Origin of the sequence: Simplicispira metamorpha, assembly GCF_004341365.1 — a bacterium.
GTDB classification, from domain to species: Bacteria; Pseudomonadota; Gammaproteobacteria; order Burkholderiales; family Burkholderiaceae_C; genus Simplicispira; species Simplicispira metamorpha.
In genome coordinates, this window is sequence record NZ_SLXH01000022.1 from 1 (window position 1) to 57,671 (window position 57,671).

General features: G+C 56.9%; 33 protein-coding genes and 4 pseudogenes (1 of these 37 running past the window's edge). 17 read left to right on the forward strand and 20 right to left on the reverse strand.

The features are described from left to right. The first annotated feature begins 1,194 nt into the window (after positions 1-1,194). Positions 1,195-2,289 (forward strand): plasmid replication initiator TrfA, encoded by a 1,095-nt coding sequence (gene trfA / locus EV674_RS12030; protein ID WP_119014411.1) that lies wholly within the window; start codon positions 1,195-1,197, stop codon positions 2,287-2,289. Between the two features lie 71 nt (positions 2,290-2,360). Here the strand turns inward: trfA and EV674_RS12035 are convergent. Beyond that, positions 2,361-2,588 (reverse strand): annotated as a pseudogene (locus EV674_RS12035) (DDE-type integrase/transposase/recombinase); the annotation flags it as partial. A 459-nt stretch (positions 2,589-3,047) separates the two neighbouring features. Between EV674_RS12035 and EV674_RS12040 the strand changes: the two are divergent. From EV674_RS12040 to EV674_RS12050, 3 genes are all read left to right on the forward strand, one after another. Next, positions 3,048-3,425 (forward strand): hypothetical protein, encoded by a 378-nt coding sequence (locus EV674_RS12040; RefSeq protein WP_132750440.1) that lies wholly within the window; start codon positions 3,048-3,050, stop codon positions 3,423-3,425. 160 nt (positions 3,426-3,585) lie between these two features. Continuing rightward, a complete protein-coding gene (locus tag EV674_RS12045; RefSeq protein WP_132750441.1) occupies positions 3,586-5,127 on the forward strand; it encodes a hypothetical protein in 1,542 nt (513 codons plus the stop codon). A gap of 352 nt (positions 5,128-5,479) precedes the next feature. Continuing rightward, positions 5,480-5,755, forward strand: a complete 276-nt coding sequence (locus EV674_RS12050) for a hypothetical protein (protein WP_132750442.1) — start codon at positions 5,480-5,482, stop codon at positions 5,753-5,755. Between the two features lie 517 nt (positions 5,756-6,272). On the opposite strand, the gene EV674_RS12055 is transcribed toward EV674_RS12050, so the two are convergent. The 12 genes from EV674_RS12055 to EV674_RS12105 form a co-directional block, all read right to left on the reverse strand. Next, the gene (locus tag EV674_RS12055) at positions 6,273-8,390 is read right to left on the reverse strand and encodes a UvrD-helicase domain-containing protein (protein WP_119014407.1); all 2,118 of its coding nucleotides are present in this window, start codon (positions 8,388-8,390) and stop codon (positions 6,273-6,275) included. A gap of 3 nt (positions 8,391-8,393) precedes the next feature. Beyond that, positions 8,394-14,792, reverse strand: a complete 6,399-nt coding sequence (locus EV674_RS12060) for a DEAD/DEAH box helicase (RefSeq protein WP_119014406.1) — start codon at positions 14,790-14,792, stop codon at positions 8,394-8,396. 26 nt (positions 14,793-14,818) lie between these two features. Continuing rightward, positions 14,819-15,520 carry a PIN domain-containing protein gene (locus tag EV674_RS12065; RefSeq protein WP_119014405.1) on the reverse strand — a complete coding sequence of 234 codons (702 nt, stop codon included), beginning with the start codon at positions 15,518-15,520 and terminating at the stop codon, positions 14,819-14,821. Further along, entirely contained in the window at positions 15,520-16,101 is a 582-nt protein-coding gene (locus EV674_RS12070) for a hypothetical protein (protein ID WP_132750443.1), read from the reverse strand. The genes EV674_RS12065 and EV674_RS12070 overlap by 1 nt, the downstream gene beginning before the upstream one ends. 133 nt (positions 16,102-16,234) lie before the next feature. After that, positions 16,235-16,672, reverse strand: coding sequence for a hypothetical protein (locus EV674_RS12075; RefSeq protein WP_132750444.1), 438 nt, complete (start codon positions 16,670-16,672; stop codon positions 16,235-16,237). Between the two features lie 28 nt (positions 16,673-16,700). Continuing rightward, on the reverse strand, positions 16,701-16,844 hold the full coding sequence (locus EV674_RS17420; RefSeq protein WP_157983710.1) for a hypothetical protein: 144 nt from the start codon (positions 16,842-16,844) through the stop codon (positions 16,701-16,703). Positions 16,845-16,846: 2 nt separating this feature from the next. Further along, a complete protein-coding gene (locus EV674_RS12080; RefSeq protein ID WP_119014402.1) occupies positions 16,847-18,349 on the reverse strand; it encodes a hypothetical protein in 1,503 nt (500 codons plus the stop codon). Beyond that, positions 18,346-23,229 carry an AAA domain-containing protein gene (locus EV674_RS12085; RefSeq protein WP_119014401.1) on the reverse strand — a complete coding sequence of 1,628 codons (4,884 nt, stop codon included), beginning with the start codon at positions 23,227-23,229 and terminating at the stop codon, positions 18,346-18,348. Before EV674_RS12085 ends, EV674_RS12080 begins: the two co-directional genes overlap by 4 nt. Positions 23,230-23,293: 64 nt before the next feature. Next, complete coding sequence (locus EV674_RS12090; protein ID WP_119014400.1) at positions 23,294-28,510, reverse strand: DNA methyltransferase family protein; 5,217 nt, start codon at positions 28,508-28,510, stop codon at positions 23,294-23,296. A 3-nt stretch (positions 28,511-28,513) separates the two neighbouring features. Next, positions 28,514-31,471 carry a DEAD/DEAH box helicase gene (locus EV674_RS12095; RefSeq protein WP_119014399.1) on the reverse strand — a complete coding sequence of 986 codons (2,958 nt, stop codon included), beginning with the start codon at positions 31,469-31,471 and terminating at the stop codon, positions 28,514-28,516. A 392-nt stretch (positions 31,472-31,863) separates the two neighbouring features. Then, positions 31,864-32,319, reverse strand: a complete 456-nt coding sequence (locus EV674_RS12100; RefSeq protein ID WP_243647384.1) for a lysozyme inhibitor LprI family protein — start codon at positions 32,317-32,319, stop codon at positions 31,864-31,866. Between the two features lie 204 nt (positions 32,320-32,523). Continuing rightward, entirely contained in the window at positions 32,524-33,813 is a 1,290-nt protein-coding gene (locus EV674_RS12105) for a replication protein RepA (RefSeq protein ID WP_119014397.1), read from the reverse strand. Positions 33,814-34,531: 718 nt separating this feature from the next. Here EV674_RS12105 and EV674_RS12110 point away from each other — a divergent pair. Next, entirely contained in the window at positions 34,532-35,782 is a 1,251-nt protein-coding gene (locus EV674_RS12110) for a ParA family protein (RefSeq protein WP_119014412.1), read from the forward strand. Continuing rightward, on the forward strand, positions 35,767-36,786 hold the full coding sequence (locus EV674_RS12115; RefSeq protein WP_119014396.1) for a ParB/RepB/Spo0J family partition protein: 1,020 nt from the start codon (positions 35,767-35,769) through the stop codon (positions 36,784-36,786). The genes EV674_RS12110 and EV674_RS12115 overlap by 16 nt, the downstream gene beginning before the upstream one ends. A gap of 511 nt (positions 36,787-37,297) precedes the next feature. On the opposite strand, the gene EV674_RS12120 is transcribed toward EV674_RS12115, so the two are convergent. After that, positions 37,298-39,121 carry a phage integrase family protein gene (locus tag EV674_RS12120; RefSeq protein WP_119014341.1) on the reverse strand — a complete coding sequence of 608 codons (1,824 nt, stop codon included), beginning with the start codon at positions 39,119-39,121 and terminating at the stop codon, positions 37,298-37,300. A 641-nt stretch (positions 39,122-39,762) separates the two neighbouring features. On the opposite strand from EV674_RS12120, the gene EV674_RS12125 reads away from it, so the two are divergent. The 4 genes and pseudogenes from EV674_RS12125 to EV674_RS17585 all read left to right on the forward strand — a co-directional run bounded on the left by EV674_RS12125 (position 39,763) and on the right by EV674_RS17585 (position 41,791). Then, positions 39,763-40,905 (forward strand): protein NO VEIN domain-containing protein, encoded by a 1,143-nt coding sequence (locus tag EV674_RS12125; RefSeq protein WP_119014342.1) that lies wholly within the window; start codon positions 39,763-39,765, stop codon positions 40,903-40,905. Between the two features lie 5 nt (positions 40,906-40,910). Next, a pseudogene (locus EV674_RS18020) lies at positions 40,911-41,213 on the forward strand (HIT family protein); the annotation flags it as partial. Between the two features lie 73 nt (positions 41,214-41,286). Next, positions 41,287-41,394: a DUF1810 family protein gene (locus EV674_RS18025; protein WP_374761698.1), complete on the forward strand. Its 108-nt coding sequence runs from the start codon at positions 41,287-41,289 to the stop codon at positions 41,392-41,394. A gap of 145 nt (positions 41,395-41,539) precedes the next feature. Further along, entirely contained in the window at positions 41,540-41,791 is a 252-nt protein-coding gene (locus tag EV674_RS17585) for a hypothetical protein (protein WP_206613254.1), read from the forward strand. A 250-nt stretch (positions 41,792-42,041) separates the two neighbouring features. Here the strand turns inward: EV674_RS17585 and EV674_RS12140 are convergent, their stop codons facing one another. Further along, positions 42,042-43,313, reverse strand: a complete 1,272-nt coding sequence (locus EV674_RS12140) for an RNA-guided endonuclease InsQ/TnpB family protein (RefSeq protein WP_119014344.1) — start codon at positions 43,311-43,313, stop codon at positions 42,042-42,044. Between EV674_RS12140 and tnpA the strand changes: the two genes are divergently transcribed. Further along, positions 43,312-43,743, forward strand: a complete 432-nt coding sequence (gene tnpA / locus EV674_RS12145; RefSeq protein ID WP_374761697.1) for an IS200/IS605 family transposase — start codon at positions 43,312-43,314, stop codon at positions 43,741-43,743. The genes EV674_RS12140 and tnpA overlap by 2 nt on opposite strands. A gap of 370 nt (positions 43,744-44,113) precedes the next feature. Here the strand turns inward: tnpA and EV674_RS17800 are convergent. Both EV674_RS17800 and vapB read right to left on the reverse strand, forming a co-directional pair. Next, a pseudogene (locus EV674_RS17800) lies at positions 44,114-44,289 on the reverse strand (IS3 family transposase); the annotation flags it as partial. Between the two features lie 9 nt (positions 44,290-44,298). Then, positions 44,299-44,538: a type II toxin-antitoxin system VapB family antitoxin gene (vapB, locus tag EV674_RS12150; RefSeq protein ID WP_119014364.1), complete on the reverse strand. Its 240-nt coding sequence runs from the start codon at positions 44,536-44,538 to the stop codon at positions 44,299-44,301. A gap of 375 nt (positions 44,539-44,913) precedes the next feature. On the opposite strand from vapB, the gene EV674_RS12155 reads away from it, so the two are divergent. Both EV674_RS12155 and EV674_RS12160 read left to right on the forward strand, forming a co-directional pair. Next, entirely contained in the window at positions 44,914-45,594 is a 681-nt protein-coding gene (locus tag EV674_RS12155; RefSeq protein WP_119014345.1) for a TetR/AcrR family transcriptional regulator, read from the forward strand. Continuing rightward, a complete protein-coding gene (locus EV674_RS12160) occupies positions 45,591-47,309 on the forward strand; it encodes an acyl-CoA dehydrogenase family protein (RefSeq protein WP_119014346.1) in 1,719 nt (572 codons plus the stop codon). Before EV674_RS12155 ends, EV674_RS12160 begins: the two co-directional genes overlap by 4 nt. A 1,022-nt stretch (positions 47,310-48,331) precedes the next feature. On the opposite strand, the gene EV674_RS12165 is transcribed toward EV674_RS12160, so the two are convergent. Both EV674_RS12165 and EV674_RS12170 read right to left on the reverse strand, forming a co-directional pair. Beyond that, a complete protein-coding gene (locus tag EV674_RS12165) occupies positions 48,332-51,367 on the reverse strand; it encodes an STAND family AAA ATPase (protein ID WP_119014347.1) in 3,036 nt (1,011 codons plus the stop codon). Between the two features lie 578 nt (positions 51,368-51,945). Beyond that, a pseudogene (locus EV674_RS12170) lies at positions 51,946-52,267 on the reverse strand (transposase); the annotation flags it as partial. Positions 52,268-52,385: 118 nt separating this feature from the next. On the opposite strand from EV674_RS12170, the gene EV674_RS12175 reads away from it, so the two are divergent. Beyond that, entirely contained in the window at positions 52,386-52,829 is a 444-nt protein-coding gene (locus EV674_RS12175) for a hypothetical protein (protein ID WP_119014348.1), read from the forward strand. A gap of 258 nt (positions 52,830-53,087) precedes the next feature. On the opposite strand, the gene EV674_RS12180 is transcribed toward EV674_RS12175, so the two are convergent. After that, positions 53,088-53,897: a hypothetical protein gene (locus EV674_RS12180; protein ID WP_132750445.1), complete on the reverse strand. Its 810-nt coding sequence runs from the start codon at positions 53,895-53,897 to the stop codon at positions 53,088-53,090. Positions 53,898-54,135: 238 nt separating this feature from the next. Here EV674_RS12180 and EV674_RS12185 point away from each other — a divergent pair, with 238 nt between their 5' ends. The 3 genes in view from EV674_RS12185 to EV674_RS12195 are tightly spaced (at most 13 nt apart) and all read left to right on the forward strand, a layout consistent with a single transcriptional unit that may run on beyond the window. Continuing rightward, a complete protein-coding gene (locus EV674_RS12185; protein WP_119014350.1) occupies positions 54,136-55,251 on the forward strand; it encodes an SAVED domain-containing protein in 1,116 nt (371 codons plus the stop codon). A 13-nt stretch (positions 55,252-55,264) separates the two neighbouring features. Next, entirely contained in the window at positions 55,265-56,512 is a 1,248-nt protein-coding gene (locus tag EV674_RS12190; RefSeq protein WP_119014351.1) for a nucleotidyltransferase domain-containing protein, read from the forward strand. Then, a protein-coding gene (locus EV674_RS12195; RefSeq protein WP_119014352.1) for a ThiF family adenylyltransferase crosses the window boundary here: on the forward strand, positions 56,505-57,671 show its 5' portion. 567 nt of this gene lie beyond the right edge of the window; the window shows 1,167 of its 1,734 coding nt (coding positions 1-1,167); it begins with the start codon at positions 56,505-56,507; the stop codon falls past the right edge of the window. Before EV674_RS12190 ends, EV674_RS12195 begins: the two co-directional genes overlap by 8 nt.

The window sequence follows — 57,671 nt, forward strand, 5'->3', positions numbered from 1 at the left end:
GCCGCAGGACTGAGCTTTCTCATGTCGGTCAGTTTCATCAAGACAACATCCGGGTAATCAGAAATATTTCAAGTCGTTTTGTTTCTAATTAATAAGTGCAGGCTGCACAGTGTTGCGGCCTTGACCGCACGCCCCTCACCCACTTAGAGATGGCAGCAAAGAAACCTTTGCACACACCCACAAGAAGGCCACTGCCCTAGCTACAGGCCACCTTTTTTGCACGGTTGAACATCAAGCAGCAATCGTGGGGCGAATCTGAGATGTCGACAAAGTGACCTAAAAATCCTAACCGCTCGGATAAATGGGATGCCAATCGGGTTGCATTTGACAGGCCTGAACGTCATGAACCGCTTTCAAAAAGAAGCAGGCTCACCTTAACGCCCCCGACAAACTCCAGAACGACACTCTTTGACCCTACGGATGTGTGAGTGCAGCACACATCAGTTCAGCATCAGGGGCATTTCATCAAAGGTCTTGTCCGTTATCTGGACGGCAAATTGCTGAAACGCATGACTTTTCATCTTGCGAAGACAAGAGAACTTCACACTCTGCATAAAAAACCTTCGGATGGGTGAAATCTCGAGCCAACTGAACGCTATACACACTTCACACGTTTGAGATTTGGGTAGTTAGTTCAGTCGAATTGAAGAGCGGATGAATACCTCATTCCAATTCTTTGAGCCTCTGCGCTGATTCGTTCGAATTAGAAATCACACCAGTTCTACAAGATGTGCCTCATCGAGTTGAGTGCCATGTTGCAGTGTGTGTTGATAGTACGCCGAACCTTTCTCGTGACGCCCGTTGATTCCTGCAACAAGGTGGAGACGGTGGCAACCTAGCTTGCAGTTAGCAGTTGATTCCCTGAGGGTCAGCACGCTGATGCAGAAGCCAGGAAGCAGTGAGCAGAGAAGACACCCAAAAGAGAGCCAGACAGTGTTGTGAGCAACGTTGTTTTGGCAGAAAAGAGCAACCGACGAAAGAATATCTTTATTAAAGACTAATGACTAGGAGACAAATGCCAAAATTTACCTATGTAACCTCATCATTTCAGCATGAGATTCATTCCTCCAAGCCATGTCTAAAGCCTTCCTAAGCCATGGGCTAGAAACTTCCAGGCCATCAGTGGCCAGATAGCAGCGGCCAACTCATGGTCGCATCCTCCTTAATTCTTCACCCAGCCACCAACAACTCCAAGTGGCTATCAAAACCTTAAACATCATGACAGAATCGCAAATTACGAAAAACCGAATCTCGGAAATGGCTGTGCAAGCACAAGCAGCAAGAGCCCAAGCCGATAGAACAGATATAGGCACCAAAGAAAAATTTAATCTTTTAGGGGCCGCTCAAACAATCGAAGTAAGCATCTCAATTCTTAAGAATTCCCTCAAAAAAGATGCGTCCGAAACATTCATCCATGACTTGCAACACAATACAGCAGATGCAGAATTGAAACATAAGCGTCAGCGTCAGTCTGTTCGAAGTGAGGATGGTGTTTTTCTGCCATCATGGGAAAAAGGAAATTTTGCTCTCCCGAATTCAATCATCAGGTCGGCACTGTTTTCTTCTTGTTCAAATCCATTGACGGTTACAGGGCATCAGAAGATTAAAACACAAGGGCAAAACGCCATCATTCTTGATGGCCATCTTGTTGACTATGACCGACTTGTGTGGGCTGCTTTACTCACCATTGCGAAAGACACTCCTCTGGCAGAATCTCCAGATTCACCATGGACTACAGTGACATACTGGCAATTAGCGACAGCGATGAATATAAATTTCGGCACGAGTGCGAAAAAGGCAATTCGCAGTAGCTTGTTGCGCCTGATGTCAGCCAGACTCGAGGTTCGTGTCAAGCACCTCAACTTCAACCTGCCTCAGTTGGTCGAAATCTCTTTGGAAGAGGTTCCAGGCAGAGCATCCAGAAAAAACCCTGACGCCACCACAGAAAGGATTGTGTTCAGAATACCTAAAAACGTCGCTGAACTCTTTGGTCGCGCATCATGGACTAAAGTACCTGAATCTGCGATGAAATTTTCAGACCTCGTTCGCTGGTTGGCAATCTACTACAGCAGCCACGCCCAGCCCTATCCTCTTCCTTTGAAAGACCTGTACGATTTTTCAGGGTCGACATGCGGTATGGCGGAGTTCAAAAATCGTCTCGAGCAAGCGCTGAAAAAACTTGCAAAAGAAGAAACACCCGAGGAAATACGCGTTAAGTCCTACCATTTAGACCCAGAAAAAAAGACGATGACTGTGAAAATGTGCCGTTGGACACATCAAGAGGCATGAGTGGGCCGTGGTCTTATGGCTGTTCACGCAACATAAACAGGTATCGGAAGGTGCGTGAAGGCATTGGCCGCAGGCTGGCGTTCGTACAAAGCCTGCTCCAGCGCGTCCAGCACGAAGTCGGTTTGCATGCTGCGGCTGACCCGCCAGCCCACAATGCGCCGGGCGTACACATCCACGACAAAGGCCACGTACAGCCAGCCTTGCCAGGTGCTGACATAGGTGAAGTCCGATACCCACAGCTCGTTGGGTCGGCTGGCCTTGAATTGCCGTTTGACGTGGTCCAACGGGCACGGTGCCGATGCCACAGGTGCCTCTCTTCGTGTTGGAGCAACGTAATGCACACACCGTGACATTACTTACAAACAACTCTAACAGAGTAACGGCCACACAAATGTGGCTGGGCTGGTGCCCTCAACTCAACGCCTGCCGAACAAAGCCTTGAGCAAATCCCTTCGATTGCAGGGCAATTGGCGTAGACGCTTTCAAGTACCCCAGGCTACTCGCTCGAAAAGAACCCCTTGATGGGGGGATGCGCGCACTGTCACATTGCTCACTTTGCCCGGAAGCGGGATGAAGAAGCCGTATACCTCCAGGTTAGGGCGCCCAACGACAAGAGGTTGCGACTCATCTCAGCCATAAAAATAGGCCAAGCTCCACAAACTACTTGCCCTAGAAGTGGTGCTCGAGAGCGTCCGCCCCAGAAGTTGACTGCAAATATTGGTGGATAGGCGAAAACTGCCATTCCCTTAAAACTTGGCATGCCGTCGCAATCTTTCGGCGGTGCAACTTTTTCAAGAAATTGGATAAATATGCAAGTCCTCCAGAAAATCGGAACTCGCGTTCAGGCCGCAAAAACCGCAATCAATGGTGCGGGCGAGACTTATCACTGCAATGCCGCCGTAGCCGACCATGGCCTGGCCCAGGTCGTGGCACAACGGGCTACCAACTTGGCGCATGAACACCCAAGCCTCTCTCAGGCCGACGCCATGATGCTGGCGGCTCGAGAAGTCGGCCTTGTTCAGTCCTTCGCGACAGGCAGCAAGCCGTTTCACGAGGTGCGCATGCAGCTTGATGCTCGTGTGCGCAAGCAGAGCGCCACTTCGCCTCAGACCACCAGCCAACTCTCTATCGTCTAATGTAATCTTTGCACCCGATTGCCTACTGGGCCGACCCTTTGGCGGCCCAACTTTCCCAACAAGAATCCAGGAACTGAAGATGCGTGAAGCCGGTGTCCACGTGTACAAGAACCTGCAGGCAGTGCCTACGGGAGTGACCCCTTTTTGCTTGGAGCCCAGCGTGGAACGCAACAAACAGTTGTCGCGTCTCACCAACTTGGTTGCGGATATCCTTACTGTCACCAAAGGAAAGGCCAAGCAGTTGCTAGAGCAGCACCCTCAAGACGCTGAGGGGCTCTACAACGCCCTGATTTTTGCACGCGGAAACAGCCCTGAAGAGGGAGGCATGGCCGATGCAGTGTCTCAGAAGTGGCGCGGTACCACCATGGCCCTGCTTCCTGCGTCGGACTGGATTTCGCACCAGGGACCCAACCCGGATGCTTTTCTGGTTAGGCAGGACACGCTGGGCAACCACGCATCTCTGCGGCACGTCTCCCTACAGACGCTTGACTATCGCGAAAGTTTTGACCCAGCGCGGGACCGGGTGGCTTTGCTGAAAGAGCTTCGAAGCAAGTTACCCGCTTCTGTGCGAGCGCAGTTTCAATCGCTGCTGACGCTTATCAGTGAAGCAGAGACTCCCTTCCTCAAACGTCGACTTGCCGCGTACCCACACAACGACGACCTGCACCTACTTCTCCTAATCGAGAATTTGGAACATTTATTCAATGTCCGAAAGCACGACGCTGAAAGGGTCCTGCGCCGGCGGCATGACTACCCCGACACCGTCCCTACGCCCCCGAATCACTTCGTGGGGCTGGCCAATGCAGCCTACAAGGCGGCGTTGGCAGACTTCTCCCAGACTGATGGGCCGACGACTTTGGATTTTTCCGTCACAGTGCAGAACGAGCCAGGCCACCTCATCCTGATGGTGATGTTCAACATCTGTGCAAACCGGCAGCTGCTTGAGCGTGCCCGCCAACAAGCATTGACGGCAACGGCCGGGGAGGCGAACGGCAAGTTTTTAGACGCCCTCAACCGGGCGGGCATCCATGAGCTAGACACCTTCGAATTTTCTGGGCGCAATCCCAAGTGGGCCCCCGGCCACCCGAGATATGCCCTTTATCAAAATTGCGCTGGCGCGTCCCTCGACGACTATGAGGCAGCTCTTGATGGGATGAGTTTGGTGGACTGCACCCGAGCAGGGCTTGTAGCGCAGTTTGGACCCGGCAGTCAGTGGGCCAAAACGGCGGGTTGCAAGCCACTGCTGGACTACGACCTGAATTGGGTGATGCGCCTAGCTGAGGTCAACCACGAGCATTTCCGAGGAACGCGCTTGGGGGGCAGAGAGGCAACCTACGTAACTTGGCATACGGCTGTCATGGCGGTGATGGCTTGCTGGCACAGCAACCCTTCTGTCCAAAAGGTGCATGCGCCATCTGAGCGCCAAGTACGAGCCTTCCCCGCCCGCAACGCAGGGCGTGAGTGGTCGCCAACAGCCGAGCATCTGGCGCTCTACGCCGTCATGACGGGCCAGCTTCTATTTGGCAACTCCGGACTGACCTTGCGCTCTGACACCGTAGCGGAATATGTTCAGGCTCATGTGCATATCCACGCGGCGACCCAAGGCTTGATATCCAAGGTGTTCAAGCAAGGTTCACCCAGGATGCTCCTCGCATACTCAATCCGCCTTAGTCTTGCCGGGAGAAGGCCACAACCATGTTGATGACAGACTGCCGTGCGCTACGACCTCGCTATCGACAAATTTGACGCGGTGCGGGGCTACAAAGACCTATGCTGCTGCGACCTGCTCTGGCACCGCGGTAAGCCCGAGCTCGGGCAAGAACGAATTCACGGAAGTATCCATGAAGGCGACCGTGGGGCTATCTCCGCAATTGTCTCTAGCAGGAGGGGTCTGGCGACTTTCGGCGAGCGGCTGTCAAGCTAGCAAGTTCAGCAGCACGTGCAAACGGATTTCAGACAACTCCCGCCCGACGCTGCCCTCGATGGCACCCCGGCAAAGTCGGCCGCGCGACGGACGGACAGTTCTAGGTTTTCTCCCCCGCAGAAGGATGTTCATGAGCACCAAAGCCACCCTCAAATCACGGCTTCGAGTCGACGGTCAACCCGGCTTTCACCTATATGACGACGTGCTGACCGAAATGGCATACGAACTCGCCGAGGAAAGTGGCTCTACCTCTACCCCTGCCCCTCCGGTCTATTTGACTTTGGAGGGTGTCGAAGTCGAGCTGCGAACTTTGCCATCGGGCGGCGCGGCGGTGACACTGACCATCCCTCGCGACATGGCGCGCGAGTTGGGCCTGGTGCCCCCTGAAAACAGAGAGCTGGAGTAAATAGCTCCGTGCTGTGTCACGTTAGCGATGTCAACAGCCGAAGAATTCGCGGGTTCGCTTCGCCGAGCCCCACGCCCGCCCCATCACGCAAAGCGATGCCGAGGCGCTCGGCAGTCCACGACGCCACAGCAGCTGACCGGGACACCCCAGCGGAGCAATGGACAACCAGGTCGATTTCATCGGCACAGGCATGAAGTCGGTCAACGAACTCCTGGACAGCGTGTGCATGCGATAGAGCCGGAGCAAAGTTGCCGTGGATTTCACAGTACCTGAAGTGCTGCTCTTCGGTAGGCTCAACAGAGCCGTGCTACCGGAGAATGCAACAGACGTCCATCACCAAGTCAACATCCGTGAAGTCATATTTGCACTGAGATAGAACAGTTGCGCCCAACCAATCGCAATTTTTTGGGCACCTTTGAGGTCGCAACGTGGTGCAAACGGTGACAACCAAAAAGGGATAATCTGACCGCCAAAGCCCAAAAGCGGCCATCCATCGGAGCTCTCGACAAGATTACTCTCAATGACACACCAATAACGCCCCCCGCTTTGCTCTGGTCAGCGCAACATACAACAGCTGTCGCTGGGTACCGCCATCTGGGTTGCTATCAAGGTAGCTTTTGGGCGCCACAACCGCCACACAATCAAACTCCAGACCTTTGGCCCGGTGCATGGTGGACAGGTACACCACCCCTCGCTCGTCGGTATGGCTGCTCTGGGCCGTAATAGCCACGGTTCGTACCCCTGATTGCTGCAGCAACTGGGCCAGCGCATCACGGTTTTTCTCGCTGGACGCGACCACACAGAAAGTCAATGCGATGGATTCCTCCTCGGTTAACTTCCACGAGGACAGGAACGCCTGGATGTGAGGAAAAGCTTCCTCCAGACCGTTGACGTGCGCAACGACCGGTGCGGGCCCGTGCGAGAGTGAACGGTATCGCACTGACTCGTCTTGCCCATCATCGAGGTCGTCAATTTCTACACCTTCGAGCAAAGACACCGCCTGGCGTCGTATTTCGTCGGTGGTACGGTAGTTGATATAGAGCTTTCTGGAACGCCCCCGAATGTCAATACCGCACTTGCTCATGGCCGCTTTGTTGCGGCTGTAAATGCGCTGGTGACCATCACCCACAAAGAACAAGTCGTTAGTATCCGCAGGAATCATGGCCCGCAGCAGTTTCAGCGCCTGGGGGCCAAAGTCCTGGGTTTCATCAATGATGATGGCGCTATAGGGGCTGGGTTTGGACTCTTGTTCCGCCACGAGCACCTGCGCCACTTCGCGGTAGGCATCGTCCACCTCCTTGAGCTTGCGAGAGGCCAACTGGCCTCGGTACTCCTCAAACACCGGCCAGACAGCGTCGCGCTTGGCACGGCTGAGCACCACGCCACGGCCAACACGTTTGGCTGTGCGGTACTCTTCCTGGGTCGTAATGCCCTGGGCCAAAACCACTTGCTCCAGTTCCTGCTCATAAAAGCTGGGGGGCAAGTCCAAGCTGCTATCTCGCACAGCCAACGCCGACTGCCAGGCCTGCAAGGCACCTTCCTGCTTACGGTCATAGACGATGCGGTGTTCCCACCGGCGACTGCGCATGAAACCATGCACCCAGGCATCCAGATTGGTGACCTCCAGTTTGGCCAGCGTAGTGGCTCCGCACAGGGTCTTGAGGTTCTGGTCAATATCGGTGGCCAGGTTTTTGGTGAAGGTCGTGAACAACACCTTCTTGCCCGCTGGCGTGCGGTTTTCTGCCAGCCACCGTGCCCGGTGCATGGCCAACACTGTTTTACCAGTACCGGCACCCCCCAAGACGCGGACCGGGCCACTGCGGTCGCCAACGGCCAGCTTGGCCTGTGTCGGGTGCAAAAACACACGCCATTGCGACAGCGGGGCATTCAGAATGGCCGCCAATGACTCATCGTCACTGACCACGACAAAACGGGACTGTGACTCGGGTGTGGCCAAGGCTGCTGCAAAGTCTTGCGTGTCGATTTGACGGTCTACGCGGGTTTCGCGGATGTGCAGCACATGGTCAACGCTGTCGCCCGCTGCCACCAAAAACAGTCCCTCGTAAGCTTCAACCGGCAAGCACGATTGCACCTGGTCCAAAGCCGCCTCATCGGCGAGGTGTTTGACCATGTCCACCAGTTCAGCAGGAACGCCCAGGCTCATGAGCTGCTGGTCCGACAGAGCGGCAAAAACGGTTTTTTTCTTCTCAGGCGGCGCTTGCACGGGCAGCGTGTCAGAGGTCGATTCGGGTACTGAAGGGATGATAGAGGCGGCGCTTGGCTCAGGCACCTGTTCCACAGTCACCAGCTGCATGGCACCAGTGACCGGATTGATGGTCAGCTTGCGGTTTTCTGCCCAGCGGTAGGCTGCGTCGTGGTGGTCCACATAGAGCAGCACGTACACATCGCCTGATTTGGGCTTGAACACAATGCCGCGCCAGTCCACATCCAGGCGTACCGACTTCAGGTTTGGGTCACGCGCGCCCTGGATGTTTTCGTAATTGATGCCAGCGCTTGTGGGGTCAGCCTGAAACTGCACAGCCCACTTCATCACCTTGGCATGAACTTTCACTGGCAATTTGGCCAGCTGCATCAAAAAATCGTTGCTCAGCGCAACTTTCGGCTGGAGACTCATGCGTCATTCCTTCTCTGTGATGGGCAAACCCATGGCCCGGGCCAGTGCCTGGTACCACGCAACGCCACCTGTCTTTTCCATGGCCTCGTCCAGCAGGAAGACGGCCCATCCTTGCTGTTTCCAGGCTTCTTCCATGTCCGCCTGGTCGTCTCTGAGCACCACCACCCGGGCATCGGGCCAACACAGCTCACACTCAGCCAGCACTTTTCCTTTGTCATCAGCCAGTTCCAAACCGACCTCCGGGATGGCCGCACCGGACTCGGCCAAGCGCGTCAGGCCGTCTCGCAAAGGCGGCATCGTCTGTGCAATCGTTTGTTGCCAGGCGCCATTGATAGCAGAGTGCTGGACCGCTTTGGCATCATCTGCCTTGGACGCAAAATCCAGACGCACATAGTCATGGGCCTGCAAGCCAGTATCTGTCGCCAACCACATCCCAGGCAGCGTCTGGGTAGTGTTGTAGAGGTGCAGCCACAGGCGCCAGGACTGGTGCAGCGTCTCCTCGGCCGGTGCAGCGCTGTCTTCCAGCACCCAAACGCCGGGGGCACCCTGCTCTTTCAAGCCTTCCAACCCCACATTGGCGACAGCCATAGGCCAGATACCAAAGAATTTGCACACACCAGTAGCCCTGCCCACGCTGGGAGCAAATCCTTTGGGAACAGACTGCAAGTGCTGCGACAATCGCGCCGCCCACTGGCCCCACAAAGTCATGCATTGAGCTGTTTGCGCTTTGCTGGAGGGCACCATCAAGAAGCCAAGCCACAGGGCATTGCGCTGCATTTGCTGCACCCCGGGGTCCACGCCCTGCGCAGTAGGGGTTCCAAGCCACATCAGCAGGCGGGCTACTGCATGGTAGGTAAAGGCTTTCTCCTGCGCCCGAGGGACGGCAGCGTGCGCCGTGCTGCCGTTATGGTGCGACATGGACACCAGGGGGGACTCCAGGTCGGTCTCCAATTCACCGCCCAGGGCACTGGTCACATCACGGTGGGTCACCGACCAGACCCAGAACTGTCCACTGCTGACAATGGCGCTGCGCTTGAGCGCATCCTCGCGCAAGGAGCCCTTGTGAAACGCCCAGCCATCACAAAACACGGCGATGGGGCGGCGCTTGCTGCTGGCAGACCAAGGCCAGATGACGAAATCGGGCTTGCTGGGCACCTGCACACCCTCGTCTGGTCCCAAAGCGCATTGGGGCTCGACTTTGTAGCGCTGTTGCCCCACTTCCAGAACAAAGCCGGACTTGCCGTGCACTACGTCACTGACCAGTTTCACTTTGGGAATCGGCCCCACCCCGCCCAGGCGCTGGAGGCATTCGATGAACCGGGATTCCAGCACGGAGTCGAAGTGGGGGTTGATGTAGATGTCCGATATCGTTTCGACCTTCTCCAGCTGTGCCAACGCCCCCACCAGTTCTGACAGGACCGACTTGGCGGTGTCCCTGGAGACCAGCTCCATACTTCGCCCAAGCCGGTACTGGAAGACGCAGCGGTAGCAGCCGTCTTTTTCTGGGTCTTCGTTGCATACACAGCCTGTCACCGCATCCAGGGCCATGCGCAGGACCTCGGTCAAGGTCCCGGCATCCTGGGCCAGTAACTGGTGCAGGTAACCGGTTCCACCGGGCACCGAATCGTAGAGCATCACGTAGTAACGCCGTGGGCCGCCATCTTTCCCGGGTTCATCCTGTAGCACCATGCGCAGGTGGTCCACCTTGCCACCAAAACGTTTTTTCAGGCCCAGCTGGACTGCCGCCATGAACGACTGCACCACTTTCTCGTCCACCCCGTTCTTGGTGTAGGGCACCAGAATGCGCAGGGCCTCCGACTCAAACTCACGGTACAGATACAGGCACTCCAGCAAGTTGTCGGGGGACTTGCTGTCCCTTTTCGGGCAATCAAAACTGTGAACCTGCTCGCACGCCTCACCATTGCGCCGGACGGGCTTTTGCACCTTGCCGCAGTACTTGCACAGGCGAAACCCTGGGCGGGAAGACTCTTTGTCGGCCACCTTGAAGGCCTCGCCGGGCTTGGCAAGCTCGCCAAAGTTGACATCCCGGAAGCTGACGCGGGAGATGAACTCAAAGCCAAAGGGTAAATCCCCGTTGTTGACTCTCCAGGCTTCCCGGATGTTTTCTCGCTGGAAATCCGCCATCAGCTGGCGTACGTAGTACTTGGGTTCGCGGTCTTCGGCGCTGTCGTCGATGCGCACTTCGGTGTCGTTGCTGTTGGCAATGGCCTGCTTGAAACGCAGCAAGGTGCGCTTTTGCGCCGCATCAGACCACATGGCATCGCCACACCGAGGGCACTGGGTGTGCACGTCCGGCTCCTTGACCAGGTTCTGCATGTGGTGGCACGAAGGACAAAACCGCCACTCCTCGGCCTTGGCCAGGTTCATGTTGATTTGGTCCACCTCCACCCGGCGCTGGTTGGCATAAAAACGGTTTTCCGGGGCGAATTCCGACAGGGCTGATTGGGCAGGTCGCTCGTACTTGAGGGTGCTCAAGGTCACATAGGCACCCTGCCCTGGTTCGTCGCTGGCACGCTTGCGCCAGAGCACCGACTTCAGTTCCACGCCGACCTCGGGGAAAGCGTAGTTGGGTATCAAACCTGCATCGGTCAGGGTGTTGAGCAGGTCGCGCCCATCAATCTCTTTGATGAGCTCCAGCATCTTGTCGCGTTCACGCAGCAGCTGGTCCATCTCATCGCGCGTGGCATCGTCCTGCGGACGCTGCTCCAACCGTTTCTTGCTGGTGTCGAGCTCATTCTTGCGCTTTTTGTAGCTGCGCCGCTCCTCCACCAGTTCCTCAAGTGCTTTGACCAAACGGGTGCGCAAGCCGTCTGCCTCCCCCTGCCCCTGCATAAAGTCCAGCAGCCGCAGGCGAACGGTCTCGTCGATGTCACCGGCCAGCAAGGCCACAAAGCCATCGAACAGCCGCTGCTCGTGCTGGGTGACGTAATTGCAAAACAGGTAAGGGAAGCGGTCTTGCTTGGCATGCTCCAGGGCATCCAGGGCCTGGGAGGTTTTGTCGGGCAGGGCCTTGTCGTTGCTCAGGCTGCTGACCCAGTCGTCCATACAGTAGGCAAACAACTGGCGGCGCAGTACTTCCGCCGCCTGTAGGAACACGCCAGGGGGAGCGACTTCACCACTGAGCATCTCCTGCGTTTCAGCAAAGAAGTACAGGTCGTGCGGGCTGCTGCCATCGGCCAAGGTGGTAGTCATGGCATTGCCATCACGCCGGCCGGCACGACCGATGCGCTGCAAAAAGCTCGCCTGATTCGGCGGTACCGAACACAGCAGCACCGAGGACAAATCGCCAATGTCCACACCCATCTCCAGCGTGGGGGTGGCGGAGAGCAGGTTTTCAAACCACGGCTGTGGCTGCTTGCTTTTGAAACGTGTTTCCAGCTCCTCGCGGGCTGTGCGCTCCAGCAGACCGGTGTGCTCGGCGGCAATCACCCGCCGCATATCCCCCTGGCTGTAGCGCTGGGCCCACCAGCTGATGGCGTCGGGAATCAGCACTTCGTAGTGCGACTCGGGAGCATCCAGACAAGGCATACCCAGCAAATGCTCCGCCATGCTGCGCGGCACGGCCAGGCGGCGTTTGCTGCCCTGGGTGGCGACAAAGACCACATCGGTGTGCAGCTCCAGGAGTTCGGGATTGAGGGCCCAGGTACCTCCTTCGTGGTGGTCCGTGCGCAGCAGCAGAGCCGCCTTCTCCAGTGCCTGCAAGGCATCGGCAGCCATCTCTGGCGCCATGCCTTTGCGCATCAGGGCTTGCTGCCCCAGCACGGCATAGGCCCAGCGGTCGTACCAAGTGGCTTTTTGCTGGCCGCTCAACTTGTCGAAGTCACGCTGTCGCCCCTCGGTCAGAAAGATAGGTTTGGGGGAGCGTCCGAGCAGGCTGGGCAACCATTCACCCCGACCTGCCGTTTTGAGCAAGGCAAAGACGTTGCCATCGCCGGCGTAGTGCTGCAACTCAGGGTGCATCACTGCACCGCGCCGGCGCATATGGGTGAGCAGGCCCCACAGCCACTGCGTCACGGTGAGCTGGTCCAGGCCCTGGGCACCGTAGTGCTCCTGGTAGCGCGGCAACAGCTCCTGGGCCACCGCATCGACCTCGCCCCAGGGAACCGCCAGCACCGCCTTACCCACCCGCTCCAAGGTACGGCCTCGCTGGCTTTGGTAGGTCCACTCGCTGAAGGCTTGCCACAAAAGGCGTTTTTTGACGCGGCCAGGCAGCCGACTTTCCGTGGGCAGACGCTGGTGCTGCAGCAGCTCTACAGCCCAATCACGCTGCCAGGTCATGTTGGGCGCAATGAACTCGGCTACCAGCTCAGCATCTGGCAGATGCAGCACCGAGCCCTGCGTTGCAAAGCGTTGCTCCATGGCAGCCAGAAACTCGGACCAGGGCATGACCGGGCGCTGCATCTCGTCCAGCACATGGGCCAGGGCCGTGCGCACATTGTTCAGGTAGGTGCGGGCACCAAAGAAGCCAGCCCGGTGGGCGGCATCCTGCACCGAGTCCGAGAAAGCAATCAGCTTCTTGTCATCGTTGAACACACTGGCCCAGGTGCTCTCCACCACTTGGGAGCCCAACGTGGCATTGCGGGCACCGAGCAGGAATTGGGTGTCTTTTTCTCCGCAGGCCGGGCAGGTGTTGTCGTGCAGGGTGTACTGGGTGTTGCCGCTGATTTGGGTTTTCTGGGCCGTGACCCGGAAAACACCCAGCAACTCCCGGTGGCCACAGGCCAGGCACTCGTCCTGGGAGTTCTGCAAGGTGCCACACGATAGGCACACCCGCTCTTCCACGCCGTCCACATGGCTGCGGCCCACACTGCCTGCGGCGTACAGGCGTGTGGCCTCGGGCCTGCGGGCAAACCAGGTGTTGTAAATCTCATCGAGCGCCACGGAGAGCTTGCTGCTGCCCTCCACTTTGCGCGAAATCCAGCCCGTGGTGCGGCATTGGCTGCATTGGACCAAGGGCAGATACACCCCGTCGCGGCTACCAGGTAAGTCTCTTTCACTGCAAAAACGCATGTCTTCGGGGTTCACGGTGAGCTTGCCCACCATGCGCCGCAGCTCACGCACCCACAATTGCACGCGCAGTGTGACCAGGGGTTGCCCGTTCTCGCCCAAGGCCCAGGCGACCAGAACCAGCAAGGCGTCGAGCACCTGGCCCACCTGGGCGCGGCTCGCCGTGGGCATGTGCCGGGCAAAGGCTTCGGTCAGTTCCCGGTAGCTGACTACCCCGCCGCGCAGGAGCTTGAGCAAGTTGACGAACCACTGGTGCTGCTTGAGCCGCTTGCCCAGGGTCTTGCGCCAGCCGGGCTCGCGCACATCCTCTGGAACGACTTCTTCCGGAAAAAACAGAGTGAACCATGCCGCCACGGCCTGTTCTGGGCTGGCGTATTGGCGCGCATCCAACGCTGCTTCCAACTCGGGTCGGAAGGTGAACATGTAGTCCACCGTCGCCTCTTCCAAAAAGGCGCCCACCGACTGGCGGCTTTCTGTGACCACGGCGTCCTCGTCAAACGCCACGCCAAAAATCTGCCGCGCATAGTCGCGCAGCGGTGCCGTGTCCGACGAACCACCCAGTGTGGCGGAGGTACCCGCACAAATCAGGTGACCGGCAGGGATTTTGAGGCGGGCGCGCAAGCGGCGCAGCAGCAAAGCCAGGTCGGTACCCTGGGCGCCGTCAAAGGTGTGCAGTTCGTCCACCACCACATAGCGCAGAGTATCTGGGGCGTTGTGGGCCCACAGCGTCCTGTCCTTGGGGCGCAGCATCAGGTAGTCCAGCATCTTGTAGTTGGTCAGCAAGATGTCGGGTGGGTTCTTGCGCAGAGTGTCGCGGTCGGTGATGACGGTTGTGCTGGTCATCAGCACGCCCTGGCCGGGTGCGCTGGCCTGGCCCCCCACGTACAGCCCTACGCGCAAGCCAGCAAAGGCGGGCACGGTGGCTACCAGCTCGGCAATGCGGCGTGCCTGGTCGGATGCCAGGGCGTTCATGGGATAAATCACCAGGGCTTTGATGCCGGCTTGTCCGCTGGCGCGAGCGCGGGCACAGTGGTTCAGCACCGGAAACAGAAAACACTCCGTCTTGCCGCTGCCGGTGCCCGTGGCTACCAGGGTGCTCAGCGCCTTGTGGTTGCTGGACAAGCGCTCCCAAGCACGTTCCTGGTGACTGTAGCCGGGAAACTTTGTCTCAAAGCTCTGGAAGAAGCTGCGCCCCGCCCTGCCCTCGCTGAACGGCAGGCCCACCTGCACATAAGGTCCCTTGAGCCAGCTCTCCTCGTCATTGACGAAGCGGCCCATCAAGCCGTGGCTGAAAGCATCGGCAGGTTCGTAGGCAGAAACCAGGAATTGTTTGAGACCAGTCTGGATGTCGCGGGCAAGGAGGGAAGGGAGCATGTTGTCGTTCGTTCTAGGCGAGGGACCTATTTGGCACGCCCCTTGGTTGCAGGTTTGGCGGCACTTGGCTGTGCAAGCCCCCAGCGCACAGCCAGGTCGGCTGCCAGCTCCTGGTTGTCAAACTGCTGCGGGCTGCTGATAGAAGCGAGCATGTCCAACAGCGAGAAAGCTGGGTTCTTGAAATCCGCAGCCGTCTTTTGCAGGCTGCTGGATGCCCCCTCGGGGTTCATCTGGTACACCAGTTGCAACACATCGCCTGGGTGCAAGGGAAACACGCCGAACGGCTCCAGCACCTTGGCCGGTAAGTCTTTCAGGTTGTCGGTAGCCAGCACCACATCGTAGCCCGTGGTTTGCGCCCAATCGGCAGCGGCCAAAGCCATATGCACATCGTCAGGGTCTGGCAAGCGCAAAAGTGGTGCGAATGCCTTGTTGCCGCGCAACAGCTCCGGCCGCTCGCCGTTATCGTCCCAACCCGGCAGCTGAAAACCGGGCACTAGGTGCTTTTTGACGGGTGCCAAGCGCTTTTGAGCCCAAACCAGGTCTTCAAAGGTGCTCCCGCGCTGATTGGCTTGAGCGCGAAGTCGCGCACGGTGCTTTGCGTATTCCACCTCAATCTGCGGGGTCCAGCGCAGGTCGATAGCACCTGCCTTGGCAAGGTCGAAGAATGCGAATAACACCACGTCCTTGACCAGTACATTGGCGTCCGCAAGGACGATAAGCGGCGGCATCAGGTTGTGATGCCCAGCTTTTTGGCCAATGCCTGCGCCCGGGCGCGTGACCTCTTGCGCTCTGTCAGGGGTACCGCCTGAGCGTTCTCCTGCTGCAGCGTCAAATCAACCGCTTTGCGTGCTTGGGCCAAGGTCTTGGGGGCCTCCGCAGAAGCATTGGCCATCAGCGCTTCAAACTCACCGGCCAACACCTTGCGGTGTCCGCCTGCAGTGCGGTTTACTCGGCCTTTGTACGCCCCAGAATCGAGCAGGGCGGCCACAAAGGGCCGCGAAAATCCGCTGCGATTGGCGGCCTCCTGGGTGGTAATCCACTCCTCCTGGGCCAATGCCTGTGCCTTGCGCGGCCTCGAAACAGCAGATGTGTCCACCAGCTTCGCTATTTGGCGTGCCAATGCATCGGCCATTGCATCAATTTCTGCCATCGGCAGGTCAGCGCCATGTGCTTTCAACTCAACGGGCAATGCATTGCGCAAAACCGATGAATATTGCTGCAGCACTGACGCTCGCGCACTCTGGGCCTGGCGAGAGCTGGGCTGCTTGGCGGTTTGGCCAAGTTTGGATTGATAAGTAGCGATGCCCATGGTCATGACTCCTTGGTCTTGGGTGGCGCTTCAGAGAGAGTGCAAAAATCGAAAAAATCGAAGTAATTATGCGACAACCTCGCGACAGGAGCAAATACCGCGGCCTGAGGCTGGCCCCAGAGGCTGCGAGGAGTCACTTCACCGGCACGGCCTTTTTCAATTTCTCCACAAGTGGCTGAGACATCGCCTTCACACGGTCGTGGCACTCGCTCTCTTCTTTCGGTAATCGCGGCAGCCCCCGCTTCACGCGAGAGAAGTCGGCCAGTTTGAAAGCTGCGTCGTAGTAGTCTTTGAGCTCTTTTGCCAACGCCTCATCAAGGCAAAAAACCGCTGTGTGCTGGTGGCGATAGAACAGCCGCACCACATCCAAATCCGGGGCTTGGCCTTTGCACTGCATGTGCATGCTCAAATCCAGAAAGGCATCAAACACCGCACGGCGCTCGTGGTACATCGCCTGCGCATTCGCCCGCTTGGCCTCCTGGGCTGACCGATGCGCGCTCCATCCAGCCCACACAGCCACCACCAAAGAACCCAGCGCAACCGCTCCAGAAGCGCCCCAATCGGCAACCATCGCTGCCATCCAAGCACAGCTCACTGGCTCATCCTTCGTTTGGCGATGCCGGAACGTCATCGCCAAAGCGGCTCATCAAACCGTGGTTGAAGGCCTCGGCGGGCTCGAAGGCAGAAACAGGAAACTGCTTCAGGGTCGATTGAATGTCATTTGCGAGAAGAGATGGAAGCACGCTCAGGACTCCTCTGACTCTTCGTCGAAATGCATACCGTCGACCAGGCCGCAATAGTTAATGAATGGGAGTCCGTCTTCGAAGGTCGTCGGGGACACCCCCGCCTCCTTCTGCGAAAACTTCGCTTTGCGTCCGTATCGTCTGCCGCCCATCGCCTTTCGCAATAGCTTCTGTGCAAGGTCCAAGTGTTTCGGCATTGCAGAGAAAATGCCAATAGGCATCCAAAGCCCCGGGTTACCTGGACTGGGCATGTGGATGACTGCTGCCATAAAGCCTGTCGGATAAAGCATGAGTTCCAGCCGCCCTCCCATCAGCATGCCGTCTGGTGGCAATGGGCGCGAGAAATGGAGTTCAGTCAGCCCCTGTACCCTGAACCGACTCAGCACGGCCTGCTCCTGACCTTGCTCGGCGTAGGCGAGCAAGTGGAGGTTGTCAGAGCTCCTCCCCCCGCGAAGGTGAGACCCAAGCTCCGCCACAGTCCGTGCGAAAGCGTCCCCTCGACCCCAAAGCACGTCATCGGGAGTCAGCCACACAAGTGATGTGAGCAAAGGTCCGTTCCGACGGCTGCCCTGACGCCGGTCCTTAATTCGGGTCACGATGCGTTCAAGGTTCTCTTGAAGGTAGAGGTTGCCGAAAACTGCTTCTACGCCGACGGGGTAGCGCACGGCTTTCGTAAGATGGACTTCAGTGAGATACCGAAACAGGTCGAACTTCTTGCCCTGGAGGTACTGTCGAAGCAGTGGCAGTTCGAAGGTATCGATGAACTCCTCTAAGTCGGCCCCCCCAAGCGCGAGGGTCTTGGGAATCGCCGCAGTGACTTGCTGGTTCACGAACTGCACCAGTTCAGGCGGAGCAGCCCGCTCAAAAGTCTGGTCAATCTGCCTTTGAACTTGACCGTCACTGTCGAGCGCAAAGCTGACAGGAATCGGAATGTAAGCCCGGCGCTTGCTTTCAACTTCTTCGACCGAGTACACGCCGAACGAACGGTCGCGCAGGTCGCCTCGGAGCGCTGCCACCTCAGGAAAGCGTTGCCGGTACGCCATGCGGGCACGTTCTGCACTCTCGCCAATCGCTTCGTCAGAGGCATCCAACTTCAACAGGTTGTCCGACTGAGCTTCGCCTACTTGCGGCCTAAGAGGTGTGAAGGAAATGAGGTCAAAGGTCACCGTATCGCTTCGAAGCTCAACCTTGCTGAACCGCGGATGGTCCCCCCCCGATTCCTCAAAACGCTCGATTGCGAATCGGCTCAGTTGGACGTCTTCATCGACGACGTCGAGCAAACCTTGTCGCACCAACGAATCAATGACAGCCAACGCCTCGCTATTCGTGAAGCCGAAGTAGTTCCTGAACGCGGTGAGGTTGACTGCCCCACAGACACGTAAAAGCCGCAACACGAACTCGGTGACAACGGGTAGACGCTCCTCAAGTGCGATGTATGCATCGACCCTGAAGGTCTCCACCGGAAGCCCAAAGGTCACACGGTTGAACTCAGATGGAAAGCTCATTCCCCTTCTCCCAGTTGTTCAGCGGGTAGGAGCACAGCGCGTCCCTGCACCGCAAGCTGCTCGGTGTATTTGAAGACCCGACCCAGGGGTGTATCAGCGTGTCTTCCTTGCCAGAGCTTGCTGGCACCCACCACAAACAGCCGCTCCATAGCGCGAGACATTGCAACGTTGACCCGGTTAGGACTACGAAGAAATCCAATTCGCCCTTCCGGGTTGTTCCGTACCGTAGACAAGATGACGATGCGGTTCTCTTTGCCCTGATAGCTGTCTACCGTGTCGACCTTTACAAGGCGCCTCAAAGACCCGAGCCATGGTGCTTCGGCCTTCAGCTTGTCGATAAGTGACCGCTGCTTTCCATACATACAGATGATGCCGATAGGAGGTTCCTGCGGCTTGAGGTCCTCCGCCAAGAAAGTCATGAACTCATCGGACTCAACAATCTGTCGCAGCAACGCCATGACGACATGCGCCTCGGCGGTGTTCCAAGTCTCATCGCGGGCTTCGTTCTGTTGTTCGTGGCCCCGACGACCCAGGGTTGAAGTGTCTACCCAAGTCACTTGTTTTGACAGGTGTACGGGCAGCAAGTCGTAGTACTCGGGCGGAACACCTCTGCCCGTCTCAAGCTTGCCACCGTAGAAGCACTCGGACACCAGCTCGCCTATGTCTGGCGCCATCCGGTACTGGGATAGCAACGTTGTTCCAACCTGCTGCCCATAGGCGGAGTTGAACAGTCGCTCGAAGTCGCTCCGAAGCAGCGACGAATCGTCCTCAACGCCGTATCGCTCGCGGACTGCTTGGCGCACCTGGTCCGAGAAGGTAGGCGGCAGCTGAAGATGGTCTCCGACCAAGAGAATTCGGTGCCCCGCCTGCATTGCAACGGCCAGCTCGCTGGGCGCTGCACGTCCCGCCTCGTCGATGATGACCCAGTCGAAGATGTTCTGCACGACCCCCGCACCTCTATAACCAATACCAACGAGAGTGCCCGCAACGACGGTTCGAGACTTAGCCAAAAACTCCGCGAAATTGGCGTCTGACGAACCCAAGGCTGCCACCCACTCCTCGGACAGCTTGATGACCCTCAGGAGCCTTGAGATGGCGTCCTGCGAACGGACCTCGTACTTCTCGGCCAAACCCTCTCGAATTCCGTTCAGAATTTCGGCTGGGGCCCCTTGGGCGTCGACCTGGTAGACGTCTGCGGCGATGTCGTAAAACGATTCCGTCAGCGCGCGGACCCTAGCATCCATCGACGCTACCGACCGCTCGTCCTCCCCTCCCGTGCGAGCCTGAAGCTTCGCAATCCGGTCGCACAGCATCCCAAGCCTGAGGTGAAGGTCGACCACTTCAGCTGCGTATCCCTTCGGCAGGCCAAAAGCGGTGGCGAGCTCGACGATGCGCTCCTTCTGCTCGGCCTTGAACGACTCGCGATATGCGTTCTCGATTGAAGAGGCGTGCAGGTGCCGAATCTCGTCTGAGGCTACCGACTCCGCCCCAAGCCGGACGGCGTTGAAATCCACACCCATGTTGCGGCAGACCTCCATCCCCTTCTCCAGGGCATTGTTGACGGCTTCGTGAGCTTGGCTCACCAGCAGAATGCGCCGCGCGCCCTCCCTGGTCATCAAGTAGTGCAGCAACGAGGCAATGAACCAAGTCTTTCCAGTACCTGGAGGTCCTTGAAGCAGGCTTACAGGTCCGTTACCAAGGACACGTTTGAAGGCTTCACGCTGACTGGGATTGAGGCTTTTGCCATGGTCTGAGTACGCTTCCAAGTCCTGGTCAGAAGGGGCAGAGAACTTCATGGGCGCTAACTCGGCAGACGGAGCGGCCTCAAAGTAAGAGATGAGGCCAGGCACTACCGCCTTATCCTGAAGAATTCGCTCAACCGCGAACCGTCTTCGCGTGAACGATGCCTTCTCATTCGTGCTCATCAGGCGCAACCGACTGCCTATCTTGAAGTTCGCGCGGAGGTGAGGTTGGTCAATAGCCAGCTCTGCGTAAGCTCCAACTGTCGTGTCACGCAAATTGAGTTGACCACAGGGTTTCCAGACCCCGTCATTGGTTTGGCTTTCGACGACCACCGCGTCGGGTGGCTCATAGTTCAAAACACCGGAGTCAGCGTGGTATGGAACCAAGAGCTGCCCAGAGCGCTCTGGGTTGAATCTCTTGTCCGCCGCGACAGTCACGGTGAAAAACGCGTCCTCTTCCGCATCAAGAAGGGTTCTCCAGAGCTCACGAATAGGAACCGTGCCAACGTCATCCGAAGTCACAGGCCCGCCCTCAACCTCAGACTCGGACGCGACTTCCTTGGCTTCCGCCTGCTTGTCGCTATCGCTGGCCGGAAGGCGTCGCTTCACCTGTGCGTCGTCCAGCAAGAACAAGACCAAGTCCTGGGCATCCGGTGCTGGCCCGTCGACGAGCTGCACCTCCATGCGGACTGAGGCATCTCTCATGGTTTGAGAGCGCAACAGTTGACTCTGCGAAACGCTGTTCGCCTTCACAGACTCGACGACCTCCTTAACCGGATTCCAAATCAAGGTGAGTTGACGGCCGACGCCTGTCACGTAGAACCGGATGCTGCCCTCGGATTGGCGGTCAGGCTGCGCAGCAATATGAAAGACGCCGTTGTCGCTTCGCAGTGCACCTGCAGGTACTCCGGAGTATGCGAGGTTCGGGATGACCACTGTGAAGTTTTGCGACTCGTCTTTTTCGCTTTGCCCAGCTTTTTCGAGTGCCTTTGAGAGCGGGTCGAGGGTCGACAGCGTTTGCGCCCCGAGCAGGTTCGCCAACTCTTCATAAACACGAGGAATCGGAAGACTCCCGTTAGTCGGCGCTTCGCGGCTGGAATCCAAAACCTCGACGAGCACGGCCGCAAGGCTGTATCGGTCGCGCTCCGAGGGAGTCAACGATTGGTAGTTGTCGGGTAGATAACCAGTGGTATAGGCATCGCCCTGTGCTCTCCTGAAGTCCAGAACGTCGACCAGTACGGCATCACCCGAGCTGCGAACCACAATGTTGCCAGGGTGGATGTCGCCGTGTGAAAGCTCCACCGCATGAAGTTTGTTGAGCGTGTTCACGAGCGACCGGGCCACCTGCATGCGCGGCTCATAAACCGGTGACGTCGAGAGCCAGGCCGAAAGAGGCTGTCCTTCGACCCAGTCAGTTACCAGCAAGAGACTCCCTCTCGAAAGCCCGAAGTCGACGACAGAATGCAGCCCCGATATCTGCATGCCTTTTACAACGCGGGCACGCTCCAGGAAGGACAAGAGGCGCAGCGAAAGGTCCGGCTTCTTAGGGTCCGGCTCAACTCCGTACCAGACCTTTACGAGGTGGTCGCCGTCTTCCGTGGTGGACCGGAAGCACAGATACTCCTTCGTTTCCGCAAGCATGTCTGTCTCGTCATAGTCGCGCTCCTTGCTTTTTGCACGGTACGACTCGAAGGCTGAGACATCGACAATTTGAAGCGGTGCGTCTGTGGTCGATGAATTCAGCGCCTCCAGCATCTCCCGAGCGTTCAGGTACCGCTCGCTTGGCGCCGAAGACAACGCCCTCTTGATGACATCGGTGACACCAGCGTTGAACCCGGTCTCGGCTCTATCGGACCACGCGTACGTATCAGCGGACTTCGGTGGTCGCTCTCCGAACAACACGAGGTGCGCTAAAGCGCCGAGCATGAACACGTCTCGCCGATAGGGCGTCGCCGCGCCGTCGGCCTGGCCGTCCTCAGGTAGAACGGACTGCTCTACCTTGACTTTGTCGCGGAAGGCACCAACGGTCTTCATCTCTGGGTAGTAGGCCGCCGGAAAACCAGACATGACGACCTTCGAGGACCTGTCCACCCAGACGCTGTGGTCCCCAATGTCACGGTGCGCCACATTGAGGTCATGAAGCTCTCCAAACTTGTGAAGCACTGCTTTCACAAGGCTGAGCCGCTCGTCAGCGGAGAGTTTGGGAAGCACCGAATGGGTGAATTCGGCGAGACGGGTGACACGGCCGGGAAGGGAATACAGCTCAGTGAAATCGAGGGTCACATCCCGGTCAGCCTTGCGGCTGATAGGGCGCATAAGGCTCAGGGAGAGCTCTGCATTCTTCTCGGCAACGTACTCATAGACCCGTTGCTCTCGAAGACCTACAAAAGGGCGGTCTTGTTCGCCGATGAGGTCCAGACCAAGTGCCGTGAAGTCCCACTGTCGCAGAAGCGCATGCTTGAGCGGGTCGTCCTTGGCGCTCGCTCGAAACTCCGAATACAGCCTTTTGGGGTGAATGAAGATGGGGTCGCCCTCCGGTCGAAAGCCGTCGACTAGGTAATCTTTCGGTTTGAACGAGGGCCCCTCGAAGAACTCGTCGTACCTTTTGAGGTGGTTCAGTGGGTTGAAATATGGTCGCTTCCAGAAGTACTCTTTGAAGACCTGCTCGTAACGTAGCGACAGAAACTCAGTCATCGTCAGGACAGACTTCTCTTCGTCAGGTGTGAGTTTCATCTGTTTGACGTCACCGTGCATCACGACAAAAGAGGCAACGAACGGTGTGAAGTCCGTACCAAGCTTCTGCTTCATCAAACTCGCCAGTTTCTTGGCATTCAGATTGGCCTTAAGCACAGGGGACGTGTCCCTGAACTCCCCATCCAAATACCACTTCTGCCCATCGGACTCTAGGAGCTTGCCGTGCCAGTTCTTTAACTCCACGACTACAACAACACTGTGCGTGATGAGTACTAGGTCAAAGTCGTCGTCACCTGAACCTCGTCCCCCCCGGCTGATGGCGAAGGAAGCGTATCCACGCCATCCCTTGCTGAAAGCGGCGCTACTGAACTCTCGCTGAATCTGCTGGTGTGCCTCCACCTCGGCTTTGGGAACGCCGGTTTTCTTGATGAGCTTGATGTCCATGTTCTCCCTCTCAATCGAACTCAGTTTTTATGAATGGCTGCCTTGAGGCGCTCACCGCGCCTAGTCATTGCGGCTGCTGCCTATCGAAGAACGCCCACGCCACCCGGTAGTCATCCTCGCGGCTGGCGCGGGCGAAGGGGGCGGTGTAGGTGCGTTGCACTTCGCGCGGGCCGCCGGGCAGGGTGTCGTCCATGAGCCATTGGGTGATGGTGGTGCCGTCGGACACCTTGGGGGTGCCGCCGCGCTTTTGGGTTTCTTCGCTGTCGCCGGCGTCTGCGCTGGCGTAGGTCCACAGGTCGTCCCAGCCGAAGTTGCCTTCGCGCACTTTGCCATCGGGGGTGGCGATGCGGGTGCGGGGCGTGCTGCGGCTGCCTTTGCGCGGCAGGCCCACGCCAACCAGGCCTTTGCTGTTGGTGAAGACGATGCGGCCGGTGGCGTCGTACCAGGTGTCGCGCTCGTAGCCTTGCATGACGGGGAATTGCACGCGGTAGATGAGCAGCAGCTCGTCCAGCGACAGGCCCAGGGCTTGGGCCACCAGCACGTCGATTTCGACCAGGGCCATGCGGCGGGCGTAGTCGCTGCGCAGGGCGCAGTCGCGCGTCCAGGTGCTGGTGAGCGCGGGCCAGAAATCGTGCGGCAGGCGCGGGTTGCCCGGCTGGCTCCAGCGCTGGTCGGCAAAGTCCAGGTCATAGACCTGCTCCCACAGCGGAGCGTAGTGGGTGGTGAGGCAGTTGAGGGTGAGGGCGCGGGCAGAAATGTCCGCGGATGTGGAAAGCCTTGGCAACTGCGCCAATCCCTCACCATAAAGGTCGCCACGCCCAGTGCTTTTGATAAAGAAATCAACGAATAACGAGTTCAGCATCGCTGTACATGAAAGCAGTAGCTGCTGATTCTGGAAACTCGTGGCAATACAAGTATTGATGATGGCTGAACCAGGGGGAATTAGCGCAGCAACCAGAGTTCGTTCACCCGACTGGGACAGTCGGCGGCGATGCACTAGCCGGAAAAACTCCGTCACGGGCCTTCCGCGCGCTTCCCCCTCTTCAATCCAGCTCACGCGAGCCGTGCGGCGCAGGTATTCCGCGCGGTCGGGCATAGGTCGGTAATTGGTGCGCGGCAGGTAGTCGTCGGGCAAAGTTCCAAGGTCAACGTTGTCATATGCCAATGGCGTGTTACAGAGTTTGCGCGGAGTTTTACAAAACGGGTTAGCCACAAAGAAATGCGGGCCAGACAGCACCCAGTCGTGCGGCGTAGCGGCAAAGCCTGGGTCGGTGCTGGGGCGGCGACTGATGGTGCCGTCGTGTTGCTGGGCGGTTTCGTTCCACATTTCGGTAGCGAAGTAGCCCTCGTCCAAGTCGGCCAAGCGCTGGGGATAGGCGGCAAGTTTGGCCAATACATTACTCAAGGCGCCAGCGTGTAAAGCGGGCAGTCGGGCACGGCGAGCGGGGGTGCCAGGTTCGTCGTAAAGCTTGGCAAAGGTGGTCAGCGCGGCTTCGTCCACGCGCACAATACGGTCACGGTGACCGGCTGTGTTCCAGTCACCGTTTGCCGTCTTTATTCCATCGGCCAATCCATCACCTTCGTGCTGATACGACGCATCGACCGTGGCTGGGATAAAAACATTGGCAAGGGTGTCGAAAGCAGGCTGCTGCCTTCTTGGGCCATATATATTGATTGAATATGTGACCCAGTGCAGCACTTCAGCAAATAGCTTTTTGACATTGACAAACTGAAAATGTCTTCTCAACCGCGCATAAATTGCCTCGCGTAATTCCCCACCCTTGGGGTCCTCGTACGGCCCTTCGGGGTGCAACAGCCCGGCTACGCCCTGCGCGCTGCTCAAGTGCCAAACCAATGGCAAAAAACACTTGTATAAGTTGGCAGGCATGCCCTTGAGCTGTGGGTAGTTCTGCACGGCATTCAAAAAGGCTTGCGTGCCTTCGGCTTCTTCCAGCTCTTGCAACCAGTCGGCCTGCAGGCCGGGGAACTGGGCAAAGGCTTCGGCGCGCAACTGGGCCAAATCGCTGGCGCTGATTTTGCGCACGGCAAACACCGGGTTGCGCTCGCCCAGAATGCCGGCCTCGTTCCACTCCACCTTCAGCCAGGGCGGGTTGCCCAAAATCAGGTCAAAACCTGCGCCGGAGCGGCCCTCGGTGCCCGGGCCTGCGCCCAGCAGCACATCGGCAAAGCACAGCTCCCAGTGCATAAAGCGGCGCTGCGCGGCAATGCCCTCCACCACGGCGATGCGGCTAAACAACTGGCGCAGTTTGCTGATGCGCAGCTGGCCCAGCTTGTCGTGCAGGCGCGGGGCGGCGGCTTGCAGCTCGGGCTGCGGGTCGTCAAAACCGGCAAAGCTGGGTTGCACGTTTTGGAACACTAGCTCGCCCGTGCGGGTGGCGGGCTGGTCAAACAGCAAGCCCGCCTGGGGCGTGACGTCAATCACGTTGCCTTCCAAAATGGCGCCCACTTCCATCCACCACTGTTCGCGGCTGGGCAGCTCGTGGCTTTGGGTAATGGGCCAAAACCACAGGGCGCACCAGTAGTCCATGACCAGCTTCAGGCGGCGGAAGGGCGTGGCCAGGTCGCCATCTTCATTGAGCAGGCCTTGCTGGCGGATGGCTTCTTTTTGCGCGCGGCTAATGCGGTGGCTGCGGCTTTCATTGCTATTTTGATAGCTGCTTGCGCTTGCTGGGTGGTCGCTAGAGGCCGATTTGGCTTGAAATTCGGGGCGCATACCGTGCGGCCACACGGGGGTGGCATCTTCGGTGCGGGCGCGGTCGCGGGCCAGGGCGGCGCGGTGCTCGGCCCAGAGTTCATCCACGCGCTGGCTCAGTTGCTGCAGGCGGGCAATCTCATGCGCGGCCAGTGGGGCGCAGAAGGCTTTGCGCCAGGTTTTTAGCTGGGCAAATTCGGCGGGGTAGAGTTTTTTGGCGTCTTTGTCGCCGTAATCGGCCATGCCGGGGTCGGGCAGCAAAAAGTGCCAGATTTCGTCCGGGCGGCGCGGTGCGCTGGCGCTGGCGCGGCGCGGGGGTTCTTCATGCCAGGCGGGTTTGGCGCCTTTTTTCAGGGCGGCGGCGTTGAACACCTGGTGGCGCGCGCCAATCAGGCTGTTGCCCGCAAACAGTTGGTAGCCAAACCAGGGCACGCGCGCGGGCAGGGGCTGGCCGGTGGCTTCGTCTTGCTCGCCATAAATGGCGTTGAGCCACAGCGAGACTTCGGCAAGCTCCACGGCCACGGGGTTCAAGTCCACGCCAAACACGTTGCGGTCGGCCAGGTACATGCGCACTTTTTGCAGCTCTTGCGGGTACTGGTCGTGGGGGATGCGGGTTTTCAGCTCGGCCTGTTTGCGCTCTAAATACGCCTCGGCCAGCTGGTTCACGGCTTCGTTCAAGAAGGCGGCGCTGCCCATGGCGGGCTCGCAGACGGTGAGGGTGAGGATGTCATCGGCCTTTTGCACGCGGCCGTTTTTCTCGTCCAGCAGTTCTTTCAGGGCGTACTTCACCAAGCACTGGGTGAGCACCTGCGGGGTGTAGTAGCTGGCGCTTTTTTGCCGGTCGCGGCCCGCCAGGCGGTAGATAAAGCTGCCCTTGGGGTGCATACGCAGCTTGCGGCGGCCTTCTTCCACGTCGTACACCTTTTCATCGTCGCGGTAGTCGTCGATGTGGCTGCGGGGCACAAACCAGGCGTTTTCCAGCAGGTCGGCGTCCGAGTCGCTGGCGCGGGCGCGGCGGCTGGTGTCTTCGGCGTCGTCGCTCTCGCTGTCGTCCTCGCCTTCGTCGCTGGCCGCAGCGCTGGCTTTTTTGGGCGCGGGTTTGACTTCGTAGAGGTCTTCGTCGGCAAAAAAGCCCCGGTAGCTGAGCAGCGCCTCATACACGGCGCCCAGTTGGTTGATGGACAGCAGCTGGTAGCTGACGCGGCCCGCGCGCCGACCCTTGCCGCCTTTGCTGAGCGAGAGCAGGCGAATCACGCGCTGCCACAGGGCGTTGGGGAATTGCACCTTGGCCAGCAGCGGCAGGGTGCTGTCGTCAAACAAGCGGCTGTCGAGTGGCGCCAGGGCAAAGGTGTCTTTGGCGCCCTGGGGCACCGGGGCGTGGCTGTCGTGGTTGGCACGCAGGCTGGCTTGTTCGCCTGCCAAGCCGCAGCCGTGGGCCACCAGCGTGAACAGGCGGCGCAGGGTGAGGTCGAAGTATTTGCCCTCGCGCGCCTGGGGGGTGGGCAGGGGCTGCAGTTCCAGGTCGCGCAGGCTCTCCAAACTGTAGCCCTTGAGGTACACCTCGCTTTGGTTGATGGGCACATAGCCCAGCTCGGGCCGCGCCTCGATGTAGAACATGAACAGCAGCCGGTACACCATGCGCAGGCATTCCAAACTGAGTTCGCCCGCATCCAGCTTGTATTGGCCCGAATACACGCTTTTTTTGCTGCCACTGGCTTGTTCATCCAACTGGCGGGCGGCTTCGTTGCCCAGCAGCTCGATGGCTTCGCGCAGGGCGTATTTCAAGTCCTCGCTGACGCCAAAGGCGTGTTTGTGGGCGTTTTCGTCCAGGCTCTCCAGCAAGCTGCTGCCTTCGCCGGGGGCCAGGCTGTCTTTGTGCAACAGGGCGGCGCAGGCTTTGAGGGTGTCAGCGTCCTTGCGGTCGAGGATGTCGGCCCAGGTAAAGCGCAGGGCACGGTTGTTGGGCCATTTGTAGCGGTCCAGCAGCAGCCATTCGTCCAAGCCCAGCAGCAGCACATAGCGCGGGGGCTGGTCGGCGCCAAACACGGCATCCGAGAGCAAATCGGCCCAGGTTTCGCCCTTCACCTGGGGCGGCAAGGGCTCGGTGCCGTAGTGGAAGGCGGTGAGCTGGTGGTCCAGCAGGTCATCTTCTTCGCGGCTGGGCTGGTAGGCGGGGATGATGGCCAGGCGCTGGCCCAGCAACTCCCACATGGGCAGCGGCAGGCCGGGCACCAGCTCTTGCAGGGGGGCGGTGCGGGCGGGCGCGGTGTAGCCCAGGGCTTGCAGCAGGCCGGTTTGCAGCTGCACAAAGGTGGCCCAGCGCTCGTGCTCGTCTTTGCCGCGCTGCACCTGGCCGCGCAGGGCAAACCAACGCTGGGCCCAGGCTTGCAGGCGCTTTTGCGGGGCGCGGTGGGCATCTTGGCCGGGGTGCTGGGCTTCGGTGGCGTCCCAGGCGTCTAGGCGGGTTTTGATGTCGCCCTTGAACACTTCGGCCAGGTAGTGGTGGCTGTAGAACTCGTTTTCGTTGGTGATGCCAGCAAAAGTTTGTACGGCTTCAAGGATGGGCATGGCTCAGGCTCCGGCGGGCGAGGGGGCAGCTTGGGGGTGGCAGACGCCGGCGAGCACCTGAATCCAGGGCTGGGGCTCGGTAGTGAGGGTGTCGTGCACCCACTGGCGGTAGTCGTCAAACACGCGGCGGATATGCTGGCTGCGCTGCTCAAAGCGGCCACGCTGCACAGTCTCCAGCTGTTTTTCCAGGTCGAGTGTGAGCTGCTGTATTTGCGCCCCTTGCAGGCGTTGCAATTCGGCCAGGGTGCCTTCCAGTCGTTGGGTGAGCTGCTGCGCAAAGGCCTGTTGGCGTTCCAGCATGAAGCGGTGCATGGTCTGCACGGCCTGCGGCAGGGCTTGCTGCATCTGCGCTTGCAGGCCGGCCAGTGCCTCGGTGTGGCCCCGGTTGGGCAAGCCCGCGGCTTTGAGGCCGGCGCGGGCGGCAAAGGCATCGAAGCCTTCGAGGGCAAAGGCGCCCTGCCCTACCCGGTGGGCCACTTGCCATTCCACCAGCAGGGGCTGGCCCTTGCGGTTGGGGATGAGGCTCATCAGGATGAAGGCCTGCTCTTGCGGGGCCAGCCGGTGGCTTTGCAGCAGCGGGGCTTTGTGGCGGCCAAAGTGGGTCAGCACGCGGTCGCCCAGCCATTCCATGATGGGGTGCTGGGGCCAGAGGTAGTGCAGCCGGGGCCAGGTTTCTTCTTCAGAGCGGGCCTGGCGGGCGGTTTCGATGGCCTCGGCCATACGTACCGGGTCGGCACACAGGGGGTAGTGGTCGTTATCGGCCTGGGCCTCGCGGGGCAACTGGCGCAGGCGCTCTTGCAGGTCCAGCGGCGCGGTAATAGAAATAATTTGCTCGGCATCGACCGCAGACCACTGGCACAGCGTTTGCCCCTGGTTGAGCTGGGTGAGTGCGGTTTTGGCGTAGTGGTAGTCGCTGGGGAACAGCGAGGCAGGCTCGGCAATGTGTGCGGTGCTGGAGGCTGGTGGCTCAGAAGATGTAGCTTCGCCGCCTTCGGTGCTGGCACCGGCACCAAAGAGCTGCATCAGCCAGTCACCCTCGTTGTCGTCCTCACTGCTGGCCGCTTGGTCCAGGGTGGCTTCAACCGCTTCAGGCGCCAGGCCATCTGCCATGAAGTCGGAGATTTTGGCCGCTTCCTTTTCGGGGTCGAAAACGTTGAGGAAGGCCGAAGGGTCACCAAGGTTCAAGTAGGCCTGCTCGTCCTTGGCTTGCAGGATTTCAAGGATGCGCAAGTCACCCCGGATTTTGTCGTTCACGGTTTCGGTGAACAGATAGACGATGTGCGGCTGGTGCTTTTGGCCGTAACGGTCCACGCGGCCATTGCGCTGCTGGAACACCATCAGGGACCAGGGCAGGTCAAAGTGAACCAGGCGGTGGCAGAAGTAGTGCAGGTTCAGACCTTCGCTGGCCACATCCGAGCACAGCAGCACGCGGATGGGGTCGTCGAGGCGGCCAAAGCGGTCTACCAGAGTTTGCTGCTCGGTGTCCGACATCTGCCCGTGCAGCATGGCGACCTGGTTGGGCTTGAGCTTGAGGTCTTGGCTGAGCTGATTTTCCAGCCAGCGCAGGGTTTCAATGCGCTCGGAGAAGATGACCAAGCGGTCTTCGGCCTGGATGACTTGCCAGCCAAATTCGGGCGATTTCAGTTGCTGCAGCAGGCGCTGGTACTTGCTGAAGGACTGGGCTTTGCTGTCGTCGACCAGGGTGCGCAGGGCATCGGCAAACACCTCCAGGCCATCGATTTCCTGGCCTTCCTCAGCCGTGGGGCTGCTCTTGCCACGCAGCAATTCCATGCGCTTGAGGGTGGACTCCAGCGCCGCCGCCGGGCTGGAGAACAGGGCTTTTTGCATACCCACGCGCTGCAACTCGGTCTGGCGTCCACCTTTGCGCTGCCCACCCTGGGTGAAGGGGATGGCAAGCAAGGCGCGGTAAGCAGCCTCTTCCTGGGCGCTGGCCGCCTGGCTCAGGCACAGGGTCTGGCGCTCTTGGAAATCGGCGCTCACCTGGTCTTTGATGTCTTTCTTGAAACGGCGAATGACCAGGCCTTTGCTACGGAAGTCATCGGGCGTGTAGCGGTCTGGGTCGGAGATGGCCGTGGGGTCCAGCAAGCTCATCAAGGAGGCAAAGCTGCGCGCTGAGCCGTCATGTGGCGTAGCGGACAACAGCATCAGCGTGTCAGAGCGGTTGGACAGCAACCGCGCCAACCTTGCCCGGCGCGACAGGCCCGACTCCCCTGCCCTGGCTGCGACGTTGTGGCATTCGTCGATGACGATGATGTCCCACCAGGCGTTTTCCAGATAGTTGCGGTACTCCAGGTTGTTCTTGAGCGTGTCTATCGAGATGATGCTGCGGTCGAAATGGTTGAAGGGGTTGTGATTGGCTGGGATGCGGTTGCGCACCCGACCCAGGCCCACGGAGTCCAGGCGGGTCAGGGGAATGGAGAAACGACTCCACCACTCTTTCTGGAACTGGGTGAGCATGGCCTTTTGCGTGACTACCAAGATGCGCTTGCCCCGGCCCCTCTGTATCAGCTCAGTAGCGAGGATGCCCGCCTCCAGCGTCTTGCCCAGCCCTACGGCATCGGCAATCAGGATGCGCGAGCGCGGTTGGCGCAGCGCCTGCAAGGCAGGGTCCAGCTGGTAAGGCACCAGGTTCATCACGCCCCGGTGGCCCAGGTGAATCTGCTCGTCATTGGCCACGCTGCGCCTGCGCATGCTCTCCAGATAGAGGATGGTGGCGTTGTAGGTGGGACTGGCATCGGGCACCAGCTCAGTCTGAGCCGGGTCCAGCACCTCGATGTGGTCTTCCAGCGCCGTCAAAAACAGCGCCGACTGGCCACGCACCAAGTCAGAAATGCCATCGCAGGTGAGCAAGTAGCCGCCATCGGTAGCGGGGTCCACACGGCGAATGAGCCACTCTTCATCACGTATCACGGCGCGCGCGCCAGGAGCAAAAGCAAGCATGCAGGACGGTGGTTCAACAACCACGGGGTGAGAGTTTTCTGGAGCCTTGGAGTATCGGGGGTTTTAATAGAACGTCATGGGCACCATGTTTTGGGAAAGCAGCTTAGCAACAGGTGTCTGGCCAACTTTCGTCCCGAAAAAGCATTCAACGAAAGCCATCAAGCCAAGTGCCAAGCGCTCATACCCTACGGGTCATGCGTATCCAAGCTACTTTTATGGAAAGTTCAGTGCTTCCAAAAAAACTTGATGAGTCGAGCTTCCAATCGATGAAGCTGACCGTGATGACCAGTGTGTACCTGTCTCGCTGGAACAAGCCACTGACTTGAGCTTTACTTTGGTCGCACTGCTTTGCATGCACATGCTGCTGAAGAGTGATGCCTCACCTTGCCTCATCAAGGCAGGGCAAGGTTTTCCAGCTCTTTAGCGCGGTTAGCTGTTATCGTCATCGCACAGTCGTTGCCACTGACACGCGCCATGGTGCCCCCATCCGGGTCATAGTAGAAACCACAGTTGGCATCTCGGAACTTTATCCAGGCTCGTTGCGCCTCTTGCAGTTGTTTTTTGCGCTCAGGCGTCAAATCTGCCATCAAGGCCTTGTAGGCCTTGTTCAAGCGCACATCCTGGCGTTGGTGCTCAGCCACGATGCACTCCACCATGCCCTGGGTGGTGTCACCAGACTTGTCCATGCAGGCGGTGAACTGTTTGGACAGGTTACTGTCCTGAGCCTGGACCCACATGGGTATGGAAGCAACCAAGGCCAGGGTGATACGCAGCAAACGGGTATTCATATGTGGGTTACTTTCAATCGCATTTTTAAAATACCACCGGCGCAGTTTGGTGGAAACCAAGATGCACTGCATCTAGCGACTGGGCGAGCGGGTGATGCCACGCACCTTAGAGCACCAGGTCAACGAGTTGCACATCTGGTGCTATCTTGAACTGATTTACTGAACTGGACAGCCCTTAGACGGCAGCTGTTGCATAGCCACGGCTGAGGATTGGGGGAGCACGTCTCAAAATAGATTTGTGCAACAGTGCCACTGTAAATTCAACTAGGCATACGGAGTAGGTAGCTTATTTTCAGCAAGCCTAATTTTTGTCGGTGATACCGTGAGGGTGATGCCCCTGTGAATCATCACTCCTTCGGATGAAGTCTCGACCCTAGGGGCAAGAGACTTCCATGCTCCTTGGATATTTTCTAGACTGCGTACAAAAGCACGTTTAAATGTCTTCAGTTGCACGGCATGTGCTTTGGCTGATGTGCTCTTGATGTCAGGGCCGAAGTTAGAAAATAACTCGTCCCATGTGAACGACCGTCGGGCCCTTGTTCCAACATGGTTTAGCAGGTAAACCTGCTGACTCAGCCAGCAGTAGATATCCAGGGCTTGTGGTGATTTTCCAAGAAACTTTGCAATGCGCACATCAACGGGGACTGCACGTGCCTTGACCGCGTTATAGAAGTTTTCACTCAAAACAATCGACATGTTCCAAAAGGCACTGCCGCTGCTATCTATAAATGCCTTCAAGTGAACAGCGTCTGTGATGTTAAGCCTTACCATGCGGTAGTCGGTTTCACTTTTAAATGAAACAGTTATGTGCGCTCCCAGAAGCCGAATGAACTGCTCCTTGAAAAGAGTGAATAGCCCACGCTCGCCTGCCGACGTAATTGCTGAACGAGAACCATCAAATGCAAACTCTAGCAAGCTAGGAAGGAACTCGTCACCGCGAAGTCGAATTGTTCGCTCCTCTGGGCTACGGTAGCTGCTTTCTTTGTCTGCGTACTTGGCTTCCAGCAATGACACGCAAGTAGTTAAGTACAAAATCACCAGGCGCGGGTACTTGCCATTTGGGTAGCCCATGATGATGTTGCTGTTTGTTTTCTCATCAAAGTAAGTTCCTGGCTGCAACACAATGGATTCTTTCCCCGCATACCTTGACCAGCTTTGAACATCTTGAGGGATGTTCTGGTAAGGCAGCGCAGAAGGCAATAGCCATATAGGCATCAACGCCAGTGCGTCATCTTCCGTGGGCGATTTATCTATCAAAGACTGACAAACGTAACTGACCTTAGAAGCTTTACTGCGGGCTTCTTTTTCTTTTCGTATTGCATAGGCACTGTCGCTGATTTTGGCTAGTGACGCGTCCTTGATGGTGACTGTATCTTCATTGATACCCATTTCTCTAGGTATTGCATGAGGTTTGCTCACTCTCGTTGAAGTACGTGGTTTTTCGCTGAAATCAACCTGAACTTGTTGGCTGGATGGCTGCTGCACCCCTGGCATCTCCTCAGCAAGCCTCAGCAAGTGCTGTATAGCGGGATTGTGAAAAACATTCGAATTCATCGTAATTCTAGTGAGTCAGCGTTTTTTTGCCTACTCAGCGTTTTTTTGAATGATTGGTCTTTGGATTCTATCTGATAACTACCTTGGCTCTAAGTGGGAGCGATAGCGACCCAACTACTTCTTTACTGAAGAAGAGATACCTTCTGATACCAGATACAAGGCGCTAAAAATTCTCGCTAACTCATTGATTACATTGGTGAAAATTGAAATCAGTAGCGCAACATTCTGCGAAATAAGTGCAACACTCTGCGTACAAGGTGCAGCATTCTTTGAACTTGGGCGCAGCATTCTGCGAGAAATGCGCAACATTCTTTGTGAATAATCACCTTGCTTGTGAATAAGCTGTGGATATCTTCGGTTTGATGTGAATGCTTGATTGTTTTTTTCGCATAAAGAAAAAAAATTTCGCAACATGAAATATGCATGTCCCGTACTTCAGTGCTACATCACTAAGTTCTCGCGCAGTTCTCATTCAAAAAGATTCTTGCACTTCGCCAAAAAAACGATGAACTTTTCGTAGAACGCAAAAACTTTTTTGCACAGCTTGTGCGATGAGCATCGCTATGTTCCGCTCAGACTCATGCGAGCCTCGGTTCGACGCTTTGCACTAGACGAGTGCATTCCGTGTGTATGAAGCCCATCACTGACTTCATCGTTTTTTCTCTTGTCATGGAGTTTTTCGTTTACAGTCTATGTGTTCGTTTACGAAAGATGCACCATGCAACTAGAGACAGAGAAGTCAAAAATTCGCCTTGAAGCGCTAGCTAAAACACTCACAGACGCGATAGAGCTTCAAAAAAAAACACAACAGCTATCGCTTAGTGAAGTTGCCGAAAGAGCCCGCAGGATGACCGAGCTTGCTCAGCTTCTGCGCGACAAGATGATTGAGCCGATGCCTAAGAAGGCGGCTCCAAGATTCACCGCCGGCCAACTGGCCGAGATATGCGGCTTTGACCGGAATAGGCTCAACTATCTGATTAGAAAAGATGAAGCCTTGCCCAAGGGAAGCAAAAAAGGTAACTCCAGAGATTTCTCACTTGAAGAGGTGTACCTATGGGTTGCAGCGGTTCGTCCGCCAACCCCACGGCCCTCTGAAGCTAAGGCGCCCGTGTTAGCGGTATCCAACCTGAAAGGTGGGTCTACCAAGACGACCACCACAATGTGCTTGGCACAAGGATTAGCACTCAAAGGTCGTAAAGTTTTGATTATTGACCTAGACCCCCAAGCGTCCCTCACGGAGTTGTGCGGTATCTATGCTGATATAGAAGTTGATTTGGATGAAACGATTGGTGGCTTCTTTTCGTCCTACCTCGAAGATACGCCTATGGAGTCCATCAAGCCAATCATCAAAGAGTCTTACTGGAAGAACATCTCTGTTGTTCCTGCATGTACAGCAATGCTTGGCTCTGATTTCAATTTCCCACTCATTTCGCGAAAGCGGCCAACAAAGCAAATCTGGACTCTTTTAAGAGAAGGCCTTGAGGGAGTTCGGCACGACTTTGACTACATCCTTTTGGACACCGCCCCTTCCATCTCCTACACCACTGTCAACGCCATCATGGCATCAGACACTCTTATCCAGCCACTTGTACCAGATAGCTTGGACTTCATATCTTCTATCCAGTTTTGGTCGTTATTTGCGGATTTGACGGAGATGTTCCAGGAACACGAAGGGAACAAAGGCTTCGACATGATTAAAGTCTTGCTCACCAAAGTCAACTACAACTCCGAAGCAGCACTCATCGTAAAAGAGTGGGCGAAGTTGTCTTACAAAGACTGGCTGCTTGACATTGAAATTCCAGCTAGTGCAGCAGCTTCCTCAGGCGCGTTGTCAATGAATACTGTATATGACCAAATGAGTGGAAATGAGGATGCAAGCAAACGCACCATTGATAGGTTGCGACAACCATTCAACGAGCTTTGCTCGATGGTTGACTCCTTCTACTCGGCGAAATGGATGACAGTATGAAAAAGAACCGATTTCAATCCTTATTGGCTACAGCTCAGTCCCTTCCTGATGTGGACAACCTCCCTAGTGCCAACAGTGATGATGAGGATGGCAATCTGAGGTTCCGCCCTAAGACGGGAGCAGTTGCGTCTTCATACATGACGAATCTCGAAATGAAGTCGGAAGCACTTGAGCGGCAATTGGCTGAAGCCCGCAGTCAAAATGCAGCAGTACGAATTCCGCTTGACAAGGTACAACCGAACCCTTGGCAACCCCGTCTTGTTTTCACTGAAGAATCGCTAACTTCCCTTGAAGACAGCATTCGTGCCAGCGGAGTGCTGCAGCCAATTGCTGTTAGGTCGCATCCTGTAGAAGAAGGTGTTTATCAGTTGATTGCCGGCGAACGCCGCACAAGAGCTGCCCGAGCTGTCGGCTTTTCAGAAATACCTGCAGTCATACTTGAGCTGTCCGATGCCGACATGGCCGCACAAGCTCTTACAGAAAACGTAGTTCGTGAAAATTTGACCGACTACGAGATTGGCATCGCTTTGATACGAATGCAATCTGAGTTTCCGACTAAGGTTGACATGGCCAACACCTTTGGCATCAACAGAACATCCTTGTATAGGCTTCTTTCTTTTGAAAAACTACCGCCAGTAATCTTAGCCAAATTGGCGGACAAGCCGAGTCTTATTAGCGCTGCTGCCTGTTATGAGTTGGTCAAATATACCTCTGACAACCAAATTTCAGAAGAGGCTGCCAATCAGCTTATCCAGGACCTGGAACTCGGATTAGACATAACTGATATCATTCATCGCCTCAAAAAGCAGGACGCACCTCAAAATGCTCCCAGCCAACCTAGAGCCACAAAGCGGCAGTTGTTCGTTGGTCGGAAAAAGGTTGGTGTGATTGATGTGACAGACTCATTCACCACTATCAAGCTTAAAACAGAGCTTGCGAACAATGAGAAGCGAGAGCAGCTGATTCTCTACATGAAGTCCCTTTTCCCTGAAATAGAGTTTTAGACTGCCACCTCTTTCTATGAAGCTCCTTCGCAGGAGCTTTTTTTCTGTCTATCCAGCTGATAATGACCCTGCAAGTTCTCGAAAAATGGTGTTCAAACTGAACACATGGGGCTTGCGAATGCCATGGTGGAGCATTGGAGTTCCCATTTCAAGCGAGCAAAAAATGGTGTTCAAACTGAACACTGCTTCTGCTACCCATTCGCCAACTGATGGGATGAGCGCCAGGCAAGTGCTCAAAAACGAGTGTTCGGAGTGAACACAGGGCCTGGGCGGGTGCCTGGCAAGTTCCAGCAGGTAGCTTTAAAAATGGTGTTCAAACTGAACACTGCTCCTGCTACCCGTTCGCCAACTGATGGGATGAGCGCCAGGCAAGTGCTCAAAAACGAGTGTTCGGACTGAACACAGGGCCTGGGCGGGTGCCTGGCAAGTTCCAGCAGGTAGCTTTAAAAATGGTGTTCAAACTGAACACTGCTCCAGATAAACCTAATGGTTGGCTGTGGAAAGTACAGAATTAAACTTCAAAAATCTTCCGAGCTTCTTCAATGGTTCGCTCCCGCTCAGCCTGAACATAGATGCTCGTTGTCTGTATCGATGCGTGGCCCATCAGCTTCTGAAGAACATCAATGGGCATCTTCTTGGCAGCAGCATGGGTGCCGAACGTATGACGCAGTGCGTGCGGCGCTGCCTGCCTGAGCAACGCACGCTGCTCTTCACTCAGCGCAAGTGATTCATCTTGGGCAAGTGACTTCAGCAGCTTGACGACGACTTTGTAGAGACCGCTGGGGGTGAACGGTTCACCTGACAGTCGAGGCGTTCCCTCTACTTCGACAAGGTGCTTTTCCTGAGAGGCTTTTGTGTTGGCGATGACCACAGGAGAAAGAAGAGCATGCGGGCTTTCAAGGTTGTCAAAGTCATGGCCCCGGTCAGCCCAGTGTGCTTTGATGGCGTCAACCACCCGGGGTGGAACGTAAACGGTTCGCCATTTGTTGCGTTTGCCAAGGGCTTTGAGCGCCCAGATGCCCTTGCCAGGAACCGGCTTGAAATTCACTCTTGCCGCGAGACAAGCCTCTTCCCGACGAAGTCCAGAGTACCCCATCAACAAAATTGCAGCTCGGGCCAGGCGTGCTTGAACAGCGGATACGCGTGGGTCCTTGGGACTGATGAGTTCTCCAGAGATGGGAGGAGAGAGTGAGCAGGCCCAGTCCAGCAGGCCACCTTCCTTGGAGAGTTCATCCCACAATTCCCAGGGGAGTGCTTTTTCAACTTCAATGGCATCTTCTCGTTGGGTAACAGCAGGGTTGGCCACCGTCACCCAGGGGTTGCCAGCGAGGTATCGAACTTTGACCAGCCACTCAAAGCAGGCGCGTATGACCTGGATGGCATACCTCTGGGAGGAGGCTGCGAGTTTGCCGTTGAAGGGCTTCCACCTGGGTGAGTGGCGAGGTGCCCACGGTCCACACCAGTGCTGTGGAACATTCGCCAAGAAGTCTTTATAGACTTCGCAGTCGTCCGTGAGCACAGAAGAGAGTTGGACTTTTCTCTCAAGCGAGCACCATAGCAAGAATCGCTCAATCTCTTTGCGATAGGCCGTCAGTGTTTTTTCCTGACCTCGGTACTTGTATAGATAGGCACGCACCGCATCCAGGTCGTTTCGCGCAGATACCAAGCAGAAGCTCTCACATCGATTGATTCCCCGCTCAGACAGGATGCCTCTTGGCAAAGAGCCGATTCGCTCAAGTGGTACGAGTACCTCGACGCTGGTCACGGGCACCAGGTGGGATGTGGGCTCGTCGGGCTTGATGGCGAGGGCTCCCAGTCCTGGAGTTTTCAGAAACCATTTCTCAATCGCCTTGGCTTTGCGGGGGCCAATGCGCGGCACCGGTCGGTACCAGTGCTCACCAAGGCGTTCGATGTGGTTCTTGAGGTCTGACAGAGTGTGGATTTTTTCCATCGCCAGTGCACTGACCACCCTTGGCTTGAACCACATGGAAAGTGAGTCGTCCAGTGTCGCCCCCGTCATGTCGGAGTCAGCTGAGGCGACCAGGTATTCGATGGCGTACTTTGACCAGCGGTTGGATTTGACGGACGTCTCCAGGATGCCCGCGAGCGCTGGATTTTTGGTTTGCAGTCGTGCGACCAGCTGGGTGCACAAACCCGTCAATCGCTTGTTGAGTGCTTCAGGTGTGGCGCAGTTCAGTTCGTCGAGCAAGTCCTCAGAGTAGTACTGCCTGGCAATTAGTGTGAGAGGCAGATGGTTGAGCTTCGCTCGCAGGGCCGTGAAATCGGTGCGTGTGTAGCGAACCACTGGCTTTTCAACGAAAGCATTCTGTGCCATAGAAACCTAATAATTAAATTTTGATAATTATGAGGCTTGTATTGTGCCAGTGTGACTTCTCATGGAATCCATCCGGGATGGATGCAACAACCAAGAGGTGCTTTCATCGCTGGCGAACATGCCGTGGCAAAGGGCGGCCACACTTTACAGTCGAAAACCTATCCCCAAAGAGGGTGCGCAACCCTGTGCATAACTGACGCCTATCGCGTTGAAACCGTTGTCTGGCGCGGCTTGCAGAGGTGTGATTAAATTTTAGTCAGCCGGAATCAGTTAGCGCTGCCCAGCGCCTGCACAGGCTCCTTGCTACTCCATTCGCAACGCTCTGTTCCGCAATGTCGTTGGAGGCGATACTCGTCAATCAATGAGAATAGCCAGAAATATGACCACAAATACAGAATTAGTGGTCAGGGACGCCAATACCGTCGACGGCCATCAAGTGGCTGAGCTATCGACTTTCCCCGTGCCAAAGTTGCGGGGCAACCAGTTATATTGGCAGTTTGCTGTAGGTACCTTGTTTAAAGCGCCTCTGGTGATGCAGACGCGGGGATAGTCGCTTGCGCACCAGCTTCTTTCATGGCCTAGCGCATTAGTCTCAGCCCAGTGAAAAATCATATGTCACAGCAACTCAGGGAGGACAGAGAGTGGCGAGCGACCTATCCCAACTGATGAGCCCCGCAGCAGTTCAGGCTGCTCTGGATGAGTTCGGTCGTCTGGGTCGCAGCGACTTTCTCAACCGATACGGCTTCGGCAAATCACGTGACTACATGGTCAGAAACCCATTGACGGGTGATTTGTGTGATTCCAAGGCCATCGTTGGTGCAGCTTTCTGCCACCAGTTTCCGCAACATGGGCCTCTCAAGCCCTCCGAATTTTCCGAGGGTGATGCCACAGTCGTTACCAAACTGCAAAGCCTGGGTTTTGAAGTTGTGCGCATTGGCGAAGACTGGTCGTTGGAAGAGGTAAAAGCTGCAGTCTCCGCCTACTTCGAGATGTTGACGCTTGAAGCGAGGCAGGAGCGGTACAACAAATCTGAATTCAATGCGGCACTCCGTCAGCGGCTGCGCGGGCGCAGCAAGTCTTCTGTTGAACTCAAGCACCAGAACATCAGTGCTGTGCTGCAAGCATTAGAGTTGCCGTTCATTGCCGGATACAAACCTCGTGGCAATGCACAACTGCTGCTGCGCAAAGTAGTTCAAGCTTTTGTCCTGGAGCATTCAGACCTGATGCGCCAAATCGTGGACGCTCTGGAAGAAGTCAGGCCATCGCAATCCAAGACCTTCAAGGCTGTTCTCGTGGAGCCACCTGCCCTGGAACAGGTGGTCAGGCTCACTTCGGGGCTGCCCAGGCCTCGTCTGCCTCGCAAAGTCGACTATGTCCTGCGTGACGAGACCAACCGAAGATTGGGACGTGCGGGGGAGCAATGGGTACTTGAGTTCGAGCAGCAACGTCTTCGAACTCAGGGTCAAGACGAGCTATTCCAGCGAGTAGACTGGATTTCTGACCGGCTCGGGGACGGCGCCGGGTATGACATCTTGTCCTACGATGCGCCAAGTTTGCCTCGTTACATCGAGGTCAAGACCACCAACGGTCCCCATGCATCCTCATTCGTCATCAGCCGCAATGAGCTGGAGTTTTCCAAAGAAGTGAAAGACGCTTTTTACCTCTACCGTGTGTTCCAGTTTCGCGAATCGCCAGCCTTGTACATGCTCAACGGGGATATATCCAAGCACCTTCACCTTGAGCCCATGGACTACCGTGCTTCCTTTCGTCAATTGATTGGCTGACACCTATGAGCGACACTATCCGCCCCTTTTGCACCTTGCCAGCAACGCGCATCGTCCAACAAAACGAGCATGCGGTTTGGGTGATGGGCTGCTTTCCGGTGTCGCCAGGTCACAGCCTGGTCATTCCCAAGCGACATGTGGGCTCGTTTTTTGAAGTGAGTGTGGAGGAAAGACGGGCACTACTTGAGCTTCTGAACCAAGCCAAACAATCGGTGCAAGCTCAATCTCACCTAGATGGCTTCAACATCGGCATCAATGATGGCCCGGCTGCCGGCCAAACAGTTCCGCATCTGCACACTCACCTGATTCCACGCTACAGGGGCAGGTCTTCAGCGCTATCTGGAGGCCCAGGCCCCTGTCTACGACCAAGTCCTCAACGAACTGCGTCAAGGCGAGAAGCAGACCCACTGGATGTGGTTCATCTTTCTGCAATTGACGAGTCTGGGCCGCTCCGCGACAGCGAAGAAATTTGGCATTGCCGACCTGTAGAAAGCGCGCGACTACCTACAGCACTCCGTCCTCGGAGCCCGCTTGCGGGAGTGTTTTGAATTGGTGCTGACACACCCTTCGTTCACTTCACTCACCACGGATTTTTCCCGTTTTGACTATTCATCAGCGTCAAATTGGCGAGCACATGTACATTCGCTGGCAGTCGCCCACTCGGTACTATGTCGCAGTTTTTCAGCAAGATTTGCTCGGAGATTGGGTGCTCACCAAGGCTCATGGAGGTCTGCAAAACAGACTGGGTACCTTGAAAAATTTCGCCCTGCCGTCGATAGAAGCTGCTAAGCAAGAATTGCTCAGACTTCACAAGCTGCGTCTGAAGCGCGGTTACAGGCTGGTTGTGAGTACGGGCTTACCAACTGAGATGTCTATCATGCTCTAAAATCATAATTATATGTGAGCAATCACTTCAAGCTAAAAGCAATCCAACCTTTGGAGACCCCGTAGCGTCTTCTCGAGCTCTGGAGATGCAATTTGGTCCAACCTCCGAATGGCACCCTCCAAGTACGCGATGTCCTTTTGAGACGCACCGAACTTCTCGAAAAACGGCTTCCACGCACGAGCCACCAGCCACACCTCATGCAGCGCCTTCAGCGCTTGCCCCCTGCTCGAAAAGTACACAGCCCAATGAACTACTCCACCCTATGCGCTGCAAAGGATGGAGTTTCACGGGGAGAATGAACCCCCGTCACGGCCAGTTCCTGACCGGATATTGATTCCAAGGCCCAGCAGAGCACCACACGCGCTGCAGCCGTATCCCTGTTTTCCTCATGCCCGCACTGCTCGCAGCAGTGCATTCGCTGCGACAACTGCTTTTTGGCCACATGCCAGCACTGGGGGCAGCGCTGGCTGGGCTTGAGTTTGCGGGTCGGAGCGTCCACCCATTCGCCACCAGTTTCCAGCACTTTGTAGCGAAATAGCGAAGTGAACAGCCCAGGGGCGGTGTCCAGTATTTCCCGGTTCAGGCCCGCCTTTTGGGCCACCTGTTTTCCCGGTTCTTCCACAGTGCCTGCGCCGCTGCGGGTCATGTTCTTGAGCGTGAGTTCTTCCGTCGCCACCAGGGCATAACGGCTGGCCAGTGCTGCCGTTTGCTGGTGTGCCCAGTCCAGACGCTTGCGGGCTACCTTGGCGCGCGCTGCTGCCAGCCTGTGCACAGCCTTTTTCCTGCGATTGGAGCGCCTGTTGCTCTTGCGTGAAACCGCTTGCTGCAACCGGATGGTCTGCTCTTTATCCTGTTGCCACCAGCGCGGGTTGTCGATGTTCTCCAGCTCGCCGGTGTGCGTTACGCCCGACAGGAAGCACTCCACGCCCCAGTCATAGGCCAGTGCGCCATCGGCCTGCCGGGTGCGTTCTGGGCTGGCCACGGCCACGGTCAGCGACAGATACCAGCGGCCATCGCGGTGCAGGATGTCGGACGCGCGAATCTCGCCGCCCTGGCGGGCCTGGCCACGGGCGCGAATCTGGCCCACGCCCGACAGGCGCAGACTGCCGTGCCTCCAGCCATCCTCGGGTGTAAAGCGCCAACCATCGCCATGGGTTTTGAAACTGAAGCCGGGAAAACGTCCCAGCGACTTGAAGCGCGGAAACCCCGGTGTTTGCCCCGCCTTCAACCGCCGAAAGAAGGCGGCAAAGGCTTTGTCCAGACGGCGCAGCGTCATTTGCTGGCTGGAGCAATTGGCAGCGTCGGCCCACTCGGGCAGGTCACGGCGCAGCACGGTAAGGCTCTTGCACTGGTCGGCGTAGGAAATTGATTTGCCCGCCTTGCTCCAGGCGCTGATGCGCTCTTCCAAGGCTGCGTTGTAGAGCTGCTGGTGTGAGCGCAAGAGCGCATCGAGCGCAACCGCCTGTTTCGGCGTTGGGTACAGCCGATAGGTCGTTTTGCGCAGGTTGCGGGCTTCAATCATGATTGGTTACTATAAATTCATCATGCAAATAAGCAAGCTACATCATTGCGTTTACGCACTTAACTACCATTTGGTTCTTGTGACAAAGTACCGCCGAAAGTGCCTGACTGCCCCTATGCTGGCTGAGTTCGAAGTGCAGGCCAAGGAGCGCTGCGCAGCCTGGGGCGGTAGACTCATCGAAGCCAACGGGGAGCCTGACCATGTGCATCTGCTCATTGAGCTACCCCCAACGGCGGCACTCGCCGAGTTCGTCAATGCACTCAAGACGGGCACCAGCAGGCGCTTGCGCACGATATTTGCTCAAGAACTTGCGGGGGTGTATTCCAAGCCCGTGCTCTGGTCGCGCAGCTATTGCGTGCTCTCGTGTGGCGGTACTCCGCTAGAAATCATCAAGCAATACATCCAGCAGCAGGACAGGCCGGACGACTGAAGCCAGCCGCTGGCTGGCGGCGCTTACCCCTCCAGCCAATTGGGGCGGCTCTGCCTCCAGGCCGCAAGCGGCCAACCCAAATGGATGGAGCCTCTCGCGCTATTCGGGTGGAACCCGTTGCTGCAAGGTGGCAGTAACCGCCCTGGCTGTGACGTGGCGCAGATGGCTGCGTCTGCAATCGCAGTCCTTGTTATTTTGCAAGGACTGTTATTGCGGTCATTATTTCGCTGAATCCGATGGCATTCAAGGCTAGTCTAGTGCCTTTAATGTCGCTAATAACAATCACTGCAACGGACAAAGACTGCGATTGGCGACACGGCCTTGTACAGACCGTCGATGGTTTCGGCCATTGCGTTGTCATAGCTGTAGCTCGGTGGCGGTCAATGTAAGTATTCGCGACTTGAGCCGCCGGTCGAGCTACGCCTGGGCAAAAAACGCGCTGGCTGTCTTGCGGATGTCGTTGGCTCGGCGCAGCTCTTTGACCACGCGCTCAATGTCCTTGACCGCTGGGCGTCTAAGCTTGTTGTTCCCAAGCTGAGCACTATCAGCCCAGCGTTAGATGGGTTCTCGTTCTTCTTGGTCCTGGTCCTGAGAGGCGCGCGCGTTCAGGAAATCGTCACTCACAGTGGAGGCGCCAATAAAGAAGCTGTCCCAGGTGTGACCAAGGGGAGTGATGATGCGCTCGTTGCCCTTAGCGCGAATTTCCACCTTGTGGACGCCCTCAGGCAAACGCACATCCAACGGCAGCACCACGGCTTGGGTGTGGTTGTTCGTCAAAACAGTACCGATAGCCATCATTGCCTCCTAATCTGGCGCCCCCAAAGGATGCCCCTCTACCAATTGCGCAACAGGCTGCTGCGCAATTGGTAGAGGGGCATTCTCGAGCATGTTTGCCATCGGAGTGGCAGGCAATCCACCGTTGTTGTCTGATTTAGCTGTGTCGTTTGCAATTTAAGTTGGCACCCTGAGCCGTCTCATGGCGCACACTCTCTCCCCAATCTGTTCTGGCGCGTCGTCAATATTACTGCCAAGAGTGTTTCCGTGCATACCGACTTGCGTCGTCAATCGTTGGTCACGTTCACACAATTTTTGTGTCCTGATAGTCCGAAGGCTTGTCCAGGTCAAAGAAGTGAACTAATATTCACATAATGAATTTAAGTTCACTTCTTTATGGCCTACCGTAAAACCGAACGCGTCGAAGCCCGCCTGGCTGACAACCGCAACCGCATCCTGCAAGCCGCGCGCCTGCTCGTCTCCGAGGGTGGCTGGTCTGAGGCTCAGGTGAGCCATGTGGCTTCATCCGCTGAAGTTGCCACTGGTTCTGTCTATCGTTATTTCCCCTCCAAAGCCGACTTGTTCGTGGAGGTGCTGTCCATGGTGTCGCAGCGCGAAGTGGATGTGCTGCAAGCCATCGCAGACAGTGAAGACACCCCTTATCAAAACTTGCATGTGGCAGTTGCCACTTTCGTAGAGCGTGCGATGCGCAATCGCCGTCTGGCCTACGCCATGATTGCCGAGCCTTGTGAGCGTGAAATCGATGCAGCACGCCTGGTCTACCGCCACGCCATCAGCCAACAAATCATGCGCATCGTCAAGGTAGGCCAGGAGCGGGGCGACTTCCGCGCTGAGCTTGACCCTTCCATTGCGGCCACGGTCATCGTCGGCGGCTTCATGGAAAGCCTGATTGGCCCTCTTTCGCCCCTGAATGCGGATTTCGAAGGGGCTGACGGCAAAGACCCGGAGGCCGTACACGACTTGGCAGGCCAGATTGCCGATGTCTGCTGCGCTGCCGTCACCGCATACCCCCAGAAAGTCAGTTCCCTCAGCACCATTACAAGGAGACAAGCATGAACGCCCCCATTTCTGCACAGAGCCTGGCCACGCCTGCAACGGCTGACCGTTTTTCCACCCACGTCGTGAAGAACCAGGCTGACTTTCCGTTTGGTTTCAATGCCTTCGATGATGACGTGGTCCTCAAGTCCGTCATTGAACGCGACGCCCCCTGGGCAGCAGCCAAGTGCTCTGCGATTGGCCAACTGGCGGGTGATGAGGCCATCCAGGAGCTGGCGCGCCAGGCAAACCGCAACATCCCGGAGCTCAAAACCCATGACCGCTATGGCAACCGTATCGACTGGGTGGACTTCCATCCTTCATGGCACCAGTTGATGAGCCTGGCCTGGCAGCATGAAGTCCCAACGCTCTCCTGGACGGCCAAGGAAAAACATCCCCATCTGGCACGAGCCGTTCTCTCGTATCTGTGGAACCAGGTGGAGCAGGGGACCGGGTGCCCAACAGGTATGGCTTATGCCTCCTATGCCGGTTTCTGCAATGAGCCCGCACTGAAGATTTGGGCGGAAAAATCCTTGGGAACGGTTTATGAAAACAGCCGTCGTGAAGTGGCAGACAAGCCATCCGTTGTCATTGGCTACGCTATGACGGAAAAGCAAGGTGGCTCAGACCTGCGCGAGACACAAACCACAGCGGTCTACTCCCATAGCGGTGACTACCACGGTGCAACAGCACACTGGTACGAACTCACGGGCCACAAATGGTTTTGCTCTGTGCCCCAGTCTGATGGCTTCTTCACGCTGGCCAAGGTCAATGGTGGCGTCACTTGTTTCTTTCTGCCCCGCACCTTGCCCGATGGCACCTACAACCGCTTCTTCATTCAGCGCCTGAAAGACAAAGCTGGCAACCGCTCCAATGCTGGCAGCGAGGTGGAATACAGCGGCACGATGGCCATTCGCGTCGGTGAAGAGGGCAAAGGTTTGCGTGAAATCCTGTCCCACTCGCACCTCACCCGCCTGGACTTTGCGGTCGGCTCAGCGGGTCTCATGCGCCAAGTGCTCACGCTGGCTTTGAACCACACCACCAGTCGTGGTGGTTTTGGCTCCAGCCTGGCCAAGCGCCCCATGATGGCCAACGTGTTGGCAGACATGGCTGTGGAAGTTGAAGCCTCTACCCTGATGGCATTGCGCGTAGCGAAGGCCACCGACTACATCGAGACGGATGCCAACGAGAAGGCCTTTGCCCGCATCACGACCCCCATGGCCAAATACTTCAACTGCTCCCGTGTGGTCGCGGTGGCCAACGAGGCACTGCAATGCCATGGTGGCAACGGTTTTGTGGAGGACGGCCCCATGGCTCGTCTGTACCGAGAAGCACCTTTGAACAGCGTGTGGGAAGGTGCCGCCAACATGATGTGCATGGATGTGCGTCGAGCAATCCAAAAGGAGCCGAACTGCCTGGATGCACTCATGGCAGAAATGAGCAGTGTGCGGGGCATGGATAGCCGCTTTGATGCTTACGTCAACGCCACAGCGGGTCTGCTCAAAGAAATGGTGGACGAAGAATTCCTGGCGCGTCCTGCAACCGAGGCGATTGCGCGTTGCGTGCAAGGTGCTGAACTGTTACGCCACTCGACACCCGAGGTGATTGACGTGTTCATGAAAACCCGCATCGGCGGTCTCAGCAATAACTGGGGCGTGATGTTTGGTACTTTGGGGCCAGGTGTGAACCAAGCCCAAGCCGATTTGATTGTCGAGCGTGCACGCGTCAAGCGTTGATACGCACGCAGTCGTCGGCGCACCTATAGAAGGCGGGTCTCGCCTGTGATGCACATATCAGCCAGCTTGTCCAAGCTCTAGTACTGGCTGGCTGTTACGTCAAGTGGTTGCAAACACCTCCTGCGGCGGCTGCAGGAGGTGTTTTTTTTGCGCCGTAACCAGCTATGCCGGTTGATGGTTCTCCTGCGAAGGCCATCGACCGGCACGATGACCCAACAGCAAGAGCGGCCAATCAATAGCTGATGAGGGGTCGTGTCGCGGGCTCGAGCGTTCCTGGTCAAGGTGGATTTGAGCTCAGCAACTGTGGCTCAAGCGGTCTTCATCATCTCAACCAGAAGGGGCTTTGTCCGCTTGGAAAGCTGCAGGTTGTGCCAACTTGCCAGGAAGCAGCATCCTGAATGAAATCAATTGGTTACAGTGAGCGACAAACGCCCTACCCCCACAAAACACCCAATAAATGTTGGATGATAATAGCAATTATGAGGCTTGATAAGTTAGCTACTTGACCTTCGGAAGGCTGCCTCAAGCTGTTGAACACAACCAGAAGGTGGCTGAATTAATGCGGGTGGCAGCCCTAGAGCGTGTTATCAACTTTGAAAAATATCATGTAAAAACAAGCACTTATGCTTTCTTCTGCAAAAGTGCTGCCACGAATTCAACCAATGAAATCAAAGGGTTGCAAACAAGTTCATAACACGCTCTAGTGACCAAAATTCAATAAGTTCAAGGAGTTGCGAAGCTTTTGACGTGCTGCAAAAAGGAATTGCAAGCACCTCGTCTCACAGCTCGAGTTGCATAACATCACTTCAAGGCATTCGAGAAGGGACCGCTATAAAAGCATCGGCCCACAGACCGCCAGCTGGCTCCAGGTGCTTTGGGTAAAACAACGATGCAGAGCAATGAACGAGTAGCGCTGTGAGTGGTACAGCCAGCGAAGAGTTTGATTCACCGCGTGGACTCTACCCAATCTCACAAGTCCTCCGATAACACGGCCAAGGCTTAAGGGTATCTTGTCCGTTCACCTAACGAAGCGTCCGCCCCGGCTTCCTTACTTCAATGGCTTTAGCCTGGCCAAAAGAAATCTTAAGGACACTGCAAAGCGCTTGCTTTTGAGGCTCATCCGTGTGGAACATGTACATGTGATAGAACCCCAACGTTTGCAAGACTCCGAAAGCGTAGGGATTCTTCTCAAGGTCTTGTGCCAGCTTTTTAACTCGGTCCATTGGAACCTTGCCAGGCTTAAGTAGCCGTGCAGACGCTTCAATTAGTCGGTAAGCATTCGTCGGATTTGTTTCGACTACTGTCGCCATATCCTCACGTAATTTTTCTGCCGACACAAAGGAACCGCACGAAGCAATAGCTCCTGTAGCAACCCAACCAAAAATGTTGAAAATTCGTCGCTTTATTTCGATTTCCACTTCAACCGCATCACGCTTAGGGTTTTTGGCCAATGCATCGTCTTTCAAATAAGAGACGAGGCTAGGGAGGTCAGCGGCAACCTCCTCCAGCCAAAGCCTAAGTGCTCTCAGTGGACCATCAAATACCTCACGAATCATTTCCTGTTTCCGTGTGCGTTCCAAGGAGCCGTAGTAATTCGTTAGTATCAGCCCAAGGATTTCAGCGGTCTTGTGCAGGAGGTTCCATTTCGAAGCAAAACTAAGCGCCGAGTAGTCCTCTGTGTCGTCATTGGGCTCTGAATCGAGCAGGCTGTCTTGTATCTCCCTTATGTCGCTTTGATTCTTATTCACATCCGGTGCAGGCAGCCGAAGCTGTGCCGACTGCTGAACTAAGCTGTTGATATATGACGTGTCACCGTTCAATTCAACTGGTTTCTTTTCGCTGAAGCAATTTCTAAGCACCTCACAAATCAACCCTATTAACCAAGAGTTCTCCACGTGGTGCGCCAAAAACATAACTGTGTGCGCGCAGTCTCTGAGGTATAGCTTTTTACAGCATTCCTCCACTAGTTCGCGAACCTCCTGTTGGTCCAAGTTCTTCGCGAGATAACGCCCTAAGAAAAAGTAGTAGACGTAAGGGTAGGCGAAAGAGTAGCAATCCCCCCTCTTATACAACACCCGAGCCTTTGTCAATAGGTCAAGTCGCTGATAAAAGTCGACAGTTACGAAACGGTCCGAAAATTCTTTATTTGCGGCCCTAAGCTGGCCCTCGTCGAGCTCTCGTTGCTTCAGTAAGCGGAATCTCCAGGCCAACAAAGAAAGATAATTAAAATGTTCATCTAGCTCAGTAGGCTTGACTCCGACGGAGCCCAAACTTTTTGTTATTAGGTATTGATAGTAAAAGCTCAGTCCGCTATTTTGAATTTCACCATGGCGATGCTGCTCACTGCTCTGCAAGAGAATAAGAAGGTAAAGCGGATACTCTGGAACGAGCCGCTTTCCGATTACAGAGTTGACAATCGATTCAACATCAACAACGCGACGGTCGAGCTCCACCGACGTCGTCACCGGAGCCAATTCGCACCATTTTTTTATAAGTTTATGCCGCAGCTTCAAGCCAAACGGCATAAGGTCATGGCTTTTAAATGGCGAAAGTACCGTCATCGCCTCTTTGGAAGCAAGGTTTGCAACTTCAAATCCCGTACACGCTGTCAGAAAGACCCCGACAAAGTGCTTGTCAGCAAAATCCAGAAAAGTGGGGAGTGTATGAACTCCAGACTTAAGCCTATCGACGTCGTCAAGAATCAGGATTCGCTTCTCGCGTGGAATACGTCTGATAGCTTCTGAATTCGTGTACTGCTCCTCAATTGCTTTATTTATGCGCCGTTCCGCATCGTCTTTGCTCTTAATTGTCAGCGAATGCCCGGCAAGGTACACGGGGAAATAACCCCTGCTGATGAGCTCACGAAAATAGCTGTAGACCAGCGTTGTTTTTCCTGCCTTCTCATCACCATATATAATAAAATTATTGCCATTTAGTAGCTCTGGGATTATAGCAATCGCGCTCTTCGTTTTCTGCCGATTAACGTCTTGTGAGTCCCAGTCCCGAAGGTCAGGCCACACAAAGATGTCTTCCAACGTGAGACGTTCTTTCGCCGTATGCGAAAAGTTGCCTCCGGCGTCATTCAACACGGCAGCAAAGGTTGCAGTCAGCTCGGGCACGGCACTGGTTCGTTTCTCCTTCCAGCTATGGCGACTAGAACCGGGTACTGCTTCAACTTCGGAGACGGTCAAGTGGAATGCATAAGACTCGACCTCCTTCGCATCCAAATCGAAGACATGGATGGAGAAACCTGCTTGTGCCCCTGGCTCATGCGGTTGCAAGGCTGTAGCCTCGAAAAAGAGAGAGACTCCTGAAACCTGCTCCTCCACTTTTCCGACGTTGCCTTCATGCTCATGACCGCTGAGGACGGCTGTACATGCAGTACGCAATCGCTTCCGAAGATTCTGGTAGGCAGCTTGGCTGTACCAATTAAATGGATGATGCACCAGAGCAAGATGCAGCGCGGCATCGGTTTCAAGCTCTCTATCGAATCGCTCCACAGGAAATACAAGCTGCCCCTGCGGCTCTGGCAGACGAGACATCCACGCCGCGTTGAGTGTCGACACCAGTACCTCTTGCCCACCCACTGCAAAGCGCTGCTGCCAGAAAAGGCGTGATGGCATTGTTGGGACAGGAGATAGAGACCGTTCGGCGAACTTGAAGAAATGGTTCTGTACGCCAGTGCATGCCTCCACCATCACTTCTTTGTTTGCTTTGGACGGGGACTCAACAATTGCACCTATCAATGTTTCCCGGACGTCGTCGACTGGTTTCAATACGCAGTCATGATTTCCTGGCGCCACAGAGACATAAATGGATTGCCCCGTTTCCTTTGCGAGTGAAGACAGGAGAGGCCCTAGTAAGTGGTTTTCCACCGCTTGGTACTCATGTTCAGCGCCTGAGAATGCGACGTCGCCAGTGATAGCCACGAGGCATCCATCAGCTCCGCGTACATGCTCAAAGCAAGCCGCTGCAATTCGCTCCGCAGCCTCTAAGCATTGGTCTGTGTCCCCGTGCACGTGAATGTCGCTCAGGTGAACGACAGCTAATTTCGACATTCTTTCTTCCTCTCACCGCCCTCCGGCGGATTCCCGTCCTGGTAAAGCTCATGCGACACAATCAAGGACAGCTATCCACCTTGACAAGTGTGTGCGTTGGCGAAGGGCACCCCGAATTGTTGCAGGGTGACCCTACCGTTGTAGTAAATCGGTTTAGCTATGGCGCTCAAAATACCCATTGCAGCCGAATGTAACCGCCGAGCCTAACAGCAGCTAAATTGCTCAGTAGCAGGCCGAGTGATGCCACGAGGCCTCCGATTGCGCGAATCGGACCAGCCTCAAAACACGATTCGGACCGAAAAATGGGGGGTTCCGCTGGTTGAATTTGTTTCAGATTAAAAGTGGGCGCAGAACTCGAACGCGGTGCTTGCCCTAGCTTTGAAAGCGTTTCCAAGAACGTATGAGGCTTGATAGAAAGGCCTGAGATGCCTGTCCTTGGCACCGCGTCGGCCATTCTTGAGTGGGATACTGCTTGCGGTGGCGCTGGTGTGCCGTGCGGTTCCACTTCCAGGAAAAAAGAGGGCGGCATCGGCCGCCGGTAATTGTGCCAACATGGTCCGGGCGTCTCGCAGGGCCACTTCCTTGAGAATTTCGTTATCCAATGTCTTTTTGCCTAGAACGCGCTGGAGCTTGGCGATTTCCGCACACGCCGCTGCCAACTCGGATGCCGGTACCACTGCCTCACCAACGGAGACGGAGGTCAGTGCATCTTGCCGTTCGAGCTTGCGCCACTGGAACAGTAGGCTGGCGGAAACACCTTCTTGCCGTGCCACCAGCGACACGCTCATACAGGATTCGTAGGTGCGCCACCAGGGCTGATTTCTCGGCGAGGAACCAGCGCCTGCGGCGCTGGTCTTTCAAAATTACCTCGACCGACTCCGTATGCCTAGTAGTATTCATTGTCCCATTCCTATTTCAAAGATAAAGCGATAGGGCTGGGCTAGGGAATCAGGGGGACTATCTCAGCCTGAGTCTGCTCTGCTTTCCGTTAACGTCAACCACAAACGGGAGATAAATCATGGGACTTTTGGATTTTGTTGGTGACTTTGTTGGTGGCGCAGTTGATATCGCGGGTAGCGTTGTGGGCGGTGCAGTTGATATTGCCGGAGGCGTAGTTGGTGGCGCCATCGACGTTGCTGGCGATGTTGTTGACGTTGTTGTCGAAAACCCCGGTAAAACACTGCTTGTAGTAGCGGGAACTGTTGCCACTGGTGGTGTCGCATTAGTTGCTGCTCCCACACTTGCAGCTGCAGCCGGTGCTGCAGGGTGGCTTGGAGCAGCCAGTACTGGCACAGCAATCAGCACGCTGTCTGGAGTGGCCCTTACAAATGCTTCTTTGGCAGCCGTTGGTGGCGGTGCTTTAGCTGCAGGTGGTGGCGGCATGGCTGCTGGTACAGCGGTTATTGCTGGTACAGGTGCCGTTGCTGGCGGTGCAGTATCGGCAGCGTTGTCAAAGCAGTAAGTTAAACGGAACAGGGCAGTCAAGCCGACCTGAGCTGGAGCTGCTCGGTGGCGACGAGTTGCTCTACGGAATTGCCGTCGCTTACTTGATTGCCAACGGCATGCCACTTGGGACAATCGCTCCTGCGCCTCACCAGCTTACCGAGTTGCGCCGCCGAATTCAGGCTTACCTCGGATGGGAGGGCAGCGCAGGAAGCCGAACCCTATCTGTCGGCGTGGTCAATTATCTGCAGGAGAACGTCCTGGCGGCCAGCAAACGCTAGCCTGCGCTGTAGGGTGCCAAGCCCTGCCGCGCAGGCTTGGCTAGAAGAAGATGGTGGCTGGGACGGGGACCGGTCAGTGCTCGTGACGACCGCGCCGCCAAGGTACCGTAGCTGCGGGTCAAGGGCATCAACGGCCACCACGCAGCATCGCTCCACATGCTTGTGTTGAACACCTCAGAGCCGAGCTGCTCCGCACCTTCCAGGAACTTGCCAGGCTGGCGTCTGTCCCTTGCACGAACCGCCAGAGCTGTGTGGGCCCACTCGGGCCCAACGAGCACGATGGTGTCCTTTCCATCTCGCACCCGCTTGCTATCGCGAATGCGCCAGGCAATCTTCTGGACCTCGCGCTCAACGTTCTGCTGTTCGAACGGCGTCAATGACAAAAGGGCGCCAGTCAACTCGCTCCAGCCCGTCATTGGACGTTTTGAAATCTGCTCGCACAGGCGATTGAACCAGGCGATGGTCGCTCGGCGTGGCTTTCGGGCGTGCTCACCTTCATCCTTGGCCGTGTAGTACTTGTCCAGCCGTGCGGAGTAGCCGTTCAGGGTGATGTTCTGCGCACCCGGCGGGAGCCCACCGAAGTTCAGCGAGGTGTCCAGGTACAGACCCAGCATGTCAAGCTCGTCACCAACAACTTGTTGGGCCAGCATGGTAGAGGCGCGTTGGCGGATGTAGTGCAGCCTGACGTGAGGTTCCTCCAAGAGGTCGATGAGGACCTCCAGGTCTGCCAGCGAGAGGCAAGGTGCAAGTGGGTACTGGTTGGACAGCACCCCAGCGTGTGCCACGATGGAGGGAACGCTCTGCACGGTCGCAAAGTCCTGTAATCTCACAGACAAGCGAACTACTGCGCTGACCTTCTCCAATGACAGCGGGAATCCCTACCGACGGCCCTGTTCTGCGTAACTGCCTTCGCCGCCAGCGTCTTGCTAGCGGCAAAGGCCAGGAAGGTGGAGCGGCAGCTGCGAACCCTCTAAAGGGAGCCCACCTCAGCATTGAAATCCACAAATCCGACTTTATCTATATGTAATGAAAACGCATTAACACATGAACCTCACTTGGCTCAAGAGCCTTATCGACCAGTTGGTCTCATTCGTTCTGCGTCCGCGCCACCTTGGGGTCAAGCTCCTGGAGGTCAGTACGCTCGTGCTTCTAGGGCTGGCGGGTGGGTTCGCCTTTGAGCTGCGGGGGTTCGCCGACATTGAGGTCCTGAAGTTCTCCTCTGGTGAGGGTCTGCCTGGTTACCTGGTGTCATTGACGGCCTATATGGCGCTGGTGACTTGGGTCATCGGCCTCGCGATGGTGGTCAGCAGCTTCCGCCGCGAGCGAACCGAAGCGGACGCCCGCCGTGTGCTAGTGGTCGAATTGCGCGGGCTGATGGATACGTCGGACCGCCCGTTGCTCAGCAGCTTGCCCCGAACGGTGGTCGGGCGGCCCATCGACTGCCACATCGACGTGCGGCAACTTGTCTCCGCGAAGCCACCGCAGGTGCAGGAAGCCCTGAACGAGCTCGCCCACATTCGGCGGTCGCTGCGGCAGCACCGCGGCGACACCTCCCGCGAGAACGTCACAGTGGTCGTGGGTGGCATCATGCAGGTTCCCCTCCAGTTCTATGCGGGCACGCTCATTGACGATGAAGGTGCCGTGCAGCTTTTCGACTGGGAGCGCAACGAGAAGCGCTGGAAAGCCCTGACGGAGAGCGACGATAAGAGTCGTTTCGCTGTAACAGGCATGAATTCCGTTGACGATGCCCCCGAGGTCGTTCTCGCGGTTTCAGCATCGTACGAAGTCGCCTTCAAGGACATCGCCGCGACGTTCCCGGGCCTTCCGGTTGTGCATCTTGCGCGGCCGAACCCGCTGCCGAACGCGTTGTGGTCCGAGGCGAATCAGGCGGCGCTCACGCATCAGTTCCTGCAGGCACTCGCCGCACTGGCCAATTACGGCGTCAGGACGGTGCATCTGATTCTGGCCGCGCCGGCTACCCTGTCCATCCGCTTTGGCATGGCCTACGACGGGCGGAACATGCCGCAGCTTCGTTGCTACCAGCGAGAAGCTGGCCAGCTCCCGCCCTATCCCTGGAGCGTCCAGATGCCCAAGGACGACCAACCGGTTAAGTTTCTGGCCACCTCCTTGCACTCCGAAGACCCCGCCCTCGCCGCCTAACCCTGGAGCCCCTATGGACCCGCAGACCGCGCCTCCCCAGCCTTCGCCAAAGCGTCGCCTCGTCCTCGAGGCGCTCGCTGCGCGCAACGAGAACCAACAGTGGGAGGACTTCATCGCCCGCATGCTGCTCAAACTCGAGCTCACGCCCGAGAAGCAGGCGGCCGCTAGGAAGCGCTATGAAGAGTTGGGCCGCCACGTTGCACGACACATGGGCATCGGAGAGACAGACGCCCACGTCGTAGTGCAAGGCTCGATGAGGACGCAGACAACCATTGCTGGAGACGGCCGTGAGAAGTTCGACCTGGACATCGTGGTCAAGCTGTGCGGTGCAGAGTTCCAAGGCCTCAAGCACTCCGAGGATTTTTTCCAGAGGTTCGGCGCAGCGCTCCATGGCATAGAGGGCGCTGGCACGCCAGAGCCAAAGAACCGCTGCTGGCGGCTGCAGTACCCCGGAGAGCCGTTCTACTTCGACGTCACGCCGGCCATCCCGCTATCTGAGGAAATCACTGGCACGGACCTGCGGGTGCGCGACAAGAAGAAGGTCTGGAGCCCGTCCAATCCCGAGGAGTTCGCCGACTGGTTCTGCACAATTGCCAATAAGCGCTTCGCCTTCCAGGAACGCATGGTCAAGTCCGCCCTCGCGTTTGAAGCCAGGACGACCGTAGACCCGCTGCCTCAGACCAAGGTGGCACTGGACGACATCCTGCGACGCCTTGTGCAGTTGATGAAATTGCACCGGGACGGCTATTACAAGAACTTGCCCGACGCGCAAGGCGACGCCCGCCCCATCTCCGTCATCCTGGTCACGCTGGCCACTCACGCATACAACGAGATGGTCACCAACGAGCGCCACAACTACTCCTCCGCCATTGAGGTGGCGCTGGAGGTCATTGACCGGATGCCCCGGTTCATCCGGCGTGTCAACGGGCTCGCCTTTGTGGACAACCCAGCGTTACCCGGCCGAGCCGGCGAGAACTTCGCCGACCGCTGGAACACGGACGGCGGCATGCGCGCCAAGGAGTTCAAGACTTGGCATGAACGGCTGGTGGAGGACCTTGAGGCTATGTTCTCCGAGGAATACACCAAGCGCACCGAAGGCCGCATCCGCGCCGTATTCGGCGCGCCGGGCGTCCAGGCCTGGAAGGACAGCCAACCCTCCATGCCGACCATCTTGAGCGGCCTGCTGGCAACGGCCCCCTCCCAGCCGCGTAGCCAGCCCCAGGCACCCCGCAGCAGTGGGTCGAGGGACACGCTTGCCTGACCATGCTGTCGCACTGACCCACTTCGACAAGGCTGCGGCCGCTGTCGAGGCGTGGCTGGATGGGCCCGGCGCCGCCTTCGCGACGCGCACCCGCCAGCTAGACCCGCGCCGCAAGGCCGCCTCCTGGGACATTGAACTGCAGCACGCGGCCCATGGGCGTCAGCGCATCAGCATCTACATTACCCGGGACTTCCCGGCGACGCCGCCGCAGGTCCGCTTCGACAAGAGCTTGTGTCTTATCCTGCCTCATATCGAGGAGGACGGCAGGTTCTGTCATGGTGTAGAGGCTGTTCCGGCCGACTTTGCAGACCCGATTGAGGCGATGAAGGAGGTGCTCCGGCGGCTTGGCGCCTTCTGGGCCAGCTCCCATGACCCTGCTTGGGTGGTTAACGAGTTTCAACGAGAAAGCCTGTCATACTGGTTCCGTTTTTGCCTTCAGCAGAAGTCCGTCCGAGGGGCGCCCGGTGCCTCTAGCATCCGCATCTGCCTAACAGAACTCGAGGGAGCCGCCGAGGGACGAGTTGCCGCGTACTTCAAAAAGGACCAGAAGGCGCGCAGCGACCTCATGGTGGCCACGGTCGGTGAAGCTGACCCCCATGGGCTTGCTGTGCGGCACGAATGGGCTCAAGGCACGCTCGCCCGCGGCGCCGCGCTCTTTGTGCCATTGCCTGTCAACCAAGCCTGGGCCCCGCAGAACTGGCCGAGGACGTTGGACCAACTTGAGCATTTGGTGGCCCAAGCCACCGACCAGACGCTGTCCGTGAAGCAGTGGCTTGAGAACAACCAAGAAAAGTCAAAGGCGTTCCTCGTGGTGCTCGTGCAGGGCAAGACTTGCTACGGCTACTTGGTCTATCCGCCACCCGTTAAGCACGTTATGGAGGCAACCATCTTCCCGATGCCTCTCGACCGTGTGGATGCTAATTGGGCTCTGGCGCGAGACTACGGAATCGATGTGCTGGAGCTGCGGCGCAAGAGGCGCGTCCTAGTCCTTGGGTGCGGGTCACTCGGAACACCGGTCGTGGAGCTCCTCGCACGGGGGGGCTTCGGGGAACTTCACTTAGTGGACAAGGAGTTTTTCAGTTCAGAGAACGTCGCTCGGCACCTCCTGGGCGCGAAGGACATAAGCGCCGCCAAATCTCACGAGCTCGCCAAGCGGATT

What these genes read in the sequence shown, in the direction of transcription:
- EV674_RS12040 (WP_132750440.1), top strand. Translation starts at nt 3,048, where the DNA reads ATGCCGTCGCAATCTTTCGGCGGTGCAACTTTTTCAAGAAATTGGATA.
- EV674_RS12050 (WP_132750442.1), top strand. Translation starts at nt 5,480, where the DNA reads ATGAGCACCAAAGCCACCCTCAAATCACGGCTTCGAGTCGACGGTCAA.
- EV674_RS12055 (WP_119014407.1), bottom strand. Translation starts at nt 8,390, where the DNA reads ATGAGTCTCCAGCCGAAAGTTGCGCTGAGCAACGATTTTTTGATGCAG.
- EV674_RS12060 (WP_119014406.1), bottom strand. Translation starts at nt 14,792, where the DNA reads ATGCTCCCTTCCCTCCTTGCCCGCGACATCCAGACTGGTCTCAAACAA.
- EV674_RS12065 (WP_119014405.1), bottom strand. Translation starts at nt 15,520, where the DNA reads ATGCCGCCGCTTATCGTCCTTGCGGACGCCAATGTACTGGTCAAGGAC.
- EV674_RS12070 (WP_132750443.1), bottom strand. Translation starts at nt 16,101, where the DNA reads ATGGGCATCGCTACTTATCAATCCAAACTTGGCCAAACCGCCAAGCAG.
- EV674_RS12075 (WP_132750444.1), bottom strand. Translation starts at nt 16,672, where the DNA reads ATGGTTGCCGATTGGGGCGCTTCTGGAGCGGTTGCGCTGGGTTCTTTG.
- EV674_RS12080 (WP_119014402.1), bottom strand. Translation starts at nt 18,349, where the DNA reads ATGAGCTTTCCATCTGAGTTCAACCGTGTGACCTTTGGGCTTCCGGTG.
- EV674_RS12085 (WP_119014401.1), bottom strand. Translation starts at nt 23,229, where the DNA reads ATGGACATCAAGCTCATCAAGAAAACCGGCGTTCCCAAAGCCGAGGTG.
- EV674_RS12090 (WP_119014400.1), bottom strand. Translation starts at nt 28,510, where the DNA reads ATGCCCATCCTTGAAGCCGTACAAACTTTTGCTGGCATCACCAACGAA.
- EV674_RS12095 (WP_119014399.1), bottom strand. Translation starts at nt 31,471, where the DNA reads ATGCTTGCTTTTGCTCCTGGCGCGCGCGCCGTGATACGTGATGAAGAG.
- EV674_RS12105 (WP_119014397.1), bottom strand. Translation starts at nt 33,813, where the DNA reads ATGAATTCGAATGTTTTTCACAATCCCGCTATACAGCACTTGCTGAGG.
- EV674_RS12110 (WP_119014412.1), top strand. Translation starts at nt 34,532, where the DNA reads ATGCAACTAGAGACAGAGAAGTCAAAAATTCGCCTTGAAGCGCTAGCT.
- EV674_RS12115 (WP_119014396.1), top strand. Translation starts at nt 35,767, where the DNA reads ATGGATGACAGTATGAAAAAGAACCGATTTCAATCCTTATTGGCTACA.
- EV674_RS12120 (WP_119014341.1), bottom strand. Translation starts at nt 39,121, where the DNA reads ATGGCACAGAATGCTTTCGTTGAAAAGCCAGTGGTTCGCTACACACGC.
- EV674_RS17585 (WP_206613254.1), top strand. Translation starts at nt 41,540, where the DNA reads ATGTACATTCGCTGGCAGTCGCCCACTCGGTACTATGTCGCAGTTTTT.
- tnpA (WP_374761697.1), top strand. Translation starts at nt 43,312, where the DNA reads ATGATTGGTTACTATAAATTCATCATGCAAATAAGCAAGCTACATCAT.
- EV674_RS12140 (WP_119014344.1), bottom strand. Translation starts at nt 43,313, where the DNA reads ATGATTGAAGCCCGCAACCTGCGCAAAACGACCTATCGGCTGTACCCA.
- vapB (WP_119014364.1), bottom strand. Translation starts at nt 44,538, where the DNA reads ATGGCTATCGGTACTGTTTTGACGAACAACCACACCCAAGCCGTGGTG.
- EV674_RS12155 (WP_119014345.1), top strand. Translation starts at nt 44,914, where the DNA reads ATGGCCTACCGTAAAACCGAACGCGTCGAAGCCCGCCTGGCTGACAAC.
- EV674_RS12160 (WP_119014346.1), top strand. Translation starts at nt 45,591, where the DNA reads ATGAACGCCCCCATTTCTGCACAGAGCCTGGCCACGCCTGCAACGGCT.
- EV674_RS12165 (WP_119014347.1), bottom strand. Translation starts at nt 51,367, where the DNA reads ATGTCGAAATTAGCTGTCGTTCACCTGAGCGACATTCACGTGCACGGG.
- EV674_RS12175 (WP_119014348.1), top strand. Translation starts at nt 52,386, where the DNA reads ATGGGACTTTTGGATTTTGTTGGTGACTTTGTTGGTGGCGCAGTTGAT.
- EV674_RS12185 (WP_119014350.1), top strand. Translation starts at nt 54,136, where the DNA reads ATGAACCTCACTTGGCTCAAGAGCCTTATCGACCAGTTGGTCTCATTC.
- EV674_RS12190 (WP_119014351.1), top strand. Translation starts at nt 55,265, where the DNA reads ATGGACCCGCAGACCGCGCCTCCCCAGCCTTCGCCAAAGCGTCGCCTC.